Source organism: Cohnella phaseoli (assembly GCF_003386235.1).
GTDB lineage: Bacteria > Bacillota > Bacilli > Paenibacillales > Paenibacillaceae > Cohnella > Cohnella phaseoli.
The window spans coordinates 1-56,704 of record NZ_QRDZ01000039.1; the positions used below are offsets into that span (position 1 = coordinate 1).

Sequence of the window (56,704 nt, forward strand, 5' to 3'; positions counted from 1 at the left end):
CCTCATCAGGAGCAAGCTCCATCAGAGATCCGCTCGACTTGCATGTATTAGGCACGCCGCCAGCGTTCGTCCTGAGCCAGGATCAAACTCTCCATAATAGAGAGCCAGAAGGCTCATTACTTTATTGCTGGTTTGCCTTCCGACGACCGAAGCCGTCTTCCGACGTTTTTGTTTCTTACGCTCAATGTTCAGTTTTCAAAGAACAATCGGTGTTTCTTTTATCTCGTCGCCGCGTTAACAGCGACCTTTATAATATATCACAACCGGAACCTTCGATGCAAGCATTATTTTTAATTTTGTTTGCATTTCTTTTTTCCTGCCGTGTCCGCTTCGTAGTGCTTTTTCGGCGGCGAGATATAATTTATCACAGATACAATAGGCAAGTCAACGGTTTTTTCGACATTTTTTGAATTTCTTTTTACAGGCTTATGCGGACGTATATTTGAGCTCCAGAATACCGTTCGCACGCGAAGGAGAAGGCTTGGCAATCTCGCGAATACAGCCCCGGTTTACGAGCCTGTATAATAGAACGGACAATTCCAGCGATAGCCCCGCCAAATCGGGATGCCGCATGAGCTCGGCAATCGTCCACGCCTCTTCGCGGCTTGCAACCAGCCGAATCAATAGCGCGCAGCTCGTCTCCATTTTATTCATTATAGAAAACTCGCAAGCAAGCAGAACGAGCTCGACTCGTTGCTCCAGCGTTTCGGGACTTGCCGTCAGCTCTTCGAACAGCTTGTAAATCCCCGGATTCACGGTGCGCATTTGTTCCCATACCGTCAGCTCGGGATGCATTCCCGCTTCCACAAGCGCGATATGAGCCCAATAATGAAGACAAGCGAGAACATTGGAATAGGCATCCAGAACTTGACCGTCCTTAAGATCCTGCTTCGCCTGCTGGTATGCCCGGACGAAACGCGAAAATTCGCTTAGCAGCTTCTGCTCCATAATGAGAGGAGACCAATTCATAAGCCGGCTGCGCAAATCGCTCAAATATCCGTCGCGATCGACCACGATTTCCCCGTGCATGAGCCAATAAGCGCTTCCCCGGTTGGAGCTTCCTACGATCCAGCTCTCCAGCTGCTCCCGAGAAACTCGGCGAACCTGAACGCGCTCGTTGTCCCACAGCCAATGCTCAATCTCTCTGTCGGAAGCTTCGCCTTCCTTTACGATGAGTACAAGACGATCAAGTCCGTCCAGTCTCGTTTGCTGAGAGAACGGTTTTGCAATCAGCAGAAGATTCGTCGTTCCTTCCTCCGCCGCCAATCTTGAGATATCGAACCCCAGCTTGCCCGCCTGCGCCACGTTATCACACCTCTGCTCTAATTCCAGCTCGAATCGCGGCGTCCTAAGGTGGTTTGGCCGTACGATGTGAGCTATAATAAAATTGCAAGTATGCTCTAGTTCTACAACGCAGGCCCGCTTTCCTGCTTAGCGGCGTATTCAAATTGCAATGCTGCGTCAGGAATGGGGCCATGCTTTATTAAAAAGACGGAGGATTGCAATATGAAGTGGAAAGCCAGCAAAATATCGACGATGAGAACATGGGCGCTGCTGCTTGTTATGATCGGGATGGGCATCATGGTTTTCGGGACAAGCGGCATCCTGATGTTCGGAGAAGTCGGCAAAATCATCGCGGCCGTCTTCATGGTGTTCGGTATCATCAGTTGTTTTATCAGCATGGGGATGTACTTCTATATCGGCATGCTGTCGACAAGCGCGCCGGTGCTTGAATGTCCGGAATGCGGCAAGAACACGAAAGTGCTCGGTACGACGGACCGCTGCATGTACTGTCATACGATTTTGACATGGGACCCGAAGCAAGCGACGGAAAAGCCGACGGACAGCGGCAGCGAAGTCCCTTTGCAGTCGCAGTCGTGATTAATTCCCCACAAGAACTGCCATCTAAAAAAACGGCTCTTAGGATTCCACCTAAGAAGCCGTTTTTTTTAATACCGATCGCGTCCTCACTTCCCCATATTGCTGCGGTATTCGCTCGGCGTAATCCCTTCCTTCGCCTTGAACGCTCGAATGAACGTATTGCGGTTGTTGAAGCCCACCGTCTCCCAAATATCGCCGATCTTGCGATCCGAGCCCGCGAGCAGCTCCTTCGCCTTGCGGATTCGCAAATCGAGCAAATACTCTTGAAAACCGACGCCCAGCTCCCGCTTGAGCAGTCGGGACATATATTGCGGAGAAGTTTTATACTTGCCGGCCAGCAGCTCCAGATGAATGTCCTCATGGTAATGCTCGTCAATGAAAGCCTTGAACGCGCCCACATCGAATTTGGCGTTTCCTCCGGCGACGGCCCCGACGACACTGTCGAAAAACGCGAGCACGGCTTCCGCGATCTCGTCCGCCGACCAAGAGTCGTTGGACAAAATAAAATCGGTATACGCTCTGCCGGCCTCTTCCTCCAGCTCCTTGTCCCTCATCTTCAGCGCTTGAAGGCCAATTGAGTAAAATCTCATATACAGCTCGCGCATCAGCGGTGCGGAGATACCGGAGGACACGTTGCGATCGATCGTATTTTCGACCAGCTCGCGAAGCTCTTCCTTGCGGCCGGATAACGCCAAATTGAATAGCCGGTTCTCCTCTTCCTTGTCCAGCAAATATCTTTTCGCTTCCGCCTCCTCGTCCGATTCCGCAAAAGCATACACGCGTTTGCCGTCAAACGGAGAGATGCGCCACAGCGCCTTCATCGCTTCGACGTAGGAGCGCCGCATGCCGCCGTAGCCTGCATGAACGCCGCCGATGCCCGCATGAACCCGCAGAAAATCCTCATCCCTGCGGAACAAATCCACCACTTCCGCGCAATAGCGCTCGTACAGCTCCCGTTCCACTCCTTCCGGAACGTTGGCGAGCAGTGCAATCAAATGAACGTCCATCTCCAGCAAATACGCCGGGTAGTCGCCGGGCAGCAGCGATTTTAGCAGCTTAACGAGCATATGAGACGAATCGTTCCTGAACGTCTCGTCGAACGTATCGTAGAAAGGCTTGCGAAAATTAAATTGAAACACAGCGATCATAAAGCTGCCGTGCTCGAACTTAAAACCGCTTCGGGCGGGAGACATTTCTGCTCCGGCATCGTCGTACAGATAGTTGTATTTCAGCATTTTCACCAGAAACTGCTCGTTCGCAAGCGGCAGAGCATAGGAAAGCTGCTGATTCAGCGATTGGACGCTGCTCATGATTCGGCCGATCTCGTCGTCCAAATATTCGAACTCGTTCATAGGTTGCTTGCCCTTCGAATGAGGTCCGCTCAGACGATCGACAAGCGACTTGATCGGGGCGTACAGATTTTTACTGAACGCAACGGATAGGATCAGCGACAGCAATAGCGTAAACGCCGCCGAAATAATCCGCAAATTTTCCAGATTGCTTAAGCTGCTGCGAATATCATTTTCCGGCACGCCTACGATCATCACAACGTCATTATAGAAGAAACTCGTATTGAGCGTAATCACTCGCATTTTCTGCTTCTTGTAGATCGCCTGCTCGGAAGCGCCGCCTTCGCTCAAACTTTCCTTCATAAAAGCCTGCAAATCCGGATCGCTCGTAAAGCCATTCTCCGAGGAGGCCAGCATCGTTCCGTTCTTGTCGGCAATAAATAAAATACTGCCCGGAGTAAGTTTATAGTTTTGCAGCAACTGGACGATGGGCTGAACGTTCAAATTAATGACGTACAGATTGTTCGACCAGTATTCGGCGATCTTGGACTGAACAATCGGGATAACCACCTTGCCTACATTACGATCCGAGCCTCCCAGCTCCGAAGGAGGAAAGATCGAGAACAGCTTGTACCCCGACGTATACGACTTCCAGAACGCGGCGGGATACTCCTCAAACCGATACACACTATCGAAAAAATAAGAGGCCGAGTACGTCCCTTCGTTGCTGATGATCAGATCGTCTTTGCGCTTATAGATGTATGCCCCGTCGATCGAGGAGTCGATATATTTGATTCTGGCCAGCGAGCGGACGGTCTGGCTGATATCCGCATATTTCGCATTGCCCTCCTCCCCTTCCCCCGAGAACACGCTTAATGCGCTCGGATCGAGCGACAGCAGAAAATTGGATTGGTAAATCCCTTCGAACAGACGGTTCAGAGAGGAAGCGACATTGGCCAGCGAGCTGTCGTAATTCGTCTCGATCCGGTCTCTCACATACTGCAAATACATATTGTAGGTCACAAAATTAATCACTTGAATCAGCACCGAAATCGAAACAAACAGGATGATAAAACGAAAAAACATGCTTCGAAAGCTGACCCTCCGAAACTTCGCAAGCCACGTCATTGTCCTCCCCCTCCTCTCTGCCCCGATTGCGCGCAAGCCCTAGAAACAAAGGGTATTATGTCCGGCGCGTAACGTCAATAACCCCAAGACGAACAATGACAACTAGGTAGAAAAGTGTGACAAAGTCTCTTTTTGTGACTTGCGATAAGTCGAGAAACGTGACAGGAGTACGACTTTGGCCGTAGTCGTCCCCCGCCTCTCCGTGCTTGGATAAAGGTAGATCACTTGAAGGAGGTGGAGGGCGCGAATGAGCCCCTACTTAAAACGTTACTGGCCTTACTATTTCATGCTTGCGCTCCCGATCGCCTATTTCCTTATCTTCCGTTACGGACCGATCGTCGGCAACGTGCTTGCATTTCGAAGATACGTCCCCGGCGGGTCTATGTACGGCGAGGAATGGGTGGGATTGCGTTATTTCCGCATGTTCTGGCACGATCCGTCCTTCTGGGCGGCCTTCCAGAACTCGCTCGTGCTCAGCGTGCTTAATCTGGCGATCACGTTCACGCTTCCGATTATATTCGCGCTGCTGCTGAACGAGATTTTGAGCAAAAAAATCAAGACGGTTATCCAGACTATCTCCTACTTTCCCAACTTCGTCGCCGTCGTGGTCGTCGTGGGCATACTGAAGGAAATTCTGTCGCCTACGACCGGTGTCGTTAATCAACTGCTGGGACAATTGGGCATCGACCCGATTTTCTTCGTCAACGAGCCTGCTTGGTTCCGCACGATCTACATCGGGTCGGACATCTGGCAGTTTATGGGGTGGAACGCGATTATCTATACGGCCGCGCTCGCCTCGGTAGATCAGCAGCTATACGAAGCCGCCGAGATGGACGGCGCGGGCCGCTGGCGCCAGACGTTCAGCGTGACGATTCCGCAGATTTTGCCGACGATCTCCGTCGTGCTCATTATCTCGCTCGGCTCCATGCTTACGCTCGGCTTCGAGAAGGTGCTGCTTCTGTACACGCCAAGCAACTCCTCGACAAGCGACATTATCGACACGTTTGTCTTCCGCATGGGTCTGCAAAACAACAACTATAGCTATGCCACGGCTGTCGGCCTGTTCGGCGGTCTCATCGGACTGATGCTCGTCTCCGCGGGCAACTACATCTCTCGCAAAATATCCGGCTTCTCGCTGTACTAGCCAGAAAGGAGAATACTATGCTCTATCGTCGAACTGCCGGCTTTCGCTGGTTTATGACCGCCAACGCGCTTATGATGCTGGGCATCTCAGCTTCGATTCTGATCCCGTTTCTTCATCTGCTGGCCGTGTCGCTCAGCGATTCGGGTCCCGTCGTCGGAGGCCGGGTCGGCTTATGGCCGCAAGGCTTTAATCTGGACGCCTACATTCGTGTGTTTCAGCATCCGAGCATCGCGTCCGGCTTCCGCAACTCGATTTTTCAGACGTCGCTCGGCACGGCTATCGGCCTGTTTATGCTGACGATCTGCGCGTACCCGCTCTCCAAGCGCCTGCTCAAGGGACGCAAATATTTGATCCTGTTCATCATGTTTACGATGTTTTTCAGCGGCGGTCTGATTCCGACATATATGCTCGTGAAAAGTTTGGGGCTCATCGACACCATCTGGGCGATCGTTCTCCCCTTCAGCATTACGCCTTATTATTTGCTGCTGATGATGACTTATTTTCAAGGCATTCCCGAGGAAATCGAAGAGTCCGCGATGCTGGACGGCCTGAATCCGTTCCAGATTCTCGCGCGCATCGTTCTGCCGCTGTCCAAGCCGATTCTGGCCGCCATCACGCTGTTTTTGCTCGTGTATTACTGGAACAACTGGTTTAACTCGATGATCTATTTGAACAGCACGGACAAGCATCCGGCGATGATGATCGTCCGCAATATTATCGCGGGCTCGGATTTGGCCGGCAACGTCGGCCAGATCGGAGATACGGACGGAGGCGTCTCCACGGCGTCGCTGAAGGCGGCGGCCATATTGGCTACCACGCTGCCGATCATGCTCGTTTTTCCGTTCACGCAGAAGTATTTTGCCAAGGGAGTTATGCTCGGCTCTGTCAAAGGCTGACTTTCTTTCATTCGCAGGCCACAGCCTGAAAAGCTTTTATATATAATATTCCATAGGGAGGCAATCGCAAATGACTAAGCTGCAACTAACCAAGTCGCGCACCAACAAAAAAGCGAAACGGCTGGCGGGCGGACTCGCGCTCACGCTGGCGATGACCGCCGTATTGTCCGCTTGCTCCGGCTCAAATGAGGGCGGTTCGAAGGCAACCGGAGGAGCATCCGCTTCGGCCGGCGGGACGGAAGGGCCGATCACGATCTCCATGATGTACGACGACAACCCCTCTTACCCTTTTAACACATCCTGGCCCGTGTTGGAGCAATTCCAGAAGCTGGCCAACGTCAAGCTGGACATCCAGCCAACGCCGGACGCCGATTACCAGAACAAGCTCAAAATCGTGCTCAGCTCGGGCTCGGCTCCCGATCTTGTGAGCTACGTCGAGCATCCCGTCTATATGGAGTTCGCTCAGACCGGCGTTTTCCTGCCGATCAGCGACTATCTCGACAAGCTTCCGAACCTGAAGAAGAGACTCGACCAGTACGGCATAGCCGAAGAGCTCGACAATTGGACGTTGAAGGACGGCAAGCTATACGGTCTTCCTTTTATGTTCGAATCGGCCATGTATAACACGGCGCCCGTCATTCGCGTCGATCTGCTGAAAAAGCATAACCTGAAAACCCCGACGACGATGGACGAGCTGTACGAGACGCTTAAGAAGCTAAAAGAAGCCGATCCGAAGGGTTACCCGATGGCCAACCTGAACGGCGCGCTCGGTCTGATCAATCTGTCCGGCGCGGCTTGGGGCATCGGTCCGGCTTATAACGGCTTTATTTTCAACCCGGATGCCGGAAAATTCGAGTATGCCTACACGAGCGACAACTACAAGCAATTCGTCACGTTCCTGAGCCGCCTGATGAAGGAAGGCTTGGCCGATCCGGAGATTTTCACCTCCAGCACGGATCAGTGGAAGCAAAAGATGGCGACGGGCCAGAGCGTCTTCACGTATACGTGGATCAGCGAACTCGGCCAGATTAACGCCGACGGCAAGAAGAACGTAGATCCCGACTTCGAGCTGGCTCCTCTTCCTCCGATCGCAGGGCCAGGCGGAGTCAAAGGCCCGTCCGCGCAGCGCATCAACTTTGCGTACGTCATCCCGGCGAGCGCGGCCAATAAGCCGAACTTCGATAAGCTGCTGGAATACGTCAACTGGCTGTACAGCGATGAGGCGGTTAACTTGGGCACTTGGGGCATTCAGGATCAGACGTTCGTCGAAAAAGACGGCAGCCGCGATTTCACCGATGCGGTGAAAAACAGCGGCAGCATCCAGAAGTCGCTGTGGGATATCGGCGCTTCTAACAACAACTTCACGACCGTGTTCACATACGATTGGTTCTCCAAGGTGCTTAACAATCCGCTCGTCGATACGCTGACGGCGGAAGCGAACGAGAAGGGCTGGTTCCCTTCCGTCGCCAAAGTGCCGAAGCTGACTTCCGCCGACAAAGAAGAAGAAACGATGAGAAGCACAACGGTTCACGACTTCTTCCTGCGCGGCCTGGAGCAATTCGTGTACGGCAAGCTCTCCCCGGAAACCGATTGGGACGGCTATGTGAAGGAAATCAACGATTTCGACAAGCTGCTGGAAATCTATAACGGAACTTTGCAGCCGTAATCAAGCTTGAAACGATGCAAATGCCGGGGCTTTCTCGCTAGGGCGTGTCTGCATACTCCGAGCGAAAAGGCGGTGATAGATGCCTCTGAGCGAGTTTGCAGACACGTCCTAGCTGCGGGAAGACTTCGGTTTTCTTTGTGGGTCAAGTCAGACAAGAGGAGGACTACCGTTATGAAAGTAGGCATCGAGCTGCACCACGGTTATTTGGAAGACGAATATATGCCGATCGGTCAGGTGTTGGAAAAAGCGAAGAAGGACGGCTACGAAGGCGTCTACTACAAATCTCCGATCTATGTTTCCAAGACGCTGGACGCCGGTGAGCTTAAAGAAGCAGCCGCCTGTGCCGCGGAGCTCGGCCTGTACGTCGACTTTGGAATCGGCCGGGTCAATCCGTTCAATACGTCGGAATCTCCGGAAATTTGGCTGCTGGGCGGAGGAGATTACAAGCTGGCCGTGGAGAAACAGATTCAAGCCGCTGCCCTGATGGGAGCCAAGGAGCTGATTGGCGTTACGGCAGGCTGGCGGGGCGGGCATTCCGGCTATTTCGTCAACGATCGTTTCAGAACGGACGTGACCTGGGAGGAGCAATTGGAAGCGACGACGCGTTTCCTGAAACGTCTTGCCCCGGTTTTGCGCGACAGCGGCTCCCGCATTAACTTGGAGACGCACGAAGAGATCACCTCCTACGAAGTGCTGCGAATGATCGAGGAAGTCGGCGAGGACGTGCTTGGCGTCGCCTTCGATACGGCCAACGTGTTCGCGCGCGCCGAGGACCCGGTCGCGGTCGCCCGCCGAGCCGCTCCTTACATCCATCAGTTTCATGCCAAGGACGTCATTCTTTATTTTTCGGAAAACGGTCTTGTGCGGCAGTTGAAGGCTTCCGGTCAAGGCGTGGTCGATTATCGGGCTATTTTCGCCGAGATTGCCAAGTTCAACCCGAGCCTGCACGTGCAAGTGGAGGATCATAAAGGCTTGATGCACATGGACATCTACCGCGAGGAATGGCGGTCCGTCCATCCCGACCTTAGCCTGTCGGAGGTCGCCGAGCTTGTTCGTCTGGCGACGGTCTGCGAACGCCGAATCGCGGCAGGCGAGCTGATGGCCCCTGACGCTTACGAGGCGCTCAGCTATTGGGACGAAATGGACGAACGGCTGGATTCCTCGCGGCAGTTCTTGCAAAACACGCTACGGGATATGGGGCTGACGGACTGACGAGTTAATAGCTCGAAGAAAAAGATAAATGGAGGAGTTCAGGATGAGCAGGGAAATTAGAGTCATCGTCATCGGGGCGCATCCCGACGAGCCGGATATTTACGCCGGCGGATTGGCCGCGCTGTATGCGGAGCAGGGCCATCGCGTCAAATTTCTGTCCTTGACGGACGGCCGCTGCGGCCATTATTCCGTCGGCGGAGACGAGCTTGTTGCGACAAGAAAAGCGGAAGCCGCCGAGGCGGCGCGCCGGCTCGGCATCGACGAATACGCGGTGCTGGACACTCCGGACGGAGAGCTGCTGCCGACGATTGCCGTTCGCAATGAAGTGATTAGACAAATTCGGCTTTGGCGGGCGGACATCGTCGTCTCCTTCCATCCGGACGGAGGCGCGCACCCCGATAACCGTTACGCAGGCCGAGTCGTCGGCGACGCGGTGCCCTTCGTCGCCAAAACGCCAAACGCCGTGCCGGACGCGCCGGCTTTAACCCAGCCGCCCGTTGTTCTGCTGATGCCGGACTATTCATTGAAAAGTCGTTATCGTTGCGACATCGCCATAGACATCGGCCCGGCACTGGAGAAGAAGCTGCTCGCCTGCGACGCCCATGCGACGCAATTTTATGAATTTACGCCATGGCAGGCCGGGTTTCTGCACGAGGTCCCTACGGAGAGCTGGGAGAACAAAAAAGCCTTCCTGCTGAAGCATTGGGGAGAGTTTATTAACGCCTCGGACGAAATGCGGCAGGCGCTTATTTCCGGCTACGGGGAGCAAGCCGCACAGCTTGTCCGTTACGCGGAGCCGTTCGAGATCGCCGACTATGGTCGCCGTCCAAGCGCGGAGGAATGGCCTGAGCTGTTCCCGATGCTCGGACGCGCGGCTGCGCAATAACGCGGAGGACGGAACGTGCTGCTTGCTCTAGTCGCCGCTGTTTTGTTCACCGTTCAATCGCTGTGCCTGAAGCTGCTGCCGGAGTCTCGCTCCGCGCGCGGCCCGATCGGCGTCATCGCTGCTTATTCGGCGATGATCGCGGCCGGTCTCATGCTGTGGCGCGTCTTCTCCGGAGCCTCGTCAATCGGAGCGACCACATGGGCGTATGGGGCGGCCTATGGCGTCGTCTTCGTACTGACAATGTTTTTCTATGCTCGCGCAATGAGTATGGGGCCGTTATCGTACTCTTCTTTTTATTTTTCCGCCAGCCTGATGGTGCCGGTTGTCGCCAGTCTGACGCTGTGGGGAGAGCCTGCAAGCCCCTTTAAGCTGGCCGGTCTAGCTTTGTTTCTGCTCTCTTTTTATTTCATTCAAGTGCTCGGCGCGCGGCCGCAGGCTGCCCGCGCCAAGACGGACATTCGCTGGCTAGCTTATTGCCTGCTCGCCTTTCTGTTTAACGGGCTGCTGCCGGTTGTCGCCAAGCTGCACCAGATTGCGATGAACGGACAGGAAGCTCCGGAGCTGATGCTTGTCGGCTTCTCGTCCGCAGGCATATGCGCTTTGGCAGTATGGGTCGCGTTAGGCCGCCGACGGAACGGGGCAGCGCAGCGCAGACCCGAAGCTGCTCTTGGTGCGCCGATTCAGCGAATGTCCTGGAGCGCGATCGGCTTGATCGCGTGTATCGGGGCGGCTACGGGAATCGGCAACGCCCTTGTCGCTTATTTGACGAGCCGGTTGCCGGGCGCGCTGCTGTTCCCGTTCGTTAACGGAACGATGATCGTGCTGCTGACGCTCGCCTCCGCTTGGCTGTTCCGCGAGAAGCTTAGCCGCGGCGGCTTGCTGGGCATCGGAACGGGCCTGCTGGCGATGATCGCTGTAAATATGTAAAGGAGGTTGGCATAAATATGATTCGACTCGCTTTGCTTAGCTGCTGGAATCCCTATCATACGCGAAGCTTTGTGCGAGACTTGGTCGAATTCCCGGAAGCGCGGCTGGTAGCGGTCTGGGATGACGATCATGAGCGCGGAACGGCTCATGCCGCGGAATTCGGCCTGCCGTTCGAGCCTAACTTGACGGCTTTGCTGGACAGAGCGGACATCGACGGCGTAATAATCGATAGTTCTCCCGCCCAGGCGGCGTCTTTGATTGAGCTGGCCGCGCAGGCCGGCAAGCATGCGCTCGCCGATCAGACGCTGGCGATGACGCTGCGCGAAGCCGAACAGGTCGCCTCGCACATTCGCCGAGCGAACATCCGCTTTGCCGTCGATATGTCGCTTAAGCGCTGGCCGGTAAATCTCGCTGCCGCAAATGCGGCTCGCTCCGGCGCGTTAGGCGAAGTCACCTGCATGCGCGTTCGCAACGCCCATCACAGCGCAATTGCGGCGACAACTTCTTTCGCCTCGCGGTTCCTGGATGCTCCTTATGGCGTCTTCTCGGACCTCGGCGCTCATGGCTTGTACTTGACGCACGACATTTTGGGACGCCCCGACGCCGTCACCGCCGTTGTGTCCCGGTTCACCGGACATTCGGCCGAGGATAACGCCGTCTGCGTGCTGGAATATGCGAACGGAACGATTGCGATTTGCGAAACAAGCTATGTTGCCGGGCAATCTCCCTTTGCGATCGAGCTGTACGGAACGGAGGGCAGCTTTTTGGGAGGAGGCGCAAACGGCATCCACCGGAAGCTGCTTCAGCCTTCGGACGCTGTCGTTCGAGCTTATGGAATGGAGAAGCAAGCCGAACTGGCTCGCGATGCTTCTGAGATGCCGGATGCTGCCGAACCTTCGACGCTGTCGAAATGGTTGGAAGCGATCGAGTTGGCTAAAAAGCGGAAAGAGTCCAACGGTTCCTCTGCTCCGAACAACGAGCTGCCCGCCGAATGGAATGCCCGTCTCGACGATGCGATCGCTCTGGCGGAGCTGCTGGAGGCTCTCTATCTTTCCGCGGAAACCGGCCGTAAAGTCTATTTGCGGGATTTCGAGTAACTTTATACGGTTATTCCTACAAACGTCCGTCGTTTGAGCCTGAACCGAGTAGCTTTGTACGAATTTCCGAACAAACGTTCTCCACTTAAGCCTTATTCGAGCTGTGTTGTACGATTTTCCCACTAACTTCGCTACGTAAACTTTTGAGTGCAAATAGATTCGCCCTAAAAGTTCAATTTTAATTGGAAACAGTGTGGGCCACGATTAGCTTGGAGACTGCCTCATACGGTCCTGAAATCGGCCTCTTACACGGGGTGCCCAATTTAGATTTCAGGAGCGTATGGCAGCTCGTGGCGACACTTATTTGTGTTTGGAAAGGCAATCTACACCTATACTTGCGGTCACCCAGTAATAAAGGCGGCCCACTCCCTTCCACGTGATTGTAGTGTACTGAATATCTCTGCAACTCTGGCATACAAAAAAAACGCCCAAGGCGAACGGATTTCATTCCGTTTTGTGCCTTGAGCGAAGCGAACGGCATAGCCATATACATGCACATTTTACGTTTCATCGATAATCACCTAGGACAACTCGATTGCTTATGGAACAGTCCCCGTTTTTGTTCAACTATCATTTATTTTGCAAAGTTTTATCTAACACATCCCAAATATCCTGAGACTCGAAGCCCCTTCTCCAAGACGCCACTCCGCCTAGATCGTATTTACCGACCAGCTCCGCTCGCGCCTTCATGGACACCGCATCTTCGATCCAAATTCGCTTAAGCGCTTTGTCTTCTTTGAATTCCACATAATTTTGTCCCGTTTCCGCAGAGAAAACCGGCTTAAGCTTCTTCTCCTCGATCAGCTTGTTGACGGCGTTCATGCTCATCGTTTTGGAAGACACTTTAACGCCGCCCTCCCCGTTCGGCTCTTCGGTCCATATCCGGGTATACAGCGGGACGCCCAAAATAAATTTGCTTGCCGGAACCCCGTCCTCCTCCAGAATGCGTCTGACGGAATTCTCCGTCCACGGCAGCGAGGAAACGGAGCCAGAGACCGGGCTGGACGCCCAATGCTCATCGTATGCCATCAGCATCATAAAATCGACGCTCGCTCCCAGCCGCTTCCGGTCCAGAAACGCAGACCACATCTCGCTATTCGACTTGGCGGTCACATCGATGGAGACGACAAGATTTTGCTCATGCATAAGCGGCGTCATCTCGCGAACGAATTGCACCAGATTGTCCTTATCCTTCGTATAGACGTTCTCGAAATCGATATTGACGCCTTGCAGCTTAAATGTTTTGGCATAAGCCAGCATTTGCTGGATCATAACGGATCGAGACTCGTAGCTGGACAATGCGTTGTGCGTCCGATCGGGCTCGAACCCGTTGCTGAACAGCCCCCATACTTGAATCCCTTTGGAATGCGCCCACTTGACATAAGAAGAGTTCGCATTGCTGCGCACATTTCCTTCTCCGTCCACAAGCTCGAACCAGGTTGGGCTGACTACGTTAACTCCCGGCAGCTCTCCGATCTTCGCCGTATCCGGATTAGCCGAGTAGACCGCCTCCCAGGTCAGATTAATTTTCTGCCCTTCGGACTTCCAGGCGACGAACGGCTTGTCATCTTCCTTCTCGGAAGGAATCGTCTCCAGTTCGCCGATCGCTACTCCGCTCTTGGCAGCATAGCCGAAATGACCGGAAGCGGATTGGATTTTATACCAGCCCTCTTCCTCCTCCTCCAATATACGAACGTCCGTCCCGGCAAGCAAATCCTCGACAATCGGATAGGATTTTGCAGGGCCTTCCCTCATCGTAATTCCTTTTGTCTTGCTCAGTGACACTTTGCCATGCCGGACTTCCTCGCCCGGCTCGTACAAGGTGACGATACCGGTAGACTCCGCGAGCTTGATTTGAATCCCGAACAGCTCCGTAAGCGGAGCGATCGGCAAATACAAATCGTCGTCGAACTTCTTGGCGGCGAATCGCAGCGTCATCGGCTTGCGGTTCAGCGTCGCGTCCAGCTCCCCGGTCTTAAAGTGCATTACCTTCGTATCGTTCGTCAGAATAATGCTCTCCGTCTTCTCCTCATACCGCACTCCGTCTCCTAACAGACGCGAGGCGATCGGCATCGGAATCAACATTCCTTCATCGCTGCCGCGTGCGTACTGCTCTGTCCATTCCCCTCGAATCATGATCGGATTAGGCTGGGCGGTATATTGCGGGACAACGTAAGACGTATTGGCCGAATGAGATAATTTCCACCAGATTGTAACACCTGCCGCTATTGCGAAGAGCAGCAGAAGAAGCAGCCACTTGCGCGATCGTCGGCCGTCGCGTCTCCGTCTGGGGGCAAGTTCATGATTCAAAACCGTTTCAACTCCGTTTCTGCTGAGCTGCGTGCATGATTTGTCCTTATTATTAAACGATTGTAATCCCCGTCAGGTTGCTGGATAATACGGGGAATGACCGGCCGCGTGCAAATAAAAACACGCCGAGTGTACGCTCAGCGTGTTCGTTGCTCTTGTGATCGATTAAGAATGCATGCCCTTGCATGTTGGACAGAGCCCATAAAGCTCAAGCCGATGACCGAACACGCTGAAGCCGGTCATGGCGGCAGCGGCCCGCTCTGCGTCCTCCACGGGCGGCAGGTCGATATCGACAATCGTTCCGCAGCTCGTGCAAGTAATGTGGTAATGATCCGACATATCTGCATCAAACCGGCTCGAATCGTCCCCGTAGGTCAGCTCTTTGACTAGTCCTGCATCTACAAACAGCTTCAAGTTATTATAAACGGTTGCCACGCTCAGGCTCGGATATTGCGGCGACAGGGCGCGAAAAATATCGTCCGCCGTCGGGTGCGTATACGATTCCATCAGGTACTGCAGTATGGCGTAGCGTTGGGGGGTCATCCGGATTCCGCCGGATTTGAGCTGGTCCACGGCATGCTCGACCCTGGATTCCATGCTCTCACAGCCTTTCGTATAACTTATGCGCACTGACGCACGTATAACCTATTCTACGGTCCGCGTTCAGTCGTTGTCAATGGAATAAACCCCCGCCTTTTCGCCAGCCCGTTCAGTTCCTGCCAGCCTTGTGCCCGCGATTTTCCCAAAACCAGTACACAATGCCCGCTCCGATCAGAATGACGGCCCCGAAGGCAGAGCCTGCCGAGTTGAACAGCTTATGCGTCCAACTCGATCCCGACGTCAGCAGCATCAACACGCCCACTCCGGCCACAACAAGGATGGCGACGGGCGGCATACCGCGAGCGGCTGGAGGCTGTACCGGCTGCGAATGCGGCTGCGGCTGCATGGCGTCCGGCTGCACGGCGGCTCCCCCGAGAGGCGCCTGCTCCCAGCCGACTTGCTCCGGATACGGTCCGGGAATCGGAGCCGACGACGGCGCTGGCCCCCATCCCGCCCGATGGCCGTAAGAAGCCGCGGCGGAGCCGGAGCGGTCGTTCACGGCATCCGTGCTTTGGATCGCATTGAATAGGGTGTAGAAATAAATAATGGGAATAAGCAGCGAAAAAAATAGAACTTGCAGAGTACCGACACTGCTAACTTGCACAATGGCCGTGATGTCCAATGCAAGCATCAGCATCAGCACAATGCCTTTGCCCATCAATCCTAAATACATGTGCCCTGTCCCGGGAACCATAGCGGAAAGCCAACCCGCCACCCATTTCTTTTTCCGTCTGGCGTTCGGCAGACGCTCCGGATAGGAGCTGGAAGCCCCGTAGCCTGGAGGCCAGTGTTGCTGCTGCGCGGCAGCGGCCGCATTCGCCGAGTCCGGGCTTGGAGGCGGCGGGTAGCCTGCCCCTGGATTCCAATTGTCCGCTTCTTTCATACTGATCCCTCCGACAGTCTCATTTCAGCGAGACGATGAGATCCCTTTCAGATCCCCATACGCCCCTGCTCCGGTTTGTTTGACTCATTCTATCATGCCCCGGTTCGACCCAACAACGGCAATTGGACGGGGCCGAACCTAGGCTTAAGTCGGAGGCCGGGACAATCTCTCAAAGCCCCTAACTCGCTGAAGGCGGCCGTATAAGCTGAACCATCGTAATCTCCGGAACCGGACTAAACGTCATCTTGCGCTCGAATCCGAACTTCTCATAGAGCCGCAGCGCAGGCGAATTGCGGATTTCCGCCGTTACGCCCCAGGTCGACGCAGCCGGTTCCGCGGCTAACGCCTCCGTCAACAGCTTCGCTCCAATGCCTTGGCGCATTGCGTTCGGATGAACCATTACGCGGCAAATCGACAAGCGGTCCGGCCCGTCGCGTTCATACGATACGGCTCCAATCAATTCTCCTTCTTCGTCTCTGTAGCCCAGAAAGCTTTCTCCGCACTCCTGCAGCGTTTGAATCGTATCCTTCAAGGGCGGCAGATCGGCCACGCCGATTAAGTTCGCTTCGACCCTGTAGGCGGGATGCTGCAACGCCCATACTTCCTCGGCCGCTTCCCGCTGCCGAATGTCCAACGGTATGATCTCCATAAGCTTTACCCCCAACATCCTTCTGAAAATGGCACAACGGCAAGCCCGCTCTAACGCGGAGTTGCCGTTGATTTTAACATTAACTAGCCCTTCAAACGATCCATCAGCAGCTTGTTGACGAGGCCCGGATTGGCTTTGCCCTTCGTCTCTTTCATAATCTGCCCGACGAGGAACCCGATCGCCTTGTCCTTGCCGCCACGGAAATCTTCTACGGATTGCGGGTTGGCGGCGATAATCGCGTCGACGATCGCCAGTATCGCGCCCTCGTCGCTGATCTGCACCAAGCCCTGCTCCTCCACGATCTTCTGCGGGGATTTCCCTGTCTCCAGCATGCTCTTGAACACGGTTTTGGCGATTTTCGTGCTGATTGTGCCTTTCTCGATCAGCTGAATCATCTCGCCTAAGCCTTGGCCCGTAATTTGGACGCCGTCCAGCTCCAAATTGTTCGCGTTCAAATAGCCGAGCAAGTCGCCCATAATCCAGTTGGCCGACGCCTTGGCATCGCTCGTATGCTTAAGGCTCTCCTCGAAGAAATCGGAAAGCTTCATCCATGCCGTCAACACGCCGGCGTCGTAGGACGACAGGCCATATTGCTCGATATAACGCGCTTGACGCGCATCCGGAAGCTCCGGAATCGAAGCGCGCACCCGCGCCTTCCACTCGTCGTCGATATGAAGACGCACAAGGTCCGGGTCCGGGAAGTAGCGATAATCATGCGCTTCTTCTTTACCGCGCATGCTGAACGTTTTGCCTTGACTTTCATCCCAGCGCCGCGTCTCCTGCACCACTTCTCCGCCGCCGTCGAGAATGTCCGCCTGACGCAGCTCCTCGTACTCCAGGCCGCGCTGAACGCCGCGGAAGGAGTTCATATTTTTCAGCTCCGCGCGAGTTCCGAACTTCTCCTGTCCATATGGACGGATACTGATGTTGGCATCGCAGCGCAGGCTGCCTTCCTCCATCTTGACGTCGGACACGTCGCAGTACTGCATAATTGCCCGCAGCTTCTCCAGATACGCCTTCGCTTCTTCCGGGGAACGGATATCCGGCTCCGAGACGATCTCAACGAGCGGCGTGCCGACGCGGTTCAAATCGACGAGCGAGCCGAGGCCGCCGTCGATATGCGTCAGCTTGCCCGCATCCTCTTCCAGATGCAGGCGAGTGATGCCGATCCGCTTCGTCTTGCCGTTCACTTCGATGTCGATCCAGCCGTTCTGTCCGACCGGTTGGTCGTACTGGGAAATCTGATACGCCTTCGGCGAATCCGGGTAAAAATAGTTTTTGCGATCGAATTTGCACCATTCCGCGATCTCGCAATTAATCGCCATCGCCGCTTTCATCGCGTATTCCACCGCTTGGCGGTTAAGTACGGGAAGAACGCCGGGATGGCCGAGACATACCGGACAAGTATGCGTATTAGGCGGCGCTCCGAAGGAAGTCGAGCAGCCGCAGAAAATTTTCGATTTCGTGTGCAGCTCGACGTGGACCTCGAGACCGATGACCGTTTCGTATTTAGACATGGTTAGACCCTCCTAAGACAGCGCCGGACGCAAATCGCTGAACCCGGCTTGGCTTTCGTATGCGTGCGCGGCGCGCAATACCGTCGATTCGTCGAACGGCTTGCCGATAATTTGCAGACCGACAGGAAGCCCTTCGGCCAGTCCGCAAGGGACGCTGATCGCCGGCACTCCCGCCAAGCTGACAGGGATCGTACAAATATCGTTCAAGTACATCGTTAGCGGATCGTTCACCTGCTCGCCGAGCTTAAAGGCTGTCGTAGGCGCCGTCGGCCCGATGATCAAGTCGTACTTCTCGAACGCTTGATCGAAATCGCGCTTGATCAATGTGCGCACTTGCTGGGCTTTCTTATAATAAGCGTCATAATAGCCCGAGCTAAGCGCATAGGTACCTAACATGATTCTTCTTTTCACTTCCGGCCCGAAGCCTTCGCTGCGCGAACGGCGATACAGGTCGAGCAGGTTGGCCGGGTTGTCGGCGCGGACGCCGTAACGGACGCCGTCGAAACGAGCCAGATTGGAGGAAGCCTCCGAGGAAGCTAGCAAATAATACGTAGCTATGGCGTATTCCGTGTGCGGAAGCGAGATTTCCTCCCATACGGCGCCAAGCGATTCGAACACCTTGAGCGCTTCCTGTACGCGCTCCTTTACTTGCGGATCGATGCCTGCGCCGAGATATTCCTTCGGCACGCCGATGCGAAGTCCTTTGACGTCGCCCGTCAGCGCGGACAAATAGTCCGGGATGTCGACGTTGGCGGAAGTCGAATCTCTGCCGTCGTGTCCGGCGATCGCTTGCAGCACGTAGGCGGAATCCTCGACGTTCTTCGTGATTGGCCCGATCTGGTCGAGCGAGGAGGCGAATGCCACCAGGCCGAACCGCGAGACGAGACCGTAAGTCGGCTTCAGGCCGACAACGCCGCAGTAAGCGGCCGGCTGACGAATCGAGCCGCCGGTATCGGAGCCGAGTGAGAAATACACTTGGCCCGCCGCGACCGAAGCCGCCGAGCCGCCGCTGGAGCCGCCCGGAACGCGTTCCAGGTTCCACGGATTGCGCACGGCGCGATAAGCGGAGTTCTCATTCGAACCGCCCATCGCGAATTCGTCCATGTTCAGCTTGCCGATCGTCACCGTTTGCGCCGAATTCAGCTTCGTAACGACCGTTGCATCGTAGATCGGATCGTGATTGTCCAGGAATTTGCTGCCGCAGGTGGTGCGAAGTCCCTCCGTCACAATATTGTCCTTGATGCCCGCGGGAACTCCGAACAGCAATCCGCGCTCCCCGCCTTCGGCCAGCAAAGAATCCAACGCTTGAGCTTGCTTGCGCGCGCCCTCTTCGTTTAACGTCAGGAACGCGCCGATCTCGCCGTCCGTCTCGCCGATTCGCTTAAAGGAAGTTTCAACGAGCTCGGAAACGGATAATTGTTTATGTTGAAGACGATTATGTAATTCGGTCAGTCTTAAGTCGAAAACCGACATCTTTTTGCTCCTCCTTGTCTCTATTCCAGAACAGCTGGCACTCTGAATTGGCCGTCTTCTTCTTCCGGCGCGTTGCGCAGCACCTTCTCCACCGGCCAAGAACTCTTGACTTCATCTTCTCTCATCACGTTGGCCAGAGGCAGAACGTGGCTCGTCGGCTCGATGCCGTCCGTATCCAGCTGGTTCAGCTTCTCTGCATATGTAAGAATCGCGTTAAGCTGTCCCGCGAACTGTTCCTTCTCGGCGTCGGACAGATCGAGACGGGCCAGGTTGGCGACATGCTCGACGTCTTTGATTGTAATGCTCATCTTGTCAAAACCCTCCTTATTTCCGCATTTTCGCTCATTCTTTTTATTATATCGGACAAACTAAGGGAACTCAATGAAAAGGGGGATTCACTATGTCTCGCTATCATCGGGCGTTCTCTTCCTTCCCGCTTAGAGATGCCGGGACGGTGGAATTCGCCGCCGAAGCACCGAATATGCGCGAGCGCCTGCAGCAAGCGATCGCTGAGCTGGCAGCCCCGGAAGAGACGATGCCCGAGCGACTGGAACTGCAGTACGCGGAGCATAATCAGCTGCTCCGGCTTATGAGCAAGCTCCAGCGGCATTTCCCCGCTGCCGAGGCGGGATCGGTTCAGTGCAGAATCCGCTTCGCAACGGAACAAGACGATCCCGCTGCGGATGACGAGCCGGCCGATGACGCTTGGGTATCGCTTGCGGAGCTGTTCGGAGAAGTTGGCGGCGTGAGCGTTGCCGACTATATTTTGCACCGCCATTTCACTGTCTATCTTCAACCGATCGTCGGACTGGACGGGTCGGTCGCCGGATATGAATTTCTGACGCGTCCGCTGCCGGAGCAAGCCCCTTTCCAGCCCTCCGGACTGTTCGAGAGCGCGAGAAAAATCGGCCAGCATTCGTTCCTGGACCGGGCGGCGAGGAAGCTCGCCGTCCGAGTCGGAGCCGCGCATCTGTCCCAGGGCGTGAAACGATTCGTTAACTTTCTCCCCTCGTCCCTATACCGGCCCGAGACCTGTTTGAAATGTACATTCGACACCATCCGAGAAACGGGTACGGACCCCGGGGACTGCGTGTTCGAAGTCATGGAATCGGAGCCGCTGGACGATCCAGGGCTGCCCGCCGTATTCGACATCTATCGGCAAGAAGGCGTCCGGCTTGCCCTGGACGATGTGGGAACGGGATTTGCGACGCTGGACGTCGTTGAACGACTGCGGCCCGACTACGTAAAAATGGACCGAAAATGGGTCAGCCACTGCGACGAAGATCCGGACAAACAGCGCTATATCGACCGTCTGCTGGAGCGAACGGCGCGTTTTCACGGCGTTGTGCTGGCGGAAGGGATAGAGCGTCCCGAGGAATGGCTTTACTTGAAACGGGCGGGCGTACCGTTATTCCAAGGCTTCCTGTTCGGCAGAGCTGCTCCGGTACCACTCGCAACTCCGGCGACAGTCGGCTAGGGCGTGTATGTATACTCCGAGGATAGTAGATTTTGCCGAAGCAGGGGGCGAAAAGGCGGTGAAAGATACCTCTGAGCGGGTTTGCATACACGCCCTAATCCGTCAAGCAAAAAAACATCGGACAAATACGGCCCTCAGACCGTTTTGTCCGATGTTTTCGCGTTCGCGCTCGCTTAAATCCAAGCCTTCAGGTTCACCTGGCGAATGAACTCCTCGCGGCTGAGCACTTCTTTGCTCGCATCGTCGTCAGAAGGCTGCTCATCCGTGCGTTCGACATTCATAATTCTATTGAACAGCTCTTCGTTGCGCGTCGACAAAGCAAAATCGATCAGAGCTTCCTTCTCGATCCGGTCGGCCTCAAGCTCCAGCAGCGTTCTCTCCAGTTCGATATCCGAGCCTGGAACGTAAAATTGTCTATTGGCTTTAGGCACGCGAATAATATAATCGAATGCGCTATCGTTATTGCGATCATAGGCGATGATGTAGCCATATTCGCCCACAGGCAAATTCTGCTCAAACCGGTCATCCACGATGACGATTCTTTCTCCCAGTTGCAGCATGCCGATTCCCCTCCCCTACTCTCCCGGAATACTACTATCCTACTAGAAAAGCATAACCTTATGCAAACACTGTCATTCCGGGGAGGAGAAAATCTAAGGCTTTGCCGCGTTCGCCCCTTTAACCGCAATCGTCATTAGCGCCAAAATATTCATACAGTTTTTCCGGAGATACAGTCAACGTCCGGCAGCCTTCCACGGTAATCAGATACGTATTCTCGATGCCGACGACGCCCTGTCCGGGAAAAGTAAACTTAGGCTCCACGGCCAGCGTCATTCCCGGCTCCAACGGCTCGCGGAAACCTCTGGCCAGCACGGGCCATTCGTCGATCTCCAGGCCGATGCCGTGACCGAGAAACTTCACCTGATCTTTGCCATAACCCATGAAGTGGCCGGCCAGCCCTGCGGATTCCGCCATTTCGAGCGCTTGAACGTATAGCTGCTCCGGCGTCGTCCCCGGGCGCAGCAGCCGTTCCGTGGCGCGAACGATCTCTTCCGATACCCGGTAAGCCGCCGCAAGCTCCGGCTTCAGCGCCCCGATGACCGCTGTGCGCGTCTGGTCGATAACGTAGCCGTCGATGCAGCAGCCGAGATCAAGCAATATGGGCTCGTCTCTGCCGATCGGGCGAAGGCTGACGCTTTTCGGCGATGCCGGAGACAGTCCGCGCCCGCCAGCCGGACCGTCGAAATAAGAAGGCTCGGCGGCCGCTTCGCCCGCCGAGACGATGCCCGTCATAATTTCCTGATTGTACCCGCGCATCCGCATTAATCCGCTATGTCCCCGTCTACGGATGCCGCTCTCGATGACCGCCATCAGCTCCAGCTCCGTCATTCCCGGCTTTAGCACCGCCAGCCCCTCTTCCAAAGCGGTCGCGACGGCTTCTGCGGCATTGGAGATGCAATCGATCTCATATGCGGATTTTACGCTGCGGACGGATCTGAGCAAACCCGACGCGTCGACGATGCGAACTCCGGATATAACCTCTCCGAGCTTCAAATAGAGCTGGGCGGGCATCACGTCGAGATCGGAACCGATAAGAGGGCGCTGCCCGCCTGCCTCCCCCGTCCCGGCGAAGCTCTGCGGGTAGTCCGCGCTAAGCTGCTCGCCGAACGCGCGGAACGACAGCAGCTCGGTCGTTCTGATTCGCGATTCCGCCAACGCCCTCGTCACGCTTCTTCTAACGTAATAGGTCGGCTCTCCGACGGCCGGAACGAATACGTATCCTGCCTGCATCGAGCCCGTGAAATAATAAATGCCGACATTTTGCGTTACCAGACAGCCGGCCATCCCGGCCGTCTCCAGCTTCGCCTGCAATCTATGTACGCGTTCGGACCATTCTCCGCTGGGCGGAACCTTGTTCATCGTTGGCTTATCCCCTTCGGTCGGATTCATCATCATCTTGATTTCATTACAGCAAAGATGAGACCTCCCGTCAATCGGAATACGAGGTTCCAGCCGGACAGCCCCCTGCATCAGGCTCCCTTGCTAGAATACTAGCTCCGCGGCTCCCTTCAGGTTCCACTCGACCGGCGCCAGCACGCCGAACAGGCGCGGATACTTCACGTGGGCGATCAGCACGACGCCCGGACGTTTCAACGTGACCTCGTAATCGTATTGCGGATTGCGATACGTATACGGATAACTGACGCCTTCATTGATTATTTCGAATGCTCTGACCTCGACAGGATCGCGAAGAAAGCTTCCCGCCCGGGGCTCAAGGCTCGCATCCAGCGACAGATTGCGGCTTAAATACAGATTAGCCGTCTGCGCTGCGACATCCGGATCGATCGAGACGATGCCCAGCTCCAGCTTCTCCCGATCCAACTGCTGTGCTGCGGCATGCGCCGCGCGGTCGATCGCACGCTTCGCTTCGTGAACGGTTCTCATGGCCGCTTCCTCGTCGATTTGCAAGGCGTGAAGCATCCACCACAAGACGATCATCAGCACGCTGAACAAGAGCTTGGCCATTCTTCTGCCCACTCCTTTCGCAGCCGCTCCGATCGACGATCAATCGGGAACATACTCGCTCATTTTCATCCCTCTGCCGGATATGCGGGCGTGCTCCGAGGGCGGAGAGAGACCGATCAGGCGGTCGATATCGAGCAAATTTTCATATGGATACGCAATGCGCAGTTGGAGTCCGGTTCCTCTTGGCAGCGGGCTGGTCGGATCGCCGCTGTCCGCCCCCGAAGTAGAATAGATTTCGTACTCCAGCACGGACGGAGAGAAGCCGTATCCGGCCAACCGGCTGCGCGACTGCTCTACCATCCAACTGTCGATATAGCCGTACTTGCCGCTCGCCCCGATCTCCAGCATGTAATCGACCTCCTGCTGCAGCAGAGCCTGACGAATAACAAGGACATGCTTATAGATAGGAGAGAACATCAGCCAGCAAAGCAAAGCGGCGAACAGCACGAATACGAGCAGCTGTTTCATGGACTAATCCGGGATAGATGATCCGCGATCCGGCTGCCGGAATTCGTAATTTTCGCGTTGGCGCCGTCTTCTCCCTGAGCAAATGACATATACAGCAGCGCCACAGTAACAATTAACAGCATCGTCATAAGCAGCTGTCTCATCTAAGATCTCCTTTCCGAAGCATCGACGATCGGCCCAGCGACGCCACGGCTAGGGCTGCATATTGCCAAGCGTCGTATTGGCCGTATCGCCATGCGTTTCGATACGAGCCTTCGTTCCCGTATTGTCCTGCGCGATTATCGAATTGAACATTAGTGCGACAACGATCAGCATCATCACAGTGATCAAAATATTTCTCATGCGGCACCTCCCTTCTATGGATTCAGCGCGTCGAACAGCTTGGCCGCTTCCTGCACCCAGGGGTACAGAAACACTTGGAACGTGTATAAAATCGGAACCCCCGCAAGCACGAACAGCAGGTAGGAAGTCGTCTCCTTGCGGCTTTGTCTGGACAGCTCGATCTGCGCCTTGTAGTCTCTTACGATTTCTCTCATCAGAGCATAGATTTCATCGCTTTCATTCAGCCGGAGGGAACGGATGCTCTCGGCGAAGCCGTAGGCTTCATCCGTGCCGAGCCGTTCCTTGAAGCGCTTAAGGGCGGCGTCCGCGTCATGATACCATTCGTTCAACAGCAGCCCCATCTCGTTGCGAATGTGACGGGTCAGAGACAAGCATTTCATCAGCTTGCCGTGAAGGTGCATCCGAGAGCCTGTGTAATACAAAAGCTGGCTAATGACGGCGACGATCTCCCGCCGAATTCGATCCGTCCGGTGACGGCGAAAGGCGTGCAGCGCCGTACGATCGAGCGTTAGCAGAAACGTCGCAATCGCAAGTACGAAGATCGCATTCCATGTCGTCAGCGGAGAGAGCAGCTTGTTCATCTGCAATGCGTATAGCGTCAACCCGAGCGCTGGAAGTGCGGTCAGCAGACAACGGCGCAGCGCCAAATACGATTCCGGCGAATAACGTATGCCGCAGCCTGCGAGCAGCACTCTTCTCTCTTGCAGAGCTACGCTTTCCCGGTCAACCCGCCAGATTTGATACCACCAGCGGGGAGCGCGGCGCTTGCGCCAGCCTTTCAGTTGAATGCGCCAGCGATTCCTCGGGGCGAAAATCACCCTGGCAGCCGCATAGATGCCGCCGAACGCCAGCGAAAATTGCAGCAGCCAGCTTAATCCGAATGTGAGCGACTTCATGAACTCCGACATCGCGCTTCCCCTTTTCTTATAGTGCAAGTGCCCTTCATAGCTTCCTTCGGGATAGGTACAGCCCCATCATGAACGAGCCGAACAGAAGCAGTCCTGCGTTAAGTAGCATCTCCCTTCCTGCGGCGTCTACGATGTAATATTCATAGCTTCCGGACGGATTCAGCTTAAAGTTCACGCCCATGAAAATACCGAGAAACAATACCGGCGTATAGTTCGCCATGCGGATTTCAAGCATCCGATGCCGCTCGACCTGGTTAGCCAATTGGGCTTTGCGCATATCGGCGATCAGCTCTTGCAGGTTATCCGCTACATTGTTGCCCTCCTCCAAGGCGATCTTCAAAATATTGCCGAAATATTCGGCCCACATGTTGCCGAACGATAGCGAGAACCGGCGCAGGCTGCCTTCGTCGTCGCCCTTGACCGACAGGTTGCGGTAAAGCTGGTCGAACACCGCCTGCACCTCGCCCGGCAGCCTTCGCTCCTCTACCGTCTTCTGCAGGGCGATACGGATATGACGGCATCCGGTGACGAGATAGCTTTGATAGAACAGCTCCACTGCTGGCAGAAACTCCAGGCGAGTCGACAGCTGACGGTTCGTCAGCGACATTCTTAACGCCAAATACGGCATGCTGCTTAACATGAGCAACAGCATCAGCGCCGAGCGAACGGACTGGAAAGCTAGAGCTCCGGCGACGATGCCCATGAGGCCCATTCCGAGCGAGCAGACGGCAAAACCCGCCGGCGACATGCGCCAGCCGAGCGCCAGCAGCAGATCGGACAGATGACGATGCGGTCTGCTCAACCGGCGCCAGCGCAATGTCGATATCTCTTCATCGCCGCGAATTCCGTGAGCGACGTGAACGCCGCGAGTTCCGCGAGCGCCGCGTCCTCCGCGCAGCCTTCGTTTGCGCGACTGTCCGCTCCACCAAGCCGACAAGCCGAAATACAGGCTGACGGATAGAAGCAGAAACAGCAAAGCGGCGAGACCAATCATCGCGAGCTTTATCAAGACGCCGCCTCCTTCGGCCAGCCGTCCGCGATTAACCGATAGCCTTCAGGATCGGCCCGTTGAATTTTCCGAAGCCCCTTCGAAGAGAATTCGTCGGGGAAAATCCAACAATCCTCGCCTTCCTCATAGCGAACGAGGTCGCGGACGTGAACCGTCCCGTCCCGCCATTCGAACTCTCCGATTCTGACCAGCCTGCGCACGCCGCCGATCATTCTCATCTCGAATCCGATATGCGTGACATGCTCCGTAATTCTCCGGGTCATCGTCAGCGGGTTCATTCCTCGCCCGTCGAGCATACACATATCGGTTATCGTATCGGGCACATCCTCCAAGCCGCTAGCGTGAACGGACGTGATACTGCCCTCGTGCCCCCGGGTACAGGCGCGAACGTAGATGTTTGCATCCTCGTCGCGAATTTCCGCGTGGCAGATCCGCTGCGGCGACTGCCTAAGCGCCAGCTTAAACGCCTGACGCGGGCCGTGCAGCGGGTCGTCCTCCTCCGCCTCGTACTCCACGACGTTTTTGTCCGGGAAGTCCCGCCCCAGCATCAGTTCGTAGCGTCCTTCTATCGTTACGATCCGTTCTTCATCCGGCATTGCCGCAATTAAAGCTTTAATCAAATGCGTTTTGCCCGTGTTCGTCGCTCCGATCACGACCATATTAAAGCGGCTCCTAACGATAATAAGCAGCAGCTGCTTAACCCGTTCGTCCATCGTGCGATATTCGGGCCGGCACAGCGTATCCAAGCTAAACTTTTTAACCGTGTACAGCCGAATCGTCAGCGTCGGCTGCGCGGTAAAGCCGAAGCCCGTGAGCGTGACGCGCGAGCCGTCGAGCAGCAGCACCTCGGCCCAACGCTTGCGCGGGTTGATCCTGTCGTTGTTGAACAGCACCAGATTTTGTTGAATTCGCTCTACCTCGCTTACCTCTTGAAACCGGAACGCCGAAGCTGTCGCCCGACCGTCCCGCACCTCGAAAATGCGAGTGCCGACGACCTGCACCTCCTCCAAACCTTCGCGGTTGCTGAGCACCAGCTCCAGAACGTTCATTCCAATTACCTCGGCGAACAGCGCTTCCGCCAGCGTAGGATACGGCAAGCTGCCGAACTGGACATGCTGCAGCCGCTTGCGAATAATCCAGTCGGAGATAATCGCCAGCATCTCCGCCCGCTCCTGAGGAAATCCGATAATCGCTCGGTTCAGCTTCTCCGCATATTGTCTTCGCTCCTCCTCGCTCCACCCTCGGGGCGTCGACAGCATCTGCCGCACCTCTTCGGTATACGCTCGCAGCCTCGTCAGGCCTCCTGAGGCTTCTCGCTCTTCGCTCGCGACAGGAGCAGTCGCCGAATTGGAAATTTGCAGCTCGGCGGCGTAGGCGGCGGGAGAGAACCGTTTAACCCTCGTCCGAAGCCCCGCGCTCATGATTTTCTCCTCCTATGCATGATCAGTCTGCGCATCCAGGGACTGCTAGCTTTCTGCATACGGGCCGACCAGTTCAGGCGACCGAGCAGCGGTTCGGCGATTGCGTCGAAAGCCGCAGCGTGCTTCTCCTCCGAGGACAGCCATTCGTCCAGCCTGCCGCTATCCAATTGCAGATGCACGCTCTCTAGCAGCTTCAACTCGGTAAACTGCGCGCATCCGGTTTCTTTGCGAATTTCCTTCATTCCGAATCCCCCTGTCGATCGATAATTGCTCCGCAGCAGTACCAGTTGAAACTGCTCCGGGCTCATTCCAAACTGCGGACCGATTTGTCCGGCCCAACGCTGTATATCCTCTTGAAAATGGCTGAGGCTGCCTGTCGTAACGAGAAACCGCTCGTCCGCCTCGCGCATGGCGCAAATCGTCGCCGCGTTATCCCAATAGGCGCTGACATCCGCGATCGTTAAATCGAACGCCTCGCGCGACGCCGTAAGCAGCTGCCGCATATCGTTCGGCTCGTAATATTCCGCCTGATCGCGAGACAGATTCCCGAACAGGACGTGCAGTCCGCCCGACTTGGGCGTGCGAAAAGCGTACCTTTTCAGCTTCTCCCCCGTCAGCGTCCCGGCTCTCAGCTCCGGTCTCACCCCGTCCAGCGTGACGTCCGGCTTGTCGACGCCCAAGTACAGATGCGTCTTGGCACTCTTCAAGTTCAGACAGAGAAATCCGACATTGCGGCCGGTTAGCGCCGCGATGCGATAGGCAGTGCCGAATGCCGTCAGCGATGTGCCGATATTCGGCGTCGAGCCCGTGAAGGCCGCCAATCTGCCGCTCATGGGCGAGCCTCCTCCCGGATCGACGAAGCCTGAAACGCGATGACCAGCTTGGCCGTCCCGCCCCTGCAGGCGGCGTCGAGCTCAAGCCATTGCGCCTCCGTCAAGTTCAAATTGATCGCATCGATCGTGCCGTTGGCGTCGCGCCGGGAGGCGTACATGCCTTCCCGGTCGCCGTTAGCCATCGATAGCAGATTCGAGTTTTTCGGATTATCGATCTCCAAATTGGCGGCGGTCTTCACCCCGGCGACCGATACGGCCTCGGTAAAAAGTCGACGCGGCTCCGCCTCCTCGCCCGACAAGTACAGGACCGCTTCGTCGCCCGCACGTATGCCGCTGGAGATCGACTTAACGTACTCCCGCGGAATCTGGAACGTCGATTGCCCTGCTCTGGGCAGCAGCCGATACTTGTCGATCTTCCAGCGCAGCAGCGGCTCTCGCCCTCCGAGCGGCATCGACGCCTCCAAGCCGACCGCTTCCGACACGTCGGTCAACATCTCCGGCAACAACGCGGTTCGCGGCATCGCCACCGTCGTCAAATGCGCTTCCTCCAACCTCGTTCCCGTAGCGATGAATTGCTTGGGTACGACGACCTCCGTCATTTCCTGCAGCTCGAGCTGCCTTAGCTGCACTACGTACACGCCGTAGACGAGCACCCCCGACAGCACCGCTGCCGACAAGCTGATTGCGGCTTGTTTTTTCCTGTTCATGCCAACACCCTCTCCTTTGGAAAATAAAAAAAAACGCACGGATAGAGAGTGATCTCCATCGCATGCGTTCTTCGCAGCGTACGTTCATATTCTATTTGATCTTTAACTAGGCTCAATATAACAAATTGCTAGCCCTCTTGTAAAGCCCTTTTATAACAATTTCTAGAAGTCTCGATATTTACCTTACATAAGGGTTCTCTCGACGCTCTTCCCCGATTGTCGTCTCCGGGCCATGTCCCGGCAGGACAAGCGTATCGTCCGGCAGCGTATACAGCTTCTCCCTGATCGAACGGGATAGCTGCTCTTGATTGCCGCCGGGCAGATCGGTCCGTCCAACGGAGCGGCGGAACAGCGCGTCTCCCGCGAACAGCAGATCGCCGACGAGGAAGCCGACGCTGCCCGGCGAATGGCCCGGCGTATGCCTCACCTCGAAGGTCGTTCCGATCAGTTCGAGCTTCTGTCCGTCGGCCAGCTCGTGCTCGGCCGGCTCCGTTGCGATCGGCGGAGTGACGTCGGCCCAGCGCGCCGAGCCGTTCTTGCCCGCGTCGGTCAGCCAATCCCGCTCCGCGGGATGCAAGTAGACCGGACAGCCGTATTTTTTGCGCAGCTGGTCCACTCCGCCGATATGATCGAAATGAGCGTGCGTCAGCAAAATCGCCTCCACCTTCAGGCCGTCCAGCTTGCGCATCAGCGCTCCGTCCGCCGTGCCCGGGTCGATGATCAGCGCGCGGGTTCTATCTTCGTTAACGACTACATAGGCATTCGTCTGCAGCGCTCCAAGCGCGAATCTTTGAAAAGTCAGCATTGTACGGCGTTCCTCACACTCCGGACAGAATGTCGCGGATTTCCTCCAAAATGACTTTCTGATAGGCGTTGTCTTCCCCGTAACGGCGCCCGATTTCCTGTCTCGCCGCGTTAAGCTTCTCCTGATAATCCGGCGCTTCGCGATCGGTATTTTCCGTCTTAAACGCCGTCATCACTTCTTGCACGTATTTCGGACGGGCCCCCCATTTGCCGAGCAGATGGCCGCCGGTATCGATGAACAGCACGACCGGAATCGCGCGTCCGCCCATCGTCAAATGCTGGTCCATCAAATCGAGATTTTCCTCCATGATCAGCACTTCCGTCGGAATGCCCGCCTTCTCCATCGCTTTGAATACGACAGGCACGTTGCGCACGACGTCGCCGCACCAGTCCGCCGCTATGATCATGCAGCGCAGGTCGTCCCTGTTGTTCAGGGAATCGTAAAACTCCTCAAGCTCCGCCGTATGCCATTCAAACCGATTCAGCCAGGATTCGAACGTCTCCCGGTTTTTCGTCATTCCCTCGATAAACTGATTGGGCGACAATCCTTTATGTAACTTGCTGGCGATCAACTGACTCATTCGGCCCAACTCCTCTCTTATTCGGTAATGCTTTTATTTTAGATGCTTTTGCCTCTCTTACGCAAATACTGAACGAGGAAAAAGACCACAAGCAGCGCAATCGCGATCAAAATGACCGGCTGCACGTACGGAGCCGCTTTCTCGTCGATCTTCTCCCAGTTTTCGCCGAGCGAGGATCCCAGCCATACGAACAGAATCGACCACGGGATGGAAGCCAGCACCGTCAGCCAGGTGAACTTCCACAAATTCATGCGCGCCATCCCGGCCGGAATCGACACGACCTGACGCATAACCGGCACGAACCGGCCCGTGAATACGATCATCGGCCCGTATTTCTCGAACCATTTTTCCGCGAGATCGATATGCTTGGACTTCAGGTGCAAATATTTGCCGAACTTGTCCACGAACGGCCTTCCTCCGAACCGGCCGATCGCATAGAGCAGCCATTGCTGCAAAATAGCGCCGATCGTTCCGCAGATGACGGCAACCGGAAACGAAATGATGTCCTGATAGACCAGATAACCTGCATACCCCAATACGATTTCACTCGGAATAACTTCAATGGCCAACCCGATAATAATGCCCCAATACCCCAAGCTTTCGACCCAAGCCAGCAACTGCGACAACCACTCGTGCAGCGTATCCATCATCGTTCACTACCTGCTTTCTTCCCCATTGATAGAAACACCCGACCTCGCCTGATAGCCGTCTTCATTCTAGCACAGGCTCACGGCTTCCTTCCAGTTATACGGCGCTTCCGCAAAAACGTTGCAGGCTTGTCATGAGCGGACGGGCCTTCGCATAGACTTCCATAGGTGGACAAAGTTGAAGAGGAGAGAGCGGCATGAATAAAATCGTTATCCTTAACCGCAAGAAAATTCAGTTGTACGCCGTTATCGCGGCAGTCGTCATTCTGGCGGGCGCCTATATCGGCTGGCAGCAAACGAAGCCGGCTATGGCTCCTGCGGGCGCCGAAGCGGCCAAGCAGGTACTGCACATGACAACGGGGGAATTTACGGCTCAAGCGGACGGCAAAAAGCTGGAAACCTACCTGTTCTACCCCGGTACCGTCGTCGCCAAAAAAGGCGTCCCGGTCGAGCTGCGGATTTCCGGCATCAACGGTCAATCCCATCCGTTCGTGATCGAAGGCCTCGACATTAAAGGCAGCATCAGCAAAGGCAAAACGACCGTCGTCAGCTTTACCCCGAAGGAAGCCGGCATCTATTCCATCGTCTGCCAGACGCATGCAGATCCGCAGACCGGCGGACCGATGGTCGGCTATCTCGTTGTTCAATAATCTATCTTCCCTAAAAAAAGGTTGGGCGCCGAATTCGGCTTGCCCAACCTTTTCTCATGCTGCAATTCCGACGCCGATCATCCGATGATCGCAAACGTCTGCACGCCTGCCGGAATCGTGCGAGTGCGGAACAATACCCCGTTGTCGCTATATACGCGCAGCGTATACGCGACATTCGTCAGCGTGCGAATGCGGTTGAACCGCACTGCTCCGTACCGGTCGAAATCGTTCGTATCTACCAGCACGCTGCCGCGGTATATCCGGGCGAAAAAGCCCGTTGTGTCAAAGGGAACGCCGCTGCTTTGAACCCAAACCACCGTAAGCCGCGGAAACGTCTGACCGGTGTTTTTGCCGGACAGCTTTTGCTCGGGTACCTTTTTTGCCGATAGCACTTTGGAGCGCTTAGTATCCTTTAGCGGGGGCTGCGGATAGCGGATAGCCATTAGGATGATCCCCCTTTCTCGCCGTTTAGCTCCATTCTATGCAGGAGCGGCATTCGGCTGAACGGACATCCTCCCATCGGCTCGTCCATATTCGCAAAATTCCTCGAATATCCCGGCGTTCTATCGTTTCTTGCCCATACTGCGACGCACGTCCGCGTTTTTCTGAACCTGCTGGCGCAAAATAAGCGCGCGCAGAGGACGCAGCATCTCCGGCTCGAGAACGTGCATTTTGGCGCCGCAGTGCATCCGGTCCTCCTGCCGTTCGCGTCGTACGATCTCCAGCTCGCATTCGAAGGTAATTCCAATCTCGATCGTCGCCCTCAGTCTCGACCTCGTCGCAAAATGCGGCGCGTCGGGTCCCGAGAAGCTGATCCCGGCTACGCTGATGTCGTGAATGTTCAGACTTGCAGCGTCCTTGATTTCCCGCTCCTCGCCGGAATCGCTCAGAACGCCGACAATCAACGCGCTGCCTTCGATCTCGACCCGAGGATGCTCTCGTCTTTCTTTAAATCTCTTTTGCAGCTCGGGAGGCTGCAGAAGCGCGATCGCTCCCTCGTATTTGGCGAAAACGATCGAGGGGATCGTTTGAATTCCCGCAGGCGAGTATACGGTAAGCTTGACCGTTTCTCCCAGCTCGAACTGTTCGAACTCGGGAAGCTCGACCTCGAACAATTCTCCTTCCACATGGGTCATAACGCCTGTCGTCACAAAATTTTTGCCTTCTACGACGGTCCGGCAGTGCAGCAGCACATTTAAGGGAAGCAAATCTCTCTCCAGATCGGATAATGCGGCCCTGTTCTCTCCTGTTTGCTTCATCTCCGCCCAACCACCTTCCTGCCAGCTTAACGCGCCATAACGACGCGATTGCGTCCCTCGTCTTTCGCTTTATATAAAGCGGAGTCCGCGCTCGCGAACACTTCCCGCAAATATTCCTTCGGGTCGTTGAATTGCAAGTTCTCGCTGGATTCGGACAGCACGCCCATGCTGATCGTTACGCTTACTTTGTCCGGGCCCGACTGCACCTCATTCTCTCCGACGGCGAGCATGATCTTCTCCGCGAGCAGCTCCGCCTGCTCCCGGTTCGTATGCGGCAAGTATACCGTAAATTCCTCTCCTCCGTACCTGGCCAGAATGTCCGTTCTCCGCAGCAGGGAACGAACGGTTTCCGCCGTGCTTCGCAGCACTTCGTCACCGACAAGATGGCCAAACTTGTCGTTGATCTGCTTGAAGTGATCGATGTCGAACAGGAAAATGGAGAACGGAATCTGGTATCTCATATTCAGCAGCACTTCATGCTCAAGCTGCTGCATCAAGTATCTGCGGTTAAAGCAGCCGGTCAATCCGTCCGTGACGGCCATCTGCTCCAGCTTCTGATTGGCGCGGAACAACTCGTCCTGTATCGCGATCAATTCCAAATTACGCTCATGCAGCGCCTCGTTTTTACGGTTCATCTCCACGACCAGCTTACGAAGCTCCGAAACGTCATGGAAAGTAATGATTTTTCCCAGCAACGTCTTCCGGCTGTCCAGCACGGGCGAGATTTGAATCGAAACATGTCTTCCCGAAGAATCCTGAAGCGAGAATTCCATCTGCAGCTTCTCGTGAGGATGATAGTTATAGCGGTACAGAAATTCGTAGACCTCCCCTTGCACGTGCAGAGGAGCCAAAAACCTTTCCATTTCGAACATGTCGCCCTTCGTCACCTGCACAAGAGGGGCTGCAACGCGATTGACCTCCAGCACCTTGCCGTCCTCGTCTACGACGATGACACCGGTCGCCATATGCTCGAAAATATCCCGCTGCGCCATGCTCAAAATATCAAACATGCCGAAGCGATGTATCGCAATTACGAAACAGAGATCGGAGAGCAATATGCCGAGCGCGAGCAATCCCGGTACGACCGGCAACCACTCTGCCAACAAAACGTTGATAAATATATCCAACAGCCCGAGGCCCGTCAGCACAAACATGCCGATAAGAGCGGTCGCAAGCTGCTTGCGTTGATTAATGGACGTTACTGTCTTTAACGCATGAAACATGTTCAGTAGAGCAACGAAGAAGTAGGCGTATTGAATTAGCGTTAGCAGCCAGAACAGAGGACCGTACTGTCTAAGCGTGTAGCCTTCGGCTTCCGGAGCCAGAAACAGATGCTGCGGATTCCACATAGCGGCTAAAATACACAGCGCCGCGGGAGCGATGTACAACAGAATACGGCCGCTCTTCAGCGGGGCCGATCTGCCTGTGAGGAATAATACGAAGATTAGCCATCCCGGGCCAAGCATTCCCATAGCTACGAAGGACAAATTGACGAAAAACAGCTGGACGCTCGGGAAGTCCGTCAGCTTGACTGCGAACTGTCCGAGCGGCCATAGCATCATAATAAAGTGAAAAGCCAAATACACTTTATGCGTCGTCGTAATTCTATTGACAGCGATTACGCTGACGAATAAAAGAAATAGGATTAGAAAAAGGATCAAATCAATCCATTGGATTCCCAAGGCATTCACCTTTTCATTTAAGGAGCTTGAAAAAAAAATACGACAGACATGTTTGATTTTAACATATCGCCGCTTTTTCCGACAACCAAATATCCACCTAAAGACTTTATTTTATCTATTTTTCGGTTGTTTTCAAGGACTTTATTACTTATTTTTATGAGTCTTTAGTCTCTCTTGGCAATTTCTCTTTCCATGAATGGAGTAGCGGATAAAAAGTCGCGGAAACGCTCGTATTCGGCGCGAAGACGCTCCATATCGGGTTTTCCATGGTCTTTAACAGCGCGAATCAGCAGGTTTTTCGGCGTATGCTCCAGGTCGATGAATTCGAGCAGTTGCGCGCGATAACCGGCGAGTTCGAGCAGATTGGCCCGAATCGCGTCCGTCGCGAGCGCTGCGAATCGTTCTTTCAAAATTCCGTGCTTCAGCAGAGGCTGCAGCACCGGCTGGGAAATTTGCCGAAACAGCTCGTGCTGGCAACAAGGAACGGATAGAATAACGCTGGCGCCCCACTCGATCCCCTTGAGCAGCGCCGCGTCCGTAGCGGTATCGCAAGCATGCAGCGTAACGACCATATCGACGGACTTGCGCTCTCGGAAAGCCGAGATATCCCCCACAGCGAACGTCAAATCCTGCCAGCCTAGCTCGTAAGCCAGCTTCGCGCAAGCTTCGATGACATCCTTCTTCAGGTCCAGCCCGAAGATCCGCACAGGCAGCTTCAGCTTGATGGCCAAATAATGATAGAGAGCGAAGGTCAAATACGACTTTCCGCAACCGAAGTCCACGATATGCAGCGGCTTGTCCTTGGGCAGCTCCGGCGCGATATCGGCTACCATCTCGAGAAACCGGTTGATTTGCCGGAACTTGTCATACTTCGCTTTAAAAATTTTGCCTTCCGGCGTCATGACGCCCAAAGAAATCAGGAACGGGACCGGCTCGCCTTCGGGTAACACGTACCGCTTGTCCCGGTTGTGCTCTTGGGGAACCGCCTTCGCGCTCCCGCCCGCTTGATCCGGAGCTTTCGCTCTGACGACCAGCGTCAGCTCCCCTTTCTTGTTCGCCAGAGCCTGAACGTCGGCTTCCGTCGTTTGGATCAGCGCCTGTTTGTAGCTGTTCATCTCCGCCGCCAGTTTATCTGCAAGCTCGTTTGCGTCCACGTTTTCATGGAATGCCTTGTTGTCTGCAAACCGTTCGAACTGATAGCACAGCCCGCTTTTAAGCTTGACAGGCCTGACCGTCGCCTTGCGCGCAATCGTCCCGTCCTTGCGCCTTGGGGAGCTGAATACGGCCTGCAGCAGCTTTCCTTCGTCCGAGACGTCCTTTAACAGCGCAAGCCATTCCTTATGACCGACTTTCCCGTTCACCGTCATTTCTCCTTCATTAACGCCGACCATTGCCGTCGTCCTTCTTCCAGTTCTTCCCTCGTCAATTCTCCGGCTTTAAGAGCGCCATCATCGCAAGCGGCCATTCGCTCGTAGAATTCGTCGCCTTCCGCCTTCGTCACGGCTTGTTTGTCTGCAAGCTCGTAAAGCGTATTTTCCGCATCCGCCAGCCTGCCCTCGGCTTCATGCCATTGCCATATCGCTCTCATCGTTTCCGTATCCGGCTCGTAAGGCTCCAATGCCTTTTGCAGCTCCAGCACCCTGGCGCGGACATCCCAGCCTTCCACTTCCATGCCGTGGCGCAGCATGTACAGGCTTAACCGGAGCGCCTTCGCATATCTTGGTACGCTTTCGCCGGTTTCTCCCAGATCGTGCAGCAAATCCGCTTCCTGCTGCAGCAACGCCGCGACGACGGCGACCGATTCCGCGTTCGGGCTTCCCGTTACCGAGAGCATCGACAGCAGGTCTTCGTCGCTCAGTCCCATCGCCAGCCGCGAGCGCAGGCGCAGTTCTCGCCCGAGAAACTCATCGATCAGATCGAGAGCCTCCTTCTGCTTCTGCTGCTGTCTCAATCCCATTGCTTTTCCCAACACAAGACCCGCCTGCGTCAGCAAACGAATCAAATAATCCCTTTCAAACACGGTCAGCCCTCCCGATTTTGATCCAGGAACCGCCCGATGCACGCAGCCGTCGCCTGCGGATCCTCCATCATGCCCATGTGTCCGACGCCTTTCAACGTAACGGCCGTTACATTGTCGCCGGATACCGGAAATCTTTTGTCCGGAGGAATAACCTCGTCCGCTTCTCCTGCAAGCAGCAACACCGGCTGCTTCAGCCGCTCAAGAACGGACACGCGATCGGGTCTGGCCCTCATCCCGAGCGCGCAGCCTACGGCGCCTTCCGCCGACGTCTCATAGCCGATTTCCTTCGCCTTCCCAACCCATTCCGGCCTGCTATCCCGATGCTGAGGGGCAAACAGTTTCGGTACGAGGCCGTCGACGAACGGCGCCACTCCTTGCGAACGGATCGTTTCGACTGCCTTGAGCCGGTTTTCCTTCGCTTGTTCTCCATCCGGAAAAGCGGTCGAATGCACCAAGCCAAGCGCGTTCAAGCGCTCCGGGTACTTCTCGGCAAACGCCAACGCCGCATAGCCGCCCAGCGAATGTCCGAACAAGCTAATCTTCGCCACATTCAGCTCGTCCATCAAAGCTGCGACATCGTCGGCCAAGTTCTCCATCCCATAACGATCTTCCGCCCCGGCGGCTGCGGAGCTCCCATGTCCTCTCAAGTCGGGAGCGATTACTCGTCCGTATTCAGCGATATAAGGGAGCGTTTCCTCCCAGTAAAGGCGACTTCCGCAGAAGCCGTGAAGCAGGACGATCGGCTCCCCTACGCCCGCTTCCTCGTAAGCAACGACGATTCCGGTAGAAAGCTGTTTTCTATTCATAAGCGCCCATCCTTTCAGCGTTCGATTTAAAATACTGCGAAGCCTGTCTTGCCACTGCGCTTGCAATCGCATCGGCGATTTCTCCAGCCATTCGCATTACGCGGTACAACGACGTGGATTGTAACGTCCAGTACGGCTTCAGACTGTTCTCGTTCACGACACCGGCAATGCTATACGTCCCAATAGCGCCAAAACCCCCGTTCACCGAACGGGCCGGAACGAGCGGTCCGCGACTCGCTAGAAACAAACCCACGCTTTCCGCACGCCCCAGACAGGCGTCGATTGCGACAATGATCGCATCGTCCGGAAGCGTCTTGGCAAGTCGCGGCAGTGTATTCGCATCGCACGGGATTCTTAGCGTTCCCATGACTCCTGCAACGCCGCGTTCCTCTAACAGCGAGCCGACCAAAGGACCGAGACTGTCCCCCGTCGACCGATCCGTTCCGATGCACAAGTAGATGATTTCTTTTCCCTCATGATCGGAGACGATTCGGCTTACGAACGCCTGCAATCCGGCGGCATCGACGCGGTCAGCCTTATCCGGCTTGCAGTCGATCATGTGACCCTCTCCCATCCTCCGACATCCTTCTTTCAGGTTACCACTCCGGCAAGCGGAATTCCACCTCTGCACGTACTGTCCGTTCCTATGGTACAATATCAGCATCCCACTTACGCCAGAGAGGAAGAAACCGATGGATTTGAACCAACCGACGCAAGAAAATGTAGAATATATGATCGAAGCGATTAAAACAAAGCTGCGCATGGCCACTGGCTCCGCAATGCAGGCTTCCGGCTTCAACGTCGACAAATACGAAGACTTGAAAGACATCTACGACATGATTAATTCCAAAGAACGTTTCAGCATCAGCGAAGTCGAAGCGCTCGTATCCGAATTGGGTAAGCTTCGGGGATAGAATCCCAAGCATTCATACATCACAACAGGCGCGGACATCATCAGGTCCGTGCTTTTTGTGTTTCGCGATATCTGCATTTCTAGAAAATCCTCTTGATGGCGTTTCCATCGAAAAAAACGATCGTTGCTATGAAAAAATCTCACTAACTCGTTCTCCCTAAGCGCTGATATGATGATTATCAACAAAATTTGGGAGGCGATAAAGATGTTGCTTCACGAGTACACGGCATATAAAATATTGGAAAGCGATCGGCAACTGCTGGAACGGGATTTGGAGTATCATGCCAAAGCATTTGAGAACGATCCCCTTCCCCCCTCCAAAAAAACGTGGCTGCATTTACTAACGCTTCTGGTTGCAGGGCAATATTATTCGAAATAACAACACCGGTTTGCGAAGGAGCGTTGATATGCGTGGATTTAAATTATATGAAATCTTTTATGGAAGTCGCACGCTGTCAAAGCTTCACCAAAGCGGCGGAAAACCTCGGCTACGTACAATCCAGCATAACCGCGCAAATTCAGAAGCTGGAGCATGAATACGGCGTCATTCTGTTTGAAAGGTACGGCCGATCCATGCGGCTCACTTCGGCCGGCGAACAGTTGCGGGAAACATTTGCGCACATTTTGCAGCTGTACGACGACTCGAAACGGACAATTGCCAGACAAGCGAAGGGGATTCTCGAGATCGGCACGATTGAGTCTTTGATGGCATTCCTGCTTCCCCCTCTTTTCCATCGTTTTCTGCAAAGCTACCCCGGGATCAACCTGCAGGTGAACGAGCTTAAAGAACCCTCAATTCTACAAGCCGTTCGTACCGGCCAATTGGATATCGGCATTCTAATGGATCTGCCGATCAACGACGAGGATATGGAATCAGTCATTGTCCGGCAAGAGCCCCTTGTCCTCGTCGCCCATCCCGAACATCCTTTGAACGCCCTAAAGCATGTCAGCGTCTCGGATCTGAACGGACAATACCTGATCGTAACCGAGCAGGGCTGCACTTACCGAGCGGCTTTGGAACGTTTGCTGGGCCAACACGGGATCAACTATCAAATCCTTCACGAATTCGGCAACCTTGAAGCAATTAAACAGTGCGTGAGCTACGGTCTCGGGATCGCGCTCGTCCCCCGGATCACCGTCACCCGCGAACTGTCCGAGCGCAAGCTGGTCACTCTCCCCTTTGCACACGCGGATATCACTTTTTACACGCAAATCGTTCACCACAAGAAAAAATGGCTCAGTCCCGCCATCCGCCATCTGATCGACCTGCTTGAAGGAAAGTGCGACGAAGCCCTTCCTTCCGTTGATACCCACATTTCATAAACCGCATTCCGGGCGAGTCGGCTAGTTGGTGCGCCAACCGCATCCGCTCTCCGACATCCCGACTCTCTCGGACTGCCCCTTCTGTCACTGTCCCCTCTCTGTCTCTGTCCCTAGCCTCCTATCGCTAATTCCCTCGTTTTTCTGCAATCTCATCTCTGACTCAGATTTTTCCATATAATCCCTAACAAACTTCGACTTATCTCATTTTCTCCCTCCCTGAGTCATCTGCAGAACCCTCCGGTCGCCTGTTCATATTAAATCGTTGAATGGTTCCTTCTAACACTAACTTTCAATTTTTCTTAATCCGAAACTCAATCCTCTATTAATTTCTATCAATCTTGATCGCCTCTATCCCTCTATCCCTCTATCTCTCTATCTCTCTGCCCTCTATCCCTCTGCCCTCTATCCCTCTATCCCTCTATCCCCCTATCTCCCTCATTACCCCCTCATTCACACCTCTTATCAGCCTTCTATCTGCCATTCGCTCAGGTAAGCCAAAACTGAGATAAGAATACCTCCAGGGTATGGAAAAATAATGAAAAATCCCAATTTTAATAAAAAAAACCCTTTAAATAAGAACATATGTTTGGTAAAATGGAAACAGGAACGAGAGTTCGATGAAAAATAGACTGCGGTATTAGGAGGGGGCTACATGGCGTCTATTCGCAAGTTTATGTCTCTTTTTCCGGACGAGCAGTCCTGTCGCGATTACTTGTTTACGATCCGTTGGCCGCGTGGTTTTATTTGTACCAAGTGCGGAGATATGCGGTACTGCTTGATTAAAACGCGGAATGTGTATGAATGCGCCAACTGCAAGACGCAAACCTCGATTACGTCCAACACGTTGATGCACCGAACGAAATTGCCACTGCGATACTGGATGGTGGCTCTTTATTGGGTCGCTTCAGGCCATCGCTGCTCGGCGCGCAAGCTGGCTCAGACTCTTTGTATCCAGCAGCGTACGGCCGAAAGATTGCTTCGCAAAATCCGGCTTGCCATGCATAAGTCGGAGATAACCCCCATGCTGGACTTCTGGAACCGCGAGAAACGCTCGGCCCAACAGCCTATCGTACGACGAGCCATGCTCATGATGTACAAGAAGGCTCGCTCCTTCATTCGAAAATATTACGGCAAGCGCGTATCCAACTGGAATCGGCTTTATTACTATTATGAGTTTCGCTTCCGGAACAACAATTCGCATCACTTCATCGAGGCCCTTTCAAGGCTGATTCTTGCCTCCTGCACGACAATTTACACCTTAAATGAATATGGGATGCTTCGTGAGCGAAAGAATACAGCAGCCGCATCATAAAAAAACGGCCGAACAGAGATTTCTCTCTATCCAGCCGTTACATATATAAAGCTTTGTTTTGCCGTGCCGGTTATGCCGTCACAAACTTTTCCAGGAATCGTCCGAAGGCGGTACGGCCATCCTCGTCCGTCTTATACACGCCTGCGTCGCGAAGCACTGCATAGAACTTGTCGCCAACTTCTGCCTGCAGAAGAAGCTTCACGGCTTCTTCCGAGCCGTCCGTTCCGTACAGGTCGACCAATTCCGCGATCCATGCAGCATGCTTGTTTAGAGGGTGGCTAGCGACACCAAGCCCCGCTTGGTCGTAAGACGTCTTGCCCGTCATAATGTCAGAAATCAAGCCGAGCTCATCTTGCAGACGACCTGGGAGCACCGCCAGACCCATCACTTCGATCAGACCGATATTTTCTTTTTTGATATGATGAAGCTCCTTGTGCGGGTGGAAAATACCGTCGGGATGCTTTTCGCTTGTACGATTGTTGCGGAGCACGAGATCGAGCTCATATGCGCCGTTATCCTTAAAGCGGGCGATCGGAGTGATCGTATTATGCTCGACACGCGCGCCGTCCTTGTCGCTGAACGCGAAAATGTCCGCAGCCGGATCGCTATAACCGCGCCACTCGGCAAGGATCACCGAAGCGGCGTCCAGCAGCGCTTGGCGATTGCTCGATTGCAAGCGCAGAACGGACATGGGCCATTGTACGATTCCGAGAGAAACATCCGGATACTGGCCGTGCGAACGCCATTCCGTCACAGGCGCCGTCTCCATCGGAAAAACGTGTCTCCCCGCTTGGAAATGATCGTGATTCAAAATCGAGCCGCCCACGATCGGCAAGTCGGCATTGGAGCCGATAAAATAGTGCGGGAACTGCTCTACGAAATCCAACAAGCGGGCGAAAGTCGCCGCCGAAATTTTCATCGGAACGTGCTCGCCACGGAATACGATGCTGTGCTCGTTATAGTACACGTAAGGCGAGTATTGGAAAAACCAATCTTCTCCCAGCAGAGTCACGGGAAGAACGCGCAAATTTTGCCGTGCCGGATGGTCCGGACGTCCCGCGTATCCGACGTTCTCTTTGCAGAGCAAGCATTTCGGATAATGGGATTGCGGCAATGATTTGAGCAGCGCGATCTCTCGTGGGTCCTTCTCCGGCTTGGAGAGGTTGACCGTAATTTCGAGTTCGCCGTCCGGGGTGCGATGCTTCCAATAGCCGTTCTTCTTGATCCGATCCATGCGAATGTAGTTAGAGTCGATGTTGAACTTGTAGAACCAGTCGGTCGCCCCGGCTATGCCGGCCTCTGCCGTCCGCTCGCGAAAGCGTCGATTCGTCTCCGAAGGCCGCGGCATCAAAAGCCCCATGATCCGGGCGTCGAATAAATCCTTATATGTGAGCGTATCGTCGGGCACAAGACCGAGAACCGCGGCTGCATCAAGCAAAGGCTCCAGTAGAGGTACCGGGCTGTCGGGCAGTTCTTCCGCAAGCGGTCGGGCACCTGCACCTGCCGCCGGCTCCTTCACGCTGAACAAATCCAGCAGTCGGTTGCGAGCGTCGTCGGCGTCAAGCGAGTCGATCAGCCCTTGATGAAGCGCGAACGCAATCAGCCGCTCGATGGCCTCCGCCAAATTCTGCCCGGAGAATGCTTCAGGGGTCGATGTAGATTCATTCATGCGATAAGCCTCCCCTTACTTCTTGTAGCCGTTCGGATTTGCGCGGTGCCATTCCCATGCGCTCTTGACGATAGCTTCCAGTTTATCGCGCTTCGGCGCCCAGCCCAGTTCCTTGCGCGCCCGCTCCGACGAGGCGATCAGCACCGCGGGGTCACCTGCTCTACGCGCTTCGATTTTCGCCGGAATCGGATGGCCGGTCACTTCGCGCGAAACGTCGATTACCTGCTTAACCGAGTAGCCGTTGCCGCTGCCCAGGTTGTAGATCGCGCTGTCTCCGCGCTGACGGAGCCGTTCCAGCGCCAAAATATGGGCGTCGGCCAGATCGCTAACATGAATATAGTCGCGAATGCAGGTGCCGTCTTCCGTTGCATAGTCGTCGCCGAACACAGAGATGAACTCCCGCTGCCCCAGCGCGACTTGAAGCACGAGCGGTACCAGATGCGATTCCGGACTGTGGTCTTCGCCGATTTTGCCCGACTCGTGCGCGCCCGCCGCATTGAAATAGCGCAAGGATACGAACTTGATGCCGTGGGCGACGTCGAACCAACGGATCATCTTCTCCATCGACAGCTTCGTTTCGCCATAAGCGTTCGTCGGCACGGTCCGGTCATACTCGTCGATCGGCACGCGTTCAGGTTCTCCGTACGTGGCTGCAGTCGAAGAGAACACGATGCGCGAGACGCCGGCCTTCTGCATTTGCTCAAGCAGGCACAGCGTACCGTACACGTTGTTGTGATAATACTTGCCCGGGTCCTTCATGCTCTCGCCGACAAGGGAGTTCGCCGCGAAATGGATGACGCCGTCGATGTCGTTTTCTTCAAATACCTTAGCAAGGAAATCTCCGTCGCGCAGGTCACCCTCATAAAACTTGCCGCCTAATACCGCGTCCCGGTGACCTTGATACAAATTGTCGACGATGACAACCTGCTCCCCTTTTTCCAGCAATGCCGCAACTGCATGCGAGCCGATGTAGCCCGCTCCGCCTGTAACCAATACCGCCATCGTTTACGCCTCCCCCTTCAACTCTCCGACTCCATCGCCGATATCGCATACGTAAAATGCCGGTTTAAGCCCTGTCGCGGACTCATATTTGTCGCCTACCTCGGCTATAAAGCGCTCGACCGAATCCTGATGCACGAGCGATACCGTACATCCGCCGAAGCCGGCTCCCGTCATGCGCGAGCCAAGCACGCCCGGCACTTCGCGCGCCGCGGCTACCATTGCGTCAAGCTCGTCTCCCGTCACCTCGTACAGGTCGCGCAGCGAATCGTGCGAGGCGTTCATCAGTTGGCCGAAGGCTGCCAAATCGTCCTTATTCAACACTTCGATGGAACGACCGACGCGATCGATCTCCTCAACAACGTGACGCGCGCGGCGACGTACCGTCTCGTCCGCGATCAGATGAGCGTTATCCTCAAATTGCTGCAGCGTTAGCTGGCCGAGCAGCGTCAGCTCCGGGAAAGCTGCGCGGAGCTCGCTAACCGCCTGTTCGCATTGCGCGCGGCGTTCATTGTATTTGGAATCTACAAGCCCGCGACGTTTGTTCGTATTGCCGATGACCAGCTTGTAATCTCCGGAGCGGAAAGGCACCAGCTCATATTTAAGCGTATCGCAGTCAAGATGAATGGCATGGTCCTTGCGTCCGTTGGCTACCGCGAATTGATCCATGATGCCGCATTTGACGCCGATAAATTCGTTCTCCGCATGCTGCGACCAAAGTGCGATCTGTACTGTATCCGTCGGCTTGCCTTCCAAAGTCAGCAAAGCGTACGCCGTTACAACCTCGATGGAAGCGGAGGAGGATAGTCCAGATCCGTTCGGAATCTCGCCATGATACATAAAGTTATATCCGCGGCTCAACTCGATCCCCCGCTGCTTCAGCTCCCATACGACGCCCTTCGGATAATTCGCCCAGTCGTCTTCTGCATTAAACGCGATCCCATCCAGCGGAATCTCTTTCTCCGCCGGGAAGTTCGTTGACGCGAAACCAAGCTTGCGATCTTCACGCGGAGCGATCAACAACGTCGTGCCGAATGTCAGTGCAGCCGGAAATACCGCTCCTCCGTTGTAGTCCGTGTGCTCGCCGATCAGGTTGACCCGCCCGGGCGCCTGAAATGCGGATATGACCGCCGCGTCTCCTCCGAATTGCTCTACAAAACGCTGTTTCAACTCCGTTAGCTGTACCATCAGGAATTCCATCTCTCCTCCGAATAGTTCTTCGTTTGATCCTATTATAGCGATAATCGGAGAGAATTCGAAATGGCGTGAAGTGCTTTTGATATGGAGAAATGTGACTTTTGTAAAATCGATTGCGAGGCTATCGTGGTATAATTAAAGATAACGAAGGAGGAGTTACGATGACCAAGCAAGCAACCTATCGCGTTGCATCCAATTCTTCCGGTTTTCGTAAGGGCGAGTTGAACGTGCTGTTCGCCGGAGAAAGCCAGACGAATTCTTTGCATCGCATCGGGCCGAAAGTCGTCGATTATTATTTGCTCCATCATGTGTTATCGGGGCGAGGGCTTTTTCGTATGGGAGATATCGAGCTGAACCTCGGGGAGGGCGACAGCTTTCTAATTTATCCCGGCACGTTGTTCCATTACGTGTCCGATGAAAATAATCCGTGGAAATATAGGTGGGTCGCCTTCTCCGGCTCGGCAGCGGCGGCTCTTGTTAAGGAAGCCGGGTTCGAACCGGAGCGGCCTTATACGCATACGGGTGGAGATAGTGCACCGGGAGAAAGATGCCGAGCGATCTTCGAAGCGTTCAGGGGGCGAAGCGGCTCCGCGGCGCTAGCGGCGTCGGGCCATTTTCATCTGCTGCTGGCGAGCCTCCGCGAAGCTTCGGAGGATTCCGCGCCGGAAGCGCCTCGTCCTGGCACGCATAGCGAGGAATTGGCACGCCAAGTGATCGGCTATTTGTCCACGCAGTACGCGGAGCCGATCACCATCGAAGGCATGGCCGAGACGCTAGGCTACAACAGAGCTTACTTATCCCGGATATTCAAGCAGCATGCAGGAATGTCTCCTGCGACCTTCCTAACGAAGCTGCGCGTCGATCATGGAAGAAGACTGCTGCGCGAGCGGCCCGAGCTTACCGTGGAACAGATCGCCTCGTCGGTAGGCTTTCAGGATGCGCTTTATTTCTCCAAACAGTTTCGCAGATGGTATGCGCAGTCGCCGACGGAGTATCGGACCGCCGTCGACGACTCGCTGAAGACGAAATAAACGATTCGCTACAATTGAAATGCAGCTTTCCAGCTCCCTGCGATTTCCTTCGCATCGTTGAGAAATTCGTCTGAAAACATCCTGTCCAGCTTATCCATCGTCTCGCTCGAAGCGCCTCCGATCTGCTTGAGGATCGCTTTGACGATGTACGGCCACGCGACTTCCGTGCCGTCTGTTACCGCGAGCGACACGCCGATACGCTCTCGCCGCAACCCAAACGTAAAAACGCCGTGCGCTCCGCTCTTGGCGACGATATTCGAGTCTTCGAGCAACAGGCTCGCCAGACGGCCCGGCCCCTCCACGAGCTCGGGATAGGCGTTCATCGCCGCTGCCATCCGGCCCGCCGCTTCGCCTGCCGCACGATCCGGGGCATGCTCCGGAGTCGCAAGACGGCCGTAAGCCAAGGCAAGCGATCGCAAGGGCATCGCTGCGACCGGAAAGCCGCAGCCGTCCTTGCCGACCGTCACCTGTTCTTCGTCCGCTTCCGCCCATTGCCGGATGCGACGAACGATTCCCTGCTGCGCGGGATGGTCCGGGCGAATGTAGCCATCAAGCGGCCAGCCTTTCAGCTTGCTCCACGCCAGTACGCCCAGATGCTTGCCTGCGCAGGTATGCAGCAGCTTGCGCGGTTTGCCACCAGCGGCGACATATTCGTCTCTCTGTCGACGGCCGACCGGAAGCGTAGGCTGAATGGCGAGCAATTCCTCGTCCAATCCCGTCCGTTGCAGAATATCCTCCAGAACCTCCAACTGCGCCCGGCTTCCTCGATGCGACGCAGCCAGCAGCGCCAAATGGCGCTGCTCCAAACCGTACGCTTCGGCAGTTCCGTCGAGCAGCGATGCAATTGCCTGAATCGGCTTGGCTGTCGAACGCACATAAGAGAGCGCATCCGCATCTCCGCATGCATGAAGCAGCCGGCCGTTCTCCGCGGACACGACGGCGATCCGCCCCCTATGCACATTTTCCGTTCGTCCGCCTCGGTTCATATATAGGAGAGGAACATCCTCAATCCGATCTCCGCACATTTGGCTCGCTTCCTTTCCGGGTTTCCAATTCCCATAGCATAGGGAATCAATATAGCATAGGGAACCCAAATAGGAAATATGCATTCCGACTCAAAGAACGGAAGTCAGCTTGACGACCTTGACCTCCTCGGGCTGAAGCGAAACGCTGAACTGTCCGTTCGTTACGCCGACCGTCGTGTTTTCGATTAACTCCTCGGCGTCGATCTGCGTTCCCAGACCCATGCCGGCAAGATCAAGCGTTACATTGGCTTGGACCGCAACGCTTTCTTGATTCATTAAAGTCAGGTACACCGTCTCTCCTTCGCCATAACGCTCGATCGCGACCGACTGACTATCGGAGGTAGCGAACGTGACCGGCCTCCATCCTGCTTCGGCTACTTTCTTTACGAGAGGCACATACTTGATAAACAAAGAACGGTCACGGTCGTAGAAAGCGGAATTTTTCCAGTAATTCGTTGCGTTGTCGGCCGTAGCGCTAAAGGCGCTCGGGAAAATTCCGTAGAACAGCAGTTTCTTCATATAGCGTTCCATATAAGCGTTGCCGAACTTGGTGAAATCCGTGTTTTGCAGCATAAGGTACGGCTTGGCTCCCGACAAGGTCCGGTATTTGCTAAGCGTCTCGTCCGAATCGGGATTGAACGAATCGTTAGGACCTAGCCAATTGCGCTCGTTCCCCATCGCGTCCAGCCAAGGCATGTACATGGAATACGAATGCGGCGTTCCGTTGGCCATCAAATATCGTCCGTCCCCATGCAATTCGTTCGCTATTCTAGTCGTTGCCTCCCAGCTTGAGAACGCACGGTGAACGGCCGGCTGCTTCGTCACCTTCGAAAAAACAAGCGGAGCGATTGCGTAGGCAAAATGGTTACGGTCGTAATTGATCGTGTACGGCCACCCGTCCAACGTATCGAGATATTCGCCGTCCGGCTTCGGTCCCGACGTATTGTACCTCGCGTCCATCTTATCCGCGCCGAAATAGAGCTTGTAGCCGTTCGTCTCGCCCGGCAAATCGGGATTGGCGTTGATCATCCATAACGCGCCCACGTTCCATGGCGTATCGAGCCATTGCAAGTAGGGATTGCCTATCGGATTGAGCATGCCCGCCGCTTGCGCCATTTTCGCTTTCTCCTCGCCGAGAGCTGCAGAAGCATCCCGCGAGTTTGTCGCCGTAGCCGCCGTCTTGGGCAATAACGGATCGATGCTTTGCCACCAGGAGCTCAGCTCCTGATAGTGAAAAACAAGAATGTCGTTCGCGTTGGCGTACGCCGTGTCGACCGGATCGTCGTCGCCCTCCTTAAACCGGAAGCCGAAATCTTCGTTGTCCGGGATGTCCGATATGGAAGCGAACGGCATCCATATGCCTTGCTCCGGAATGCGCACCTCGTAAAATTCCGGGAACAGCTCCATGTATTTGTCCACCGATCCTCTGAACCCCTGATTCCCGTCGAAGCCGTAAATGGCGAAGCCGAAATCGGCCGACGAAGGAAAATTCGCCGTATCCGGGGATAAACCCAGTTCGAAAGTAATCAGCAGCTGCTTCGTGCTCCCGTTGTAATCCAGCCGATAATGGGTCGGGCGGTTATAGTCCACGGCCAGCGACAGGCCGTTCCCCGTAACCGGATCGTAGATAGCGGACATCGGGTAGATGGAGAGCGGCCCGGTTTCGAAATCCGGCACTTGGCTGTTCGTATAGACGTTGCCCGTCTGTCCGGTCGCGATCTCCCGCTCTCCGCGCACGTAATCGCCCCATTTCCAGCCGTCCGCATCGACCGGCAGCGCATAGGTCAGCGTCACCGCCCTATCGGAGGAGCGCAGATCGGTTAGCCGACCCTCAACCTTAATTCCGCCGGGAACGGTCTCGAAATCCGCCTGAACCTCCAAATCCAGATCGTCGGCAAGTCCTTTGTAGCGGCTAGACGTCGAGCCGGTAATCCGGTCGAAGCCGTATACGTCGGAGTCCCCGGCATAATCCCGAACGAGAAATCCAGAAGGTACGCCAGGCGCGGCCAGCTCCGTACTCCCCAGCTTAAGCGAAGCGATTCCGCGATCCCCTAAAGTTAGCTGGAGTCCGTTCTGCGTCTGAAGAGTCGTGAACGCGGCTCCTGCCGACCAAGGAAGAGGAGTCACAACCGCATCTTCGAAGTAAGCCGACCCGTCGTTCACTTCCCGTACGGAAAAATCGTCAAACCACACTTCCCCTGTATGCCCATCCCGGAAAATGCCGTATACGGAAATCGTCTGCACGGGCTTTTGCGGCAAATAATACAGCTCGCGGTACTGCCAATCGTGCGTCCCCGTGCTGAAGGGCGCGGTTTGGGCGAATTGGCTCGTACCGTCGGCGAAAAAGACGTCCATATACAAGGAATATCCCCGATCTACGTCCCCGCTTACGTTCAAAGACTTGCTCCAGCCGCTGACCGCAATCAGCTTGGGCGAAGCCTGATTCAGATGAATCGTCTGATAGATGCCCGAGGCGTCCGTCTCTGACGAATGCGCCATTTTCACGCCCCGAGTACCGTTCCTGCCGCCGCTGCCCTCGATCGTATATCCGTTGCCGAAAGAGCCCCAGCCCGAAATCGTAGATCCCGCAACGTCCGTCAGGGAACCGTTTGCCAATTTCTCCGCTCCGCTTGTCCCAAGCTCTCGCCTGAGCATGGCTATCCCCTCGCCCGAGCTGTCCGGAAGCTCCTCCAGCGAGACGTTGTCGAACCAGACCGTGCCTTGACGGTCGTTAAACAGCGCATATACCGTGATCGATTGGACCGGCTTGATCGGCAAAATGTACAACTGCTTGTTCTGCCAATCGTGCGTGCCCGTATCGAATGGGACATGAAGGCCCCAATCATGGGTATTGTCGGTATAGGTCAGGTCTGCGTACAACGAGTAGGACGCCCCCGAGGCCCCGCTGACCGCTTCCGCCTTGCTCCATCCCCGCAGCAGCAGCGGACGCGTAACGGTTCGGTTCAACACCGTCGTCTGATAGACGCCGTATTGTCCGCTTCCCGATGCATTGACCGCCTTGACAGCCTGACTTCCGCCCCTGCCTTCCCCGGACGCGACGCTATATCCATTCTGCCAGGCTCCCCAACCGCCGAACTCCGACGCAGCGACCGTCTCGAACCCGTTGTTGCCGAGCAAACCTGCGGGGAATTCCTCCACCGTAAAATCGTCAAACCAGACTTTGCCCGCCTTATCGCGCAAAAGTCCGTAGATCGTCAAGCTTTTGACCGGCTTCTCGGGATCGATAACCATTTCGACGTATTCCCAGCTATGGGTTCCCGCTTGAAAAGCTTGGGCTTCCCCGTACAAATGGGTATTATCCGAGTAAGTCAGGTCGACCCATAGCGAATAATTCGTCGAAGCCGTCCCTTCAACTCCGTCGGCTTTGCTCCAGCCGCCGATTTTCAGAGGCTTCGTGTCGGTGCGGTTCAGCTCGACGTATTGATAGATACCGCATTCGCCGCTGCCCGTCAGCTCGCAAGCAACCGAGCGGGAACCGGTCCGGCTCGTTGCCGTATCGACGGCATACCCGCCGCCCCACGAGAACCAGGACGCTGCCGCTCCCCCGCCGCCCGTCTCAAAACCCGGATTGACCAGCTCGTTGACGGTCTCATGCGGATAAGCAGGTTCCGAATAGTACGCTTTGGTTTCCTGAGACGAGAAAGAATAAACCGATAAAATCATGAAGGCAGCAAGCGCAAGCTTCAGCAACCTATTTCCGTTGGTTATGTTCATACGTATCCCCTTCCGAGAATGTAAGTTCCAGTCGATCTCCCTCCGTTAAAGCAATGCCGCTGCCAAGCTGCGCGGTTCCATCCGCGACCGGGCAGCTCCAGCTCTCCCCGGCTCGGCTTACCTCCGCTTCTCTTACCCCAGCCAATAGCCGACTGCGCAGCTGCTTCAGCTCAATCTTGCCGTACAGTACGTTGATCGCGATGAAGCCGGTCCGGCATTCGACCGTTCCCCAGGCGGTCGCGAGCGACCAGAAGCAGCGGAACGGTTCCGCCCCCTCCCCCGCGCCGGCTGCCGGAGAGAAGCCGATCCTACCAACCGTCATGTCATATTCGAATCCGCTCATCGCCAGCAAGATCGCGTAGGAGGACATCGCCCGCGCGTAATGGCTGCCGCACTCGAATTCGTTCCAAGGGTTGCGGCGTTCGCCGTCGAACCGTTCGCGAACCGCCCGAACGACGGACAGCCCCTCCTCGACCAGCCCTTCGAAAATCATGTGGCTCGCCGCCTGATACTCGAAGCCGGTCATGCACTCGTCCGCGTAAGGCACCGGAACCGTAGGCGTTCCCCCCTTCGGCCAAGTACAGATCAGCAAGCCCTTTTCGTCGTTAAGGGCATAGACCCGATTCGGGTTGGCGTGGTCGCGCATCGAGATAAAGTTGTAGCGGTAGATCGATTTCAGCGAGCGGCGGACTTTATCCGGATCGAACACGTCGCCGAGTCCGGCCAACCTCGCCTGCCATTGGCCGACCGCTTGATCGATATGGCAGCCTTCCCCGATCTGGTATTTGATCTGCCCGAGCTCTTCGTTCACGGGGTATCTCTCATCCGTCAGATCGAGCAATTGATAGAAATACTCTCCGTTAAAGGCGTGCCGGTCGATCCAGTCCCGCCCTCGCTCGTACAGCTCCAGAAATTGTTCCGCTTCCTCGTCTCCCAGCGCTTGCCCCATCCGCGCGGCGGCAAGCAAAGCCGCGTGATAGTAGCCGCTCAAATAGGCATTGGGCCCGTACATCTCCACGTCGAGCGTATGGTGCTGCGCACCTTCCATCACGCCGTCCCGGTCGAGATCCCAGCCGTCCTCGTTAGAGGGCTGCCAGGCGTAGGCAAGAGCCTTCTTCACCGCAGGCCACAACGAAGCGAGCCATTCGGTATCGCCCGATATTTTCCATTCCCGATACGTACGGACGATTCCGCCCATTTGACCGTCAACCGCCGCATGGTAATCCGACTTCTCCCTGCCGAGAGGCAGCATCAACCGGAAAGCCATCTTACCGTTGTCGAACTGGTTGTACCGATAGTCCGCCGCGCGCATAGAACGGGCAAGCTCGGGAAAGAGAAAGGACGTAACCGTCTCGTAGTTCCATACGTGCGTGCAGGAGCCTTCGCAGGAGCCCTCGTCCGTATGGCAGCCTTCGAACCCGTATAACGTCCCGTCCGTCAACCTGAGCACGGTCGGCGATTTCAGCGTCGACAGATTCGCCGACACCGCTTCGATCGCGGCTTCGGGAAGCGTCGACTCGAACAGGGCCTTCCGAAAGCGCTGCGTATCCCCGTATAACCGCTCATAATGCTCGAACAGGTAGACAGCCGCGTCAACCGAATCGTGCAGCCACTCCGCATAATAATTCCGCCATTTCGCTTCCCCAGCTTCGCCCGGCGCCGGCGGGTTCCAGTAATTTTCCGCCCATGGAAAATGCCAGGAAATGACGAAGCGGAACGTCGCGGATTGCCCCGGCTCGAGCCGGGCATGGCCGCAAACGCTGCAAGTATCGTAGTTTTTCTCCACGACGCGATACGGATCAAGGTCGCGGGGTTCGTCGTACATCCGCTCGGCGAACCGACCGGGGCGCACGAAATCCTTCCAGAATACCGTCACGTTGTCGAACCATTCTCCGCGATACCAGTACGTTTGCCTGCTCCAATCGGGCGCGTCCGTCGCAAGCGACAGCTCTCCGAATTCCGGGGAATCGCCGGGGATCGAGGCCGTGGACAACCGTACTCCTTTCACGTCGCCGCGTTCGAACGGCTTGTTGATGGAGCCTTTGGCAAACGGGTTGGACAGGCAGCCCGTCAGCGCAACGTCGAGGGCGGCATCCGAAACGTTCGTAACCTTATAGGACAAAACGGCTGCCGGAAGCGACGAGTCCCGTTCGTTCAACGGAATGTACGGATTAAACGCCGTCAGCCTCACCTGCAGCGGATCGCCGTCATCGGCAAACGACAGCCCGGCGATCGGGAACTCCCCGCGAAACTCGTTGCTTCGGTAGTGCGGAAATCCGGTCATATGTCCTCTGCGCGGCCCGAAGCCGTAGCCTTCGAATCTTCCGTTGCCTTCTCCCGAGTACGGAGGCGTTTTGTCGCCTTGAAGCACTTTGGCCATCACCGTTTCTCCGTCCCGCTCGGCCTTGACCGCGAAAAAGGAAAATCCGTTCAGGCTGATCTTGGCCGGACGATTGCGGATTTCCCAATCGATCAGCCGGCCGTTGCCGGCCAAACCGATGCTTCCGGTTCCGATCCCGCCCAGAGGGAACGAAATTTCCGCCGTGTTTTTTTCCGTGTACACAAATCCTTGCTTCATGATCTGCTCCTTCCGTCCGCCTTAACCTTTAAGCGAGCCCGATGTCATTCCCGCAATGACGTACTTCTGCATCAACAGATAAAAAACCAGAAGAGGCGCAATAGAAAGGAATAGCATCGGGAACAAACTCGTCCAATCGACCGAGAATTGTCCGATATTTCTGAATACTTCAAGCAATAACACGCCTTTATCGCGGGACTGAAGGAAAAGCAGCGGCGTAATAAAGTCGTTCCACGTCGCCAGCATGTTCAGAATGGCGACCGTAGCGACGACCGGAGTCAGCAGCGGAAGCGTGATCGTCAGGAACGTCCGGCTTACCGAGCAGCCGTCGATTTTCGCCGCCTCCTCCAGCTCGATCGGCACGGTCGAGGAGATAAAGCCCTTGAACAGGAAAATCGAAAACGGAAGCCCGTAAGCGATCTCGATCAGAATGACTCCCGCAAGCCGATTCATCAGCCCGATGTCCGATACTAGTTTGAAGAGCGTCAGAATTCCCATCTGATAGGGAACCATCATGCCGGCAAGGAACAGAACGTACAACAGCCTCGAGTAGCGGCGATTCCTTCGCGCCAGCGTATAAGCGGCCATGGCGGAGAACAGAACGATGCCCGCAACGGCTCCCGCGCTGATGATCGCATTGTTCGTCAACGCTCTCATATAGTTCATCGTATCGAACGCCTTGACGTAATTGTCCCATGTCCACGTCTCCGGAAGGGAGAGCGGTTGAAGCAGCGCTTCGGCCGGCGTCTTGAACGTCGTAACGAACAAATAGTAGACGGGAATGATGAAGATTGCGGCTATTATAATCGCGGATGCCTCGAAAGCCATGGGACCCAGCCGCCGGAGAATCGGACTCCGTCTCATGCGCTGCATTAGCGATCCCCCCATATTTTGACCAGCCTAAGCTGGACTAGCGTAATAAGCCCTACCAGAATGACGAACACGATGCCGAAAGCCGCCCCTTGGGCGTAGAATCCTTCTCCCAGCCCTCTCTTGACCATCAAGGAGACGATCGTTTCAGTCGCATGCCCGGGGCCTCCGGAAGTCAGCGAATAAATGATGTCGAATACTTTTAGCCCGCTGATCATCACCGTTACCGTACAGAACGTAATCGCCGGCGCGAGGAGCGGAAGCGTGATGCCCCGGAACGACTGCATGGCGTTGGCTCCGTCGAGATGGGCCGCCTCGTAGTATTCCGGATTGATACTCTGCAGGTTGGCCAGATAGATCACCATGTTGTAGCCCGTCCACTGCCACACTTGCGTGAAAATGACCGAGTAGAGCGCCAGCTTCGGATCGCCGAGAAAATTGACTTTGTCCAGACCGATGCCGCTTAACGCCTGGTTGATCAATCCGTAATCGGAGGTGGAGTACAAGTAGCTCCACAGAAACCCGATAATCAGCGGACTGAATACGGCAGGCATGAAGAAAATCGAGCGCAGCGCCAGACGGGTTTTCAGCTTGCGGTTCAACGCTACGGCCAAAGGAATGGCTAGAGCGTTAATCAGCACCGTGGACAGAAGCGCATAGATCAGCGTATTGCGAATCCCGGTCGCGTAGATGTCTTCGTTGAAAATACTCGCATAATTGCGCAGTCCGACGAACGTGACGTCCCGCGGATTGACGTCGGACCAGTTCGTGAAGCTGTAGACGAAAGTGCTTGCCGTCGGATACAGGAAGAAAAAAGCGTAAATCGCAAGTGCCGGGAGCAGCAGCATGGCGTAAGCCGGCTCCCATTTGCCATTCCTGAATAATCTAAGAGGTTTCATTTCGGTCCATCGTTTCCCTTCGTCCCGGCCATAAGGAAAGAACGGCGCGGACTCGCCTCGCCGTTCTCCCCTCGGACCTTACTTGCTGCGGAGAGACGCGGCTTTCTTGTCCACCGCTTCCAGCGCTTGCTCCGGCGTCGCTTGATCGCCGACGACGGCTTGGATCAGCTTGCCAAGCTCGTCGATAATCGGATTGCGCAGCGTTCCCCAGCCGTTAGGCGGGAAATAGACGTTGCCGGCTTTGAACGCTTCCTGCGCATCGTTGTATTCCGGCGGCATCTCGAACACGACGCCTTTCAGATAGGAAGAGCCGCCCTTGTTGTCGCTCCAGTAGGCCTGCTGGCCTTCCGGCGTGGATAGCAGCTCGAGAACTTCGAAGGCCGCTTCCTTGGCCGGAGAGTTCGCGTTGATGCCGAAGGCGACGCCGGGACCGCCGACCATCCATCCCGGTCCGCCCTTCGTGCCGGGATTCGGAAACATGCCGATGTTCATGTCGGGATTTTTCTGCTTGAAGGTTTCCATGTACCATGGACCGCTCTGGAACATGGCGGCTTTGCCGCTCGTAAACTCGTCGATCGCTTGTTCCTCTTCCAGGCCGAGCATGTCTTTCGTGAAAATGCCTCGCTTGAGATATTCCGTCCACGTATTCAGAGCCGGCAGCAACGCCTCCTTCATCGTCTCTTCGCCCGTCCGGAACGCATCGTCGAAGTTTTTGCCTTCCGGCGTTCCGATATAATCGTTCAACGCCAGAGCGATGAACGATTGCATCGCTACGTTCGCGTTCTTCAGACCGATCGCCTGCGGCTTTACGCCATTGTCCTTCAGCTTCTGCGCAACCTCGAAATACTCGTCCAGCGTCTTCGGAACTTGCAGGCCGTATTGCTTGAACAGATCGATGTTATAGAAAACGCCGTTGAACCAGCTCGCCTGAGGCAGTCCGTACAGCTTGCCGTCGAACGTTACGTACGAGGTGCCCGAATCGTAATACTTGCCCCCGAAACGGGGCGTCAGATCTTCGAAATAGCCCAGCTTAACGGTCGTTTCGTCGATCAATCCGCCGATAATGTCCGGCCCCTCTCCTGCGGCCAGTTGGGTCTTAATAATCGTGTCGTACTGCGTGGCATCGATGAATTGATACTCCAGATCCACGTTCGGCAGCTTTTCCTTGATCAAGTCAAGCAGCGTCTTGACGTTCTCTTCCTTGTTCCAATACGCCAATCTGACTTTGACTTTCTCCCCGCCGGCGCTTGGAGAAGCGCTTGCCGCGGCGCTGCCGGAAGGCTCGGCCTTCTTGTCGCCGGCCCCGCATCCAGTCAAGACCAACGCCAGAACAATCGTGCAGGACATCAACAATGCAATCGTTTTTCTCATGAATGACAGATCCCCTTCGTCTCCTCGTGCTTTCTTCAGCGATCCCGGGCAATCGCTTGTGCTGCATGCAAGTTAAGTATAGGA

At 55.4% G+C, this 56,704-nt stretch carries 54 protein-coding genes and 1 rRNA gene; 15 read left to right on the forward strand and 40 right to left on the reverse strand.

The features are described from left to right. Together DFP98_RS32970 and DFP98_RS32975 are read right to left on the reverse strand one after the other, a co-directional pair. Positions 1 to 98, reverse strand: a 16S ribosomal RNA gene (locus tag DFP98_RS32970); the annotation flags it as partial. Positions 99 to 426: 328 nt separating this feature from the next. Further along, positions 427 to 1,305: a nucleotidyltransferase-like protein gene (locus DFP98_RS32975; protein ID WP_181918097.1), complete on the reverse strand. Its 879-nt coding sequence runs from the start codon at positions 1,303 to 1,305 to the stop codon at positions 427 to 429. A gap of 201 nt (positions 1,306 to 1,506) precedes the next feature. On the opposite strand from DFP98_RS32975, the gene DFP98_RS32980 reads away from it, so the two are divergent. Then, positions 1,507 to 1,881: a DUF2614 family zinc ribbon-containing protein gene (locus tag DFP98_RS32980; RefSeq protein ID WP_116064886.1), complete on the forward strand. Its 375-nt coding sequence runs from the start codon at positions 1,507 to 1,509 to the stop codon at positions 1,879 to 1,881. A gap of 86 nt (positions 1,882 to 1,967) precedes the next feature. Here DFP98_RS32980 and DFP98_RS32985 read toward each other — a convergent pair whose 3' ends face one another. Beyond that, positions 1,968 to 4,298, reverse strand: coding sequence for a helix-turn-helix domain-containing protein (locus DFP98_RS32985; RefSeq protein WP_116064887.1), 2,331 nt, complete (start codon positions 4,296 to 4,298; stop codon positions 1,968 to 1,970). Positions 4,299 to 4,545: 247 nt separating this feature from the next. Between DFP98_RS32985 and DFP98_RS32990 the strand changes: the two genes are divergently transcribed. The 7 genes from DFP98_RS32990 to DFP98_RS33020 all read left to right on the forward strand — a co-directional run bounded on the left by DFP98_RS32990 (position 4,546) and on the right by DFP98_RS33020 (position 12,126). Then, positions 4,546 to 5,442, forward strand: a complete 897-nt coding sequence (locus DFP98_RS32990) for an ABC transporter permease (protein ID WP_116064888.1) — start codon at positions 4,546 to 4,548, stop codon at positions 5,440 to 5,442. Positions 5,443 to 5,459: 17 nt separating this feature from the next. Then, a complete protein-coding gene (locus DFP98_RS32995) occupies positions 5,460 to 6,338 on the forward strand; it encodes a carbohydrate ABC transporter permease (protein WP_116064889.1) in 879 nt (292 codons plus the stop codon). 70 nt (positions 6,339 to 6,408) lie between these two features. Continuing rightward, a complete protein-coding gene (locus DFP98_RS33000; RefSeq protein WP_116064890.1) occupies positions 6,409 to 8,004 on the forward strand; it encodes an extracellular solute-binding protein in 1,596 nt (531 codons plus the stop codon). A 171-nt stretch (positions 8,005 to 8,175) separates the two neighbouring features. Next, positions 8,176 to 9,216 carry a sugar phosphate isomerase/epimerase family protein gene (locus DFP98_RS33005; protein ID WP_116064891.1) on the forward strand — a complete coding sequence of 347 codons (1,041 nt, stop codon included), beginning with the start codon at positions 8,176 to 8,178 and terminating at the stop codon, positions 9,214 to 9,216. Between the two features lie 43 nt (positions 9,217 to 9,259). After that, entirely contained in the window at positions 9,260 to 10,102 is an 843-nt protein-coding gene (locus DFP98_RS33010) for a PIG-L deacetylase family protein (protein ID WP_116064892.1), read from the forward strand. 15 nt (positions 10,103 to 10,117) lie between these two features. Next, on the forward strand, positions 10,118 to 11,029 hold the full coding sequence (locus tag DFP98_RS33015) for a hypothetical protein (RefSeq protein WP_116064893.1): 912 nt from the start codon (positions 10,118 to 10,120) through the stop codon (positions 11,027 to 11,029). A 17-nt stretch (positions 11,030 to 11,046) separates the two neighbouring features. Then, the gene (locus DFP98_RS33020) at positions 11,047 to 12,126 is read left to right on the forward strand and encodes a Gfo/Idh/MocA family protein (RefSeq protein WP_116064894.1); all 1,080 of its coding nucleotides are present in this window, start codon (positions 11,047 to 11,049) and stop codon (positions 12,124 to 12,126) included. Between the two features lie 570 nt (positions 12,127 to 12,696). Here the strand turns inward: DFP98_RS33020 and DFP98_RS33025 are convergent. The 7 genes from DFP98_RS33025 to gatC all read right to left on the reverse strand — a co-directional run bounded on the left by DFP98_RS33025 (position 12,697) and on the right by gatC (position 19,866). Further along, complete coding sequence (locus DFP98_RS33025; RefSeq protein WP_116064895.1) at positions 12,697 to 14,436, reverse strand: glycosyl hydrolase family 18 protein; 1,740 nt, start codon at positions 14,434 to 14,436, stop codon at positions 12,697 to 12,699. A gap of 165 nt (positions 14,437 to 14,601) precedes the next feature. Continuing rightward, on the reverse strand, positions 14,602 to 15,033 hold the full coding sequence (locus DFP98_RS33030) for a Fur family transcriptional regulator (RefSeq protein WP_116064896.1): 432 nt from the start codon (positions 15,031 to 15,033) through the stop codon (positions 14,602 to 14,604). Between the two features lie 112 nt (positions 15,034 to 15,145). Continuing rightward, positions 15,146 to 15,919, reverse strand: coding sequence for a hypothetical protein (locus tag DFP98_RS33035; protein WP_116064897.1), 774 nt, complete (start codon positions 15,917 to 15,919; stop codon positions 15,146 to 15,148). A 178-nt stretch (positions 15,920 to 16,097) separates the two neighbouring features. Continuing rightward, positions 16,098 to 16,568, reverse strand: coding sequence for a GNAT family N-acetyltransferase (locus DFP98_RS33040; protein WP_181918098.1), 471 nt, complete (start codon positions 16,566 to 16,568; stop codon positions 16,098 to 16,100). A gap of 83 nt (positions 16,569 to 16,651) precedes the next feature. Further along, complete coding sequence (gatB, locus tag DFP98_RS33045) at positions 16,652 to 18,085, reverse strand: Asp-tRNA(Asn)/Glu-tRNA(Gln) amidotransferase subunit GatB (RefSeq protein WP_116064899.1); 1,434 nt, start codon at positions 18,083 to 18,085, stop codon at positions 16,652 to 16,654. A 12-nt stretch (positions 18,086 to 18,097) separates the two neighbouring features. Next, positions 18,098 to 19,558 (reverse strand): Asp-tRNA(Asn)/Glu-tRNA(Gln) amidotransferase subunit GatA, encoded by a 1,461-nt coding sequence (gene gatA, locus DFP98_RS33050; RefSeq protein ID WP_116064900.1) that lies wholly within the window; start codon positions 19,556 to 19,558, stop codon positions 18,098 to 18,100. A gap of 20 nt (positions 19,559 to 19,578) precedes the next feature. Further along, entirely contained in the window at positions 19,579 to 19,866 is a 288-nt protein-coding gene (gene gatC, locus DFP98_RS33055; RefSeq protein WP_116064901.1) for an Asp-tRNA(Asn)/Glu-tRNA(Gln) amidotransferase subunit GatC, read from the reverse strand. Between the two features lie 92 nt (positions 19,867 to 19,958). Between gatC and DFP98_RS33060 the strand changes: the two genes are divergently transcribed. Further along, positions 19,959 to 21,035 (forward strand): EAL domain-containing protein, encoded by a 1,077-nt coding sequence (locus tag DFP98_RS33060; RefSeq protein WP_116064902.1) that lies wholly within the window; start codon positions 19,959 to 19,961, stop codon positions 21,033 to 21,035. Positions 21,036 to 21,208: 173 nt separating this feature from the next. Here the strand turns inward: DFP98_RS33060 and DFP98_RS33065 are convergent, their stop codons facing one another. The 14 genes from DFP98_RS33065 to uptA all read right to left on the reverse strand — a co-directional run bounded on the left by DFP98_RS33065 (position 21,209) and on the right by uptA (position 31,281). Further along, entirely contained in the window at positions 21,209 to 21,595 is a 387-nt protein-coding gene (locus DFP98_RS33065; RefSeq protein WP_116064903.1) for an ATPase, read from the reverse strand. Between the two features lie 118 nt (positions 21,596 to 21,713). Further along, positions 21,714 to 22,955 (reverse strand): M24 family metallopeptidase, encoded by a 1,242-nt coding sequence (locus DFP98_RS33070; protein WP_116064962.1) that lies wholly within the window; start codon positions 22,953 to 22,955, stop codon positions 21,714 to 21,716. 123 nt (positions 22,956 to 23,078) lie between these two features. Then, positions 23,079 to 23,561, reverse strand: coding sequence for a hypothetical protein (locus DFP98_RS33075; protein WP_116064904.1), 483 nt, complete (start codon positions 23,559 to 23,561; stop codon positions 23,079 to 23,081). Between the two features lie 39 nt (positions 23,562 to 23,600). Next, on the reverse strand, positions 23,601 to 24,029 hold the full coding sequence (locus tag DFP98_RS33080) for a hypothetical protein (protein ID WP_116064905.1): 429 nt from the start codon (positions 24,027 to 24,029) through the stop codon (positions 23,601 to 23,603). Then, on the reverse strand, positions 24,026 to 24,172 hold the full coding sequence (locus DFP98_RS39345; RefSeq protein ID WP_181918099.1) for a hypothetical protein: 147 nt from the start codon (positions 24,170 to 24,172) through the stop codon (positions 24,026 to 24,028). The genes DFP98_RS33080 and DFP98_RS39345 overlap by 4 nt, the downstream gene beginning before the upstream one ends. Before the next feature lie 49 nt (positions 24,173 to 24,221). After that, positions 24,222 to 24,371, reverse strand: coding sequence for a hypothetical protein (locus DFP98_RS39350; protein ID WP_181918100.1), 150 nt, complete (start codon positions 24,369 to 24,371; stop codon positions 24,222 to 24,224). A 14-nt stretch (positions 24,372 to 24,385) separates the two neighbouring features. Further along, positions 24,386 to 25,279 (reverse strand): hypothetical protein, encoded by an 894-nt coding sequence (locus DFP98_RS33085; protein ID WP_116064906.1) that lies wholly within the window; start codon positions 25,277 to 25,279, stop codon positions 24,386 to 24,388. 34 nt (positions 25,280 to 25,313) lie between these two features. Continuing rightward, positions 25,314 to 26,288 carry a hypothetical protein gene (locus DFP98_RS33090; RefSeq protein ID WP_246016967.1) on the reverse strand — a complete coding sequence of 325 codons (975 nt, stop codon included), beginning with the start codon at positions 26,286 to 26,288 and terminating at the stop codon, positions 25,314 to 25,316. Continuing rightward, a complete protein-coding gene (locus DFP98_RS33095) occupies positions 26,285 to 27,709 on the reverse strand; it encodes an ATPase, T2SS/T4P/T4SS family (protein WP_116064907.1) in 1,425 nt (474 codons plus the stop codon). The genes DFP98_RS33090 and DFP98_RS33095 overlap by 4 nt, the downstream gene beginning before the upstream one ends. Then, a complete protein-coding gene (locus DFP98_RS33100; protein ID WP_116064908.1) occupies positions 27,706 to 28,542 on the reverse strand; it encodes a CpaE/TadZ family protein in 837 nt (278 codons plus the stop codon). Before DFP98_RS33100 ends, DFP98_RS33095 begins: the two co-directional genes overlap by 4 nt. Further along, positions 28,539 to 29,249, reverse strand: a complete 711-nt coding sequence (locus tag DFP98_RS33105) for an SAF domain-containing protein (protein WP_116064909.1) — start codon at positions 29,247 to 29,249, stop codon at positions 28,539 to 28,541. Before DFP98_RS33105 ends, DFP98_RS33100 begins: the two co-directional genes overlap by 4 nt. A 178-nt stretch (positions 29,250 to 29,427) precedes the next feature. Beyond that, on the reverse strand, positions 29,428 to 30,054 hold the full coding sequence (locus DFP98_RS33110) for an MBL fold metallo-hydrolase (RefSeq protein WP_116064910.1): 627 nt from the start codon (positions 30,052 to 30,054) through the stop codon (positions 29,428 to 29,430). A 13-nt stretch (positions 30,055 to 30,067) separates the two neighbouring features. Then, positions 30,068 to 30,634 (reverse strand): thioredoxin family protein, encoded by a 567-nt coding sequence (locus tag DFP98_RS33115; protein WP_116064911.1) that lies wholly within the window; start codon positions 30,632 to 30,634, stop codon positions 30,068 to 30,070. Positions 30,635 to 30,672: 38 nt separating this feature from the next. Then, positions 30,673 to 31,281 carry an undecaprenyl phosphate transporter UptA gene (uptA, locus tag DFP98_RS33120; protein WP_181918107.1) on the reverse strand — a complete coding sequence of 203 codons (609 nt, stop codon included), beginning with the start codon at positions 31,279 to 31,281 and terminating at the stop codon, positions 30,673 to 30,675. A gap of 197 nt (positions 31,282 to 31,478) precedes the next feature. Between uptA and DFP98_RS33125 the strand changes: the two genes are divergently transcribed. Beyond that, entirely contained in the window at positions 31,479 to 31,931 is a 453-nt protein-coding gene (locus DFP98_RS33125) for a cupredoxin domain-containing protein (RefSeq protein WP_116064913.1), read from the forward strand. Between the two features lie 77 nt (positions 31,932 to 32,008). Here DFP98_RS33125 and DFP98_RS33130 read toward each other — a convergent pair whose 3' ends face one another. The 7 genes from DFP98_RS33130 to yyaC all read right to left on the reverse strand — a co-directional run bounded on the left by DFP98_RS33130 (position 32,009) and on the right by yyaC (position 38,272). Beyond that, positions 32,009 to 32,374, reverse strand: a complete 366-nt coding sequence (locus DFP98_RS33130) for a hypothetical protein (protein ID WP_116064914.1) — start codon at positions 32,372 to 32,374, stop codon at positions 32,009 to 32,011. A gap of 120 nt (positions 32,375 to 32,494) precedes the next feature. Continuing rightward, the gene (locus tag DFP98_RS33135) at positions 32,495 to 33,190 is read right to left on the reverse strand and encodes a PilZ domain-containing protein (protein ID WP_116064915.1); all 696 of its coding nucleotides are present in this window, start codon (positions 33,188 to 33,190) and stop codon (positions 32,495 to 32,497) included. A 26-nt stretch (positions 33,191 to 33,216) separates the two neighbouring features. Next, positions 33,217 to 34,872, reverse strand: a complete 1,656-nt coding sequence (locus DFP98_RS33140; protein ID WP_246016977.1) for a histidine kinase N-terminal 7TM domain-containing diguanylate cyclase — start codon at positions 34,870 to 34,872, stop codon at positions 33,217 to 33,219. Between the two features lie 164 nt (positions 34,873 to 35,036). Then, complete coding sequence (locus tag DFP98_RS33145; protein ID WP_116064965.1) at positions 35,037 to 36,239, reverse strand: class I SAM-dependent methyltransferase; 1,203 nt, start codon at positions 36,237 to 36,239, stop codon at positions 35,037 to 35,039. Continuing rightward, positions 36,236 to 36,892 carry a DUF6483 family protein gene (locus DFP98_RS33150; RefSeq protein ID WP_116064916.1) on the reverse strand — a complete coding sequence of 219 codons (657 nt, stop codon included), beginning with the start codon at positions 36,890 to 36,892 and terminating at the stop codon, positions 36,236 to 36,238. Before DFP98_RS33150 ends, DFP98_RS33145 begins: the two co-directional genes overlap by 4 nt. Before the next feature lie 2 nt (positions 36,893 to 36,894). Beyond that, positions 36,895 to 37,698: an alpha/beta fold hydrolase gene (locus DFP98_RS33155; protein ID WP_116064917.1), complete on the reverse strand. Its 804-nt coding sequence runs from the start codon at positions 37,696 to 37,698 to the stop codon at positions 36,895 to 36,897. Continuing rightward, positions 37,691 to 38,272 carry a spore protease YyaC gene (gene yyaC / locus DFP98_RS33160; protein WP_116064918.1) on the reverse strand — a complete coding sequence of 194 codons (582 nt, stop codon included), beginning with the start codon at positions 38,270 to 38,272 and terminating at the stop codon, positions 37,691 to 37,693. Before yyaC ends, DFP98_RS33155 begins: the two co-directional genes overlap by 8 nt. A gap of 118 nt (positions 38,273 to 38,390) precedes the next feature. On the opposite strand from yyaC, the gene DFP98_RS33165 reads away from it, so the two are divergent. The 4 genes from DFP98_RS33165 to DFP98_RS33175 all read left to right on the forward strand — a co-directional run bounded on the left by DFP98_RS33165 (position 38,391) and on the right by DFP98_RS33175 (position 41,246). Next, positions 38,391 to 38,612: a DUF1128 domain-containing protein gene (locus DFP98_RS33165; protein WP_116064919.1), complete on the forward strand. Its 222-nt coding sequence runs from the start codon at positions 38,391 to 38,393 to the stop codon at positions 38,610 to 38,612. A 204-nt stretch (positions 38,613 to 38,816) separates the two neighbouring features. Beyond that, positions 38,817 to 38,990, forward strand: coding sequence for a hypothetical protein (locus DFP98_RS39355; protein WP_181918101.1), 174 nt, complete (start codon positions 38,817 to 38,819; stop codon positions 38,988 to 38,990). Between the two features lie 32 nt (positions 38,991 to 39,022). Beyond that, entirely contained in the window at positions 39,023 to 39,934 is a 912-nt protein-coding gene (locus DFP98_RS33170; protein ID WP_116064920.1) for a LysR family transcriptional regulator, read from the forward strand. Between the two features lie 652 nt (positions 39,935 to 40,586). Then, on the forward strand, positions 40,587 to 41,246 hold the full coding sequence (locus tag DFP98_RS33175) for a transposase (protein WP_116064921.1): 660 nt from the start codon (positions 40,587 to 40,589) through the stop codon (positions 41,244 to 41,246). Positions 41,247 to 41,316: 70 nt separating this feature from the next. Here the strand turns inward: DFP98_RS33175 and DFP98_RS33180 are convergent, their stop codons facing one another. From DFP98_RS33180 to DFP98_RS33190, 3 genes are read right to left on the reverse strand one after another with little or no spacing between them, the layout of a single operon-like run. After that, positions 41,317 to 42,915, reverse strand: coding sequence for a UDP-glucose--hexose-1-phosphate uridylyltransferase (locus tag DFP98_RS33180; protein ID WP_116064922.1), 1,599 nt, complete (start codon positions 42,913 to 42,915; stop codon positions 41,317 to 41,319). Between the two features lie 15 nt (positions 42,916 to 42,930). Then, on the reverse strand, positions 42,931 to 43,917 hold the full coding sequence (galE, locus tag DFP98_RS33185; protein ID WP_116064923.1) for a UDP-glucose 4-epimerase GalE: 987 nt from the start codon (positions 43,915 to 43,917) through the stop codon (positions 42,931 to 42,933). 3 nt (positions 43,918 to 43,920) lie between these two features. After that, a complete protein-coding gene (locus DFP98_RS33190; protein WP_116064966.1) occupies positions 43,921 to 45,102 on the reverse strand; it encodes a galactokinase in 1,182 nt (393 codons plus the stop codon). Between the two features lie 170 nt (positions 45,103 to 45,272). On the opposite strand from DFP98_RS33190, the gene DFP98_RS33195 reads away from it, so the two are divergent. After that, positions 45,273 to 46,142, forward strand: a complete 870-nt coding sequence (locus DFP98_RS33195) for an AraC family transcriptional regulator (protein ID WP_116064924.1) — start codon at positions 45,273 to 45,275, stop codon at positions 46,140 to 46,142. A gap of 8 nt (positions 46,143 to 46,150) precedes the next feature. Here DFP98_RS33195 and DFP98_RS33200 read toward each other — a convergent pair whose 3' ends face one another. From DFP98_RS33200 to DFP98_RS33225, 6 genes are all read right to left on the reverse strand, one after another. Then, positions 46,151 to 47,167 carry an asparaginase gene (locus DFP98_RS33200; protein WP_220377207.1) on the reverse strand — a complete coding sequence of 339 codons (1,017 nt, stop codon included), beginning with the start codon at positions 47,165 to 47,167 and terminating at the stop codon, positions 46,151 to 46,153. Positions 47,168 to 47,257: 90 nt separating this feature from the next. Then, complete coding sequence (locus tag DFP98_RS33205) at positions 47,258 to 50,902, reverse strand: hypothetical protein (RefSeq protein WP_116064926.1); 3,645 nt, start codon at positions 50,900 to 50,902, stop codon at positions 47,258 to 47,260. Beyond that, a complete protein-coding gene (locus DFP98_RS33210) occupies positions 50,880 to 53,480 on the reverse strand; it encodes a GH116 family glycosyl-hydrolase (RefSeq protein WP_116064927.1) in 2,601 nt (866 codons plus the stop codon). The genes DFP98_RS33205 and DFP98_RS33210 overlap by 23 nt, the downstream gene beginning before the upstream one ends. 21 nt (positions 53,481 to 53,501) lie before the next feature. Further along, complete coding sequence (locus tag DFP98_RS33215; protein WP_246016982.1) at positions 53,502 to 54,353, reverse strand: carbohydrate ABC transporter permease; 852 nt, start codon at positions 54,351 to 54,353, stop codon at positions 53,502 to 53,504. After that, entirely contained in the window at positions 54,353 to 55,249 is an 897-nt protein-coding gene (locus DFP98_RS33220) for a carbohydrate ABC transporter permease (protein ID WP_116064929.1), read from the reverse strand. Before DFP98_RS33220 ends, DFP98_RS33215 begins: the two co-directional genes overlap by 1 nt. Before the next feature lie 78 nt (positions 55,250 to 55,327). Then, positions 55,328 to 56,620 (reverse strand): ABC transporter substrate-binding protein, encoded by a 1,293-nt coding sequence (locus DFP98_RS33225; protein ID WP_116064930.1) that lies wholly within the window; start codon positions 56,618 to 56,620, stop codon positions 55,328 to 55,330. Positions 56,621 to 56,704 lie beyond the last annotated feature (84 nt).

Excerpts from the sequence above, each read along its gene's own strand:
- DFP98_RS32980 (WP_116064886.1), top strand. The coding sequence starts at position 1,507 with ATGAAGTGGAAAGCCAGCAAAATATCGACGATGAGAACATGGGCGCTG.
- DFP98_RS32985 (WP_116064887.1), bottom strand. The coding sequence starts at position 4,298 with ATGACGTGGCTTGCGAAGTTTCGGAGGGTCAGCTTTCGAAGCATGTTT.
- DFP98_RS32990 (WP_116064888.1), top strand. The coding sequence starts at position 4,546 with ATGAGCCCCTACTTAAAACGTTACTGGCCTTACTATTTCATGCTTGCG.
- DFP98_RS32995 (WP_116064889.1), top strand. The coding sequence starts at position 5,460 with ATGCTCTATCGTCGAACTGCCGGCTTTCGCTGGTTTATGACCGCCAAC.
- DFP98_RS33000 (WP_116064890.1), top strand. The coding sequence starts at position 6,409 with ATGACTAAGCTGCAACTAACCAAGTCGCGCACCAACAAAAAAGCGAAA.
- DFP98_RS33005 (WP_116064891.1), top strand. The coding sequence starts at position 8,176 with ATGAAAGTAGGCATCGAGCTGCACCACGGTTATTTGGAAGACGAATAT.
- DFP98_RS33010 (WP_116064892.1), top strand. The coding sequence starts at position 9,260 with ATGAGCAGGGAAATTAGAGTCATCGTCATCGGGGCGCATCCCGACGAG.
- DFP98_RS33020 (WP_116064894.1), top strand. The coding sequence starts at position 11,047 with ATGATTCGACTCGCTTTGCTTAGCTGCTGGAATCCCTATCATACGCGA.
- DFP98_RS33030 (WP_116064896.1), bottom strand. The coding sequence starts at position 15,033 with ATGGAATCCAGGGTCGAGCATGCCGTGGACCAGCTCAAATCCGGCGGA.
- DFP98_RS33035 (WP_116064897.1), bottom strand. The coding sequence starts at position 15,919 with ATGAAAGAAGCGGACAATTGGAATCCAGGGGCAGGCTACCCGCCGCCT.
- DFP98_RS33040 (WP_181918098.1), bottom strand. The coding sequence starts at position 16,568 with ATGGAGATCATACCGTTGGACATTCGGCAGCGGGAAGCGGCCGAGGAA.
- gatB (WP_116064899.1), bottom strand. The coding sequence starts at position 18,085 with ATGTCTAAATACGAAACGGTCATCGGTCTCGAGGTCCACGTCGAGCTG.
- gatA (WP_116064900.1), bottom strand. The coding sequence starts at position 19,558 with ATGTCGGTTTTCGACTTAAGACTGACCGAATTACATAATCGTCTTCAA.
- gatC (WP_116064901.1), bottom strand. The coding sequence starts at position 19,866 with ATGAGCATTACAATCAAAGACGTCGAGCATGTCGCCAACCTGGCCCGT.
- DFP98_RS33060 (WP_116064902.1), top strand. The coding sequence starts at position 19,959 with ATGTCTCGCTATCATCGGGCGTTCTCTTCCTTCCCGCTTAGAGATGCC.
- DFP98_RS33065 (WP_116064903.1), bottom strand. The coding sequence starts at position 21,595 with ATGCTGCAACTGGGAGAAAGAATCGTCATCGTGGATGACCGGTTTGAG.
- DFP98_RS33070 (WP_116064962.1), bottom strand. The coding sequence starts at position 22,955 with ATGAACAAGGTTCCGCCCAGCGGAGAATGGTCCGAACGCGTACATAGA.
- DFP98_RS33075 (WP_116064904.1), bottom strand. The coding sequence starts at position 23,561 with ATGGCCAAGCTCTTGTTCAGCGTGCTGATGATCGTCTTGTGGTGGATG.
- DFP98_RS33080 (WP_116064905.1), bottom strand. The coding sequence starts at position 24,029 with ATGAAACAGCTGCTCGTATTCGTGCTGTTCGCCGCTTTGCTTTGCTGG.
- DFP98_RS39345 (WP_181918099.1), bottom strand. The coding sequence starts at position 24,172 with ATGAGACAGCTGCTTATGACGATGCTGTTAATTGTTACTGTGGCGCTG.
- DFP98_RS39350 (WP_181918100.1), bottom strand. The coding sequence starts at position 24,371 with ATGAGAAATATTTTGATCACTGTGATGATGCTGATCGTTGTCGCACTA.
- DFP98_RS33085 (WP_116064906.1), bottom strand. The coding sequence starts at position 25,279 with ATGTCGGAGTTCATGAAGTCGCTCACATTCGGATTAAGCTGGCTGCTG.
- DFP98_RS33095 (WP_116064907.1), bottom strand. The coding sequence starts at position 27,709 with ATGAGCGCGGGGCTTCGGACGAGGGTTAAACGGTTCTCTCCCGCCGCC.
- DFP98_RS33100 (WP_116064908.1), bottom strand. The coding sequence starts at position 28,542 with ATGAGCGGCAGATTGGCGGCCTTCACGGGCTCGACGCCGAATATCGGC.
- DFP98_RS33105 (WP_116064909.1), bottom strand. The coding sequence starts at position 29,249 with ATGAACAGGAAAAAACAAGCCGCAATCAGCTTGTCGGCAGCGGTGCTG.
- DFP98_RS33110 (WP_116064910.1), bottom strand. The coding sequence starts at position 30,054 with ATGCTGACTTTTCAAAGATTCGCGCTTGGAGCGCTGCAGACGAATGCC.
- DFP98_RS33115 (WP_116064911.1), bottom strand. The coding sequence starts at position 30,634 with ATGAGTCAGTTGATCGCCAGCAAGTTACATAAAGGATTGTCGCCCAAT.
- uptA (WP_181918107.1), bottom strand. The coding sequence starts at position 31,281 with ATGGATACGCTGCACGAGTGGTTGTCGCAGTTGCTGGCTTGGGTCGAA.
- DFP98_RS33125 (WP_116064913.1), top strand. The coding sequence starts at position 31,479 with ATGAATAAAATCGTTATCCTTAACCGCAAGAAAATTCAGTTGTACGCC.
- DFP98_RS33130 (WP_116064914.1), bottom strand. The coding sequence starts at position 32,374 with ATGGCTATCCGCTATCCGCAGCCCCCGCTAAAGGATACTAAGCGCTCC.
- DFP98_RS33135 (WP_116064915.1), bottom strand. The coding sequence starts at position 33,190 with ATGAAGCAAACAGGAGAGAACAGGGCCGCATTATCCGATCTGGAGAGA.
- DFP98_RS33145 (WP_116064965.1), bottom strand. The coding sequence starts at position 36,239 with ATGACGGTGAACGGGAAAGTCGGTCATAAGGAATGGCTTGCGCTGTTA.
- DFP98_RS33155 (WP_116064917.1), bottom strand. The coding sequence starts at position 37,698 with ATGAATAGAAAACAGCTTTCTACCGGAATCGTCGTTGCTTACGAGGAA.
- yyaC (WP_116064918.1), bottom strand. The coding sequence starts at position 38,272 with ATGGGAGAGGGTCACATGATCGACTGCAAGCCGGATAAGGCTGACCGC.
- DFP98_RS33165 (WP_116064919.1), top strand. The coding sequence starts at position 38,391 with ATGGATTTGAACCAACCGACGCAAGAAAATGTAGAATATATGATCGAA.
- DFP98_RS39355 (WP_181918101.1), top strand. The coding sequence starts at position 38,817 with ATGTTGCTTCACGAGTACACGGCATATAAAATATTGGAAAGCGATCGG.
- DFP98_RS33175 (WP_116064921.1), top strand. The coding sequence starts at position 40,587 with ATGGCGTCTATTCGCAAGTTTATGTCTCTTTTTCCGGACGAGCAGTCC.
- DFP98_RS33180 (WP_116064922.1), bottom strand. The coding sequence starts at position 42,915 with ATGAATGAATCTACATCGACCCCTGAAGCATTCTCCGGGCAGAATTTG.
- galE (WP_116064923.1), bottom strand. The coding sequence starts at position 43,917 with ATGGCGGTATTGGTTACAGGCGGAGCGGGCTACATCGGCTCGCATGCA.
- DFP98_RS33190 (WP_116064966.1), bottom strand. The coding sequence starts at position 45,102 with ATGGTACAGCTAACGGAGTTGAAACAGCGTTTTGTAGAGCAATTCGGA.
- DFP98_RS33195 (WP_116064924.1), top strand. The coding sequence starts at position 45,273 with ATGACCAAGCAAGCAACCTATCGCGTTGCATCCAATTCTTCCGGTTTT.
- DFP98_RS33200 (WP_220377207.1), bottom strand. The coding sequence starts at position 47,167 with ATGTGCGGAGATCGGATTGAGGATGTTCCTCTCCTATATATGAACCGA.
- DFP98_RS33205 (WP_116064926.1), bottom strand. The coding sequence starts at position 50,902 with ATGAACATAACCAACGGAAATAGGTTGCTGAAGCTTGCGCTTGCTGCC.
- DFP98_RS33210 (WP_116064927.1), bottom strand. The coding sequence starts at position 53,480 with ATGAAGCAAGGATTTGTGTACACGGAAAAAAACACGGCGGAAATTTCG.
- DFP98_RS33215 (WP_246016982.1), bottom strand. The coding sequence starts at position 54,353 with ATGCAGCGCATGAGACGGAGTCCGATTCTCCGGCGGCTGGGTCCCATG.
- DFP98_RS33220 (WP_116064929.1), bottom strand. The coding sequence starts at position 55,249 with ATGAAACCTCTTAGATTATTCAGGAATGGCAAATGGGAGCCGGCTTAC.
- DFP98_RS33225 (WP_116064930.1), bottom strand. The coding sequence starts at position 56,620 with ATGAGAAAAACGATTGCATTGTTGATGTCCTGCACGATTGTTCTGGCG.